This window comes from Kitasatospora sp. GP30, from assembly GCF_029892145.1.
Lineage (GTDB): Bacteria > Actinomycetota > Actinomycetes > Streptomycetales > Streptomycetaceae > Kitasatospora > Kitasatospora acidiphila.
Window position 1 is genome coordinate 1 of record NZ_JARZAH010000021.1, and the last position, 57671, is coordinate 57671.

41 protein-coding genes (1 of these 41 running past the window's edge) are annotated in these 57671 nt (G+C 72.9%); 34 read left to right on the forward strand and 7 right to left on the reverse strand.

The features are described 5' to 3' along the window. From P3T35_RS25200 to P3T35_RS25235, 8 genes are all read left to right on the forward strand, one after another. On the forward strand, positions 1-3708 hold a 3708-nt coding region (locus P3T35_RS25200; RefSeq protein ID WP_280707822.1), incomplete at its 5' end, for a HAMP domain-containing protein. A 260-nt stretch (positions 3709-3968) separates the two neighbouring features. Continuing rightward, positions 3969-4628, forward strand: a complete 660-nt coding sequence (locus tag P3T35_RS25205; protein ID WP_101382397.1) for a response regulator — start codon at positions 3969-3971, stop codon at positions 4626-4628. Positions 4629-4789: 161 nt separating this feature from the next. Continuing rightward, positions 4790-7513: a DNA translocase FtsK gene (locus P3T35_RS25210; protein WP_101382398.1), complete on the forward strand. Its 2724-nt coding sequence runs from the start codon at positions 4790-4792 to the stop codon at positions 7511-7513. Positions 7514-7651: 138 nt separating this feature from the next. After that, positions 7652-8506, forward strand: a complete 855-nt coding sequence (locus tag P3T35_RS25215; RefSeq protein WP_280707825.1) for a helix-turn-helix domain-containing protein — start codon at positions 7652-7654, stop codon at positions 8504-8506. Positions 8507-8575: 69 nt separating this feature from the next. Then, positions 8576-10036 carry a 30S ribosomal protein S12 methylthiotransferase RimO gene (rimO, locus tag P3T35_RS25220; RefSeq protein WP_101382400.1) on the forward strand — a complete coding sequence of 487 codons (1461 nt, stop codon included), beginning with the start codon at positions 8576-8578 and terminating at the stop codon, positions 10034-10036. Further along, on the forward strand, positions 10033-10677 hold the full coding sequence (gene pgsA, locus P3T35_RS25225) for a CDP-diacylglycerol--glycerol-3-phosphate 3-phosphatidyltransferase (protein WP_101382401.1): 645 nt from the start codon (positions 10033-10035) through the stop codon (positions 10675-10677). Before rimO ends, pgsA begins: the two co-directional genes overlap by 4 nt. After that, positions 10674-11186 carry a CinA family protein gene (locus P3T35_RS25230; protein ID WP_280707828.1) on the forward strand — a complete coding sequence of 171 codons (513 nt, stop codon included), beginning with the start codon at positions 10674-10676 and terminating at the stop codon, positions 11184-11186. The genes pgsA and P3T35_RS25230 overlap by 4 nt, the downstream gene beginning before the upstream one ends. Positions 11187-11381: 195 nt before the next feature. After that, positions 11382-11750: a helix-turn-helix transcriptional regulator gene (locus P3T35_RS25235; RefSeq protein ID WP_101382402.1), complete on the forward strand. Its 369-nt coding sequence runs from the start codon at positions 11382-11384 to the stop codon at positions 11748-11750. Between the two features lie 343 nt (positions 11751-12093). On the opposite strand, the gene P3T35_RS25240 is transcribed toward P3T35_RS25235, so the two are convergent. Continuing rightward, positions 12094-16740, reverse strand: coding sequence for an ATP-dependent helicase (locus P3T35_RS25240; RefSeq protein WP_101382403.1), 4647 nt, complete (start codon positions 16738-16740; stop codon positions 12094-12096). A gap of 290 nt (positions 16741-17030) precedes the next feature. Between P3T35_RS25240 and P3T35_RS25245 the strand changes: the two genes are divergently transcribed. The 4 genes from P3T35_RS25245 to recX all read left to right on the forward strand — a co-directional run bounded on the left by P3T35_RS25245 (position 17031) and on the right by recX (position 21238). After that, complete coding sequence (locus P3T35_RS25245) at positions 17031-18557, forward strand: S8 family serine peptidase (RefSeq protein ID WP_101382404.1); 1527 nt, start codon at positions 17031-17033, stop codon at positions 18555-18557. A 44-nt stretch (positions 18558-18601) separates the two neighbouring features. Continuing rightward, complete coding sequence (locus P3T35_RS25250; RefSeq protein ID WP_101382405.1) at positions 18602-18796, forward strand: DUF3046 domain-containing protein; 195 nt, start codon at positions 18602-18604, stop codon at positions 18794-18796. 233 nt (positions 18797-19029) lie between these two features. Continuing rightward, a complete protein-coding gene (recA, locus tag P3T35_RS25255; protein WP_101382406.1) occupies positions 19030-20145 on the forward strand; it encodes a recombinase RecA in 1116 nt (371 codons plus the stop codon). Positions 20146-20596: 451 nt separating this feature from the next. Then, entirely contained in the window at positions 20597-21238 is a 642-nt protein-coding gene (gene recX / locus P3T35_RS25260; RefSeq protein WP_348533436.1) for a recombination regulator RecX, read from the forward strand. 123 nt (positions 21239-21361) lie between these two features. On the opposite strand, the gene P3T35_RS25265 is transcribed toward recX, so the two are convergent. Continuing rightward, entirely contained in the window at positions 21362-23062 is a 1701-nt protein-coding gene (locus P3T35_RS25265; RefSeq protein WP_101382408.1) for an FAD-dependent monooxygenase, read from the reverse strand. Positions 23063-23565: 503 nt separating this feature from the next. On the opposite strand from P3T35_RS25265, the gene P3T35_RS25270 reads away from it, so the two are divergent. Next, positions 23566-24351 carry a response regulator transcription factor gene (locus P3T35_RS25270; protein ID WP_101382409.1) on the forward strand — a complete coding sequence of 262 codons (786 nt, stop codon included), beginning with the start codon at positions 23566-23568 and terminating at the stop codon, positions 24349-24351. 2 nt (positions 24352-24353) lie between these two features. Next, complete coding sequence (locus tag P3T35_RS25275) at positions 24354-25781, forward strand: HAMP domain-containing sensor histidine kinase (protein ID WP_101382410.1); 1428 nt, start codon at positions 24354-24356, stop codon at positions 25779-25781. 63 nt (positions 25782-25844) lie between these two features. On the opposite strand, the gene P3T35_RS25280 is transcribed toward P3T35_RS25275, so the two are convergent. Further along, on the reverse strand, positions 25845-26816 hold the full coding sequence (locus P3T35_RS25280; protein WP_101382411.1) for a TAXI family TRAP transporter solute-binding subunit: 972 nt from the start codon (positions 26814-26816) through the stop codon (positions 25845-25847). Between the two features lie 99 nt (positions 26817-26915). Between P3T35_RS25280 and miaB the strand changes: the two genes are divergently transcribed. After that, positions 26916-28406 (forward strand): tRNA (N6-isopentenyl adenosine(37)-C2)-methylthiotransferase MiaB, encoded by a 1491-nt coding sequence (gene miaB / locus P3T35_RS25285; protein WP_101382412.1) that lies wholly within the window; start codon positions 26916-26918, stop codon positions 28404-28406. 74 nt (positions 28407-28480) lie between these two features. After that, on the forward strand, positions 28481-29179 hold the full coding sequence (locus P3T35_RS25290; RefSeq protein WP_101385296.1) for a class III extradiol dioxygenase subunit B-like domain-containing protein: 699 nt from the start codon (positions 28481-28483) through the stop codon (positions 29177-29179). Positions 29180-29254: 75 nt separating this feature from the next. On the opposite strand, the gene P3T35_RS25295 is transcribed toward P3T35_RS25290, so the two are convergent. Next, positions 29255-29980 carry an antitoxin gene (locus tag P3T35_RS25295; RefSeq protein ID WP_280707837.1) on the reverse strand — a complete coding sequence of 242 codons (726 nt, stop codon included), beginning with the start codon at positions 29978-29980 and terminating at the stop codon, positions 29255-29257. 141 nt (positions 29981-30121) lie between these two features. Here P3T35_RS25295 and miaA point away from each other — a divergent pair, with 141 nt between their 5' ends. The 5 genes from miaA to hflX all read left to right on the forward strand — a co-directional run bounded on the left by miaA (position 30122) and on the right by hflX (position 36895). Further along, entirely contained in the window at positions 30122-31057 is a 936-nt protein-coding gene (gene miaA / locus P3T35_RS25300; protein WP_101382413.1) for a tRNA (adenosine(37)-N6)-dimethylallyltransferase MiaA, read from the forward strand. 279 nt (positions 31058-31336) lie between these two features. Next, positions 31337-31831, forward strand: coding sequence for a hypothetical protein (locus P3T35_RS25305; RefSeq protein WP_101382414.1), 495 nt, complete (start codon positions 31337-31339; stop codon positions 31829-31831). A 27-nt stretch (positions 31832-31858) separates the two neighbouring features. Next, on the forward strand, positions 31859-32743 hold the full coding sequence (gene dapF, locus P3T35_RS25310) for a diaminopimelate epimerase (RefSeq protein WP_101382415.1): 885 nt from the start codon (positions 31859-31861) through the stop codon (positions 32741-32743). 186 nt (positions 32744-32929) lie between these two features. After that, a complete protein-coding gene (locus P3T35_RS25315) occupies positions 32930-35350 on the forward strand; it encodes an HD domain-containing protein (RefSeq protein WP_101382416.1) in 2421 nt (806 codons plus the stop codon). A 117-nt stretch (positions 35351-35467) separates the two neighbouring features. Next, positions 35468-36895, forward strand: coding sequence for a GTPase HflX (gene hflX / locus P3T35_RS25320; RefSeq protein ID WP_280707878.1), 1428 nt, complete (start codon positions 35468-35470; stop codon positions 36893-36895). A 75-nt stretch (positions 36896-36970) separates the two neighbouring features. Here hflX and P3T35_RS25325 read toward each other — a convergent pair whose 3' ends face one another. Together P3T35_RS25325 and P3T35_RS25330 are read right to left on the reverse strand one after the other, a co-directional pair. Next, positions 36971-38122: a hypothetical protein gene (locus tag P3T35_RS25325; RefSeq protein ID WP_101382418.1), complete on the reverse strand. Its 1152-nt coding sequence runs from the start codon at positions 38120-38122 to the stop codon at positions 36971-36973. 41 nt (positions 38123-38163) lie between these two features. Continuing rightward, positions 38164-39306, reverse strand: a complete 1143-nt coding sequence (locus P3T35_RS25330) for a hypothetical protein (RefSeq protein ID WP_101382419.1) — start codon at positions 39304-39306, stop codon at positions 38164-38166. A 220-nt stretch (positions 39307-39526) separates the two neighbouring features. Between P3T35_RS25330 and P3T35_RS25335 the strand changes: the two genes are divergently transcribed. The 5 genes from P3T35_RS25335 to P3T35_RS25355 are packed head-to-tail and all read left to right on the forward strand — an operon-like array spanning position 39527 to position 47109. After that, on the forward strand, positions 39527-41308 hold the full coding sequence (locus tag P3T35_RS25335) for an IucA/IucC family protein (RefSeq protein ID WP_280707883.1): 1782 nt from the start codon (positions 39527-39529) through the stop codon (positions 41306-41308). Next, positions 41305-41829, forward strand: a complete 525-nt coding sequence (locus P3T35_RS25340; protein ID WP_280707845.1) for a GNAT family N-acetyltransferase — start codon at positions 41305-41307, stop codon at positions 41827-41829. Before P3T35_RS25335 ends, P3T35_RS25340 begins: the two co-directional genes overlap by 4 nt. Continuing rightward, entirely contained in the window at positions 41826-43187 is a 1362-nt protein-coding gene (locus P3T35_RS25345) for a SidA/IucD/PvdA family monooxygenase (RefSeq protein WP_101382421.1), read from the forward strand. Before P3T35_RS25340 ends, P3T35_RS25345 begins: the two co-directional genes overlap by 4 nt. Continuing rightward, the gene (locus P3T35_RS25350) at positions 43165-44982 is read left to right on the forward strand and encodes an IucA/IucC family siderophore biosynthesis protein (protein WP_101382422.1); all 1818 of its coding nucleotides are present in this window, start codon (positions 43165-43167) and stop codon (positions 44980-44982) included. Before P3T35_RS25345 ends, P3T35_RS25350 begins: the two co-directional genes overlap by 23 nt. A gap of 12 nt (positions 44983-44994) precedes the next feature. Beyond that, positions 44995-47109, forward strand: coding sequence for an ATP-dependent DNA helicase (locus tag P3T35_RS25355; RefSeq protein ID WP_101382423.1), 2115 nt, complete (start codon positions 44995-44997; stop codon positions 47107-47109). Between the two features lie 106 nt (positions 47110-47215). Here P3T35_RS25355 and lexA read toward each other — a convergent pair whose 3' ends face one another. Then, the gene (gene lexA, locus P3T35_RS25360; protein WP_280707847.1) at positions 47216-48094 is read right to left on the reverse strand and encodes a transcriptional repressor LexA; all 879 of its coding nucleotides are present in this window, start codon (positions 48092-48094) and stop codon (positions 47216-47218) included. Positions 48095-48525: 431 nt separating this feature from the next. On the opposite strand from lexA, the gene nrdR reads away from it, so the two are divergent. From nrdR to P3T35_RS25400, 8 genes are all read left to right on the forward strand, one after another. After that, complete coding sequence (nrdR, locus tag P3T35_RS25365) at positions 48526-49032, forward strand: transcriptional regulator NrdR (protein ID WP_101382424.1); 507 nt, start codon at positions 48526-48528, stop codon at positions 49030-49032. Between the two features lie 180 nt (positions 49033-49212). Next, a complete protein-coding gene (locus tag P3T35_RS25370) occupies positions 49213-52086 on the forward strand; it encodes a vitamin B12-dependent ribonucleotide reductase (protein ID WP_101382425.1) in 2874 nt (957 codons plus the stop codon). A gap of 220 nt (positions 52087-52306) precedes the next feature. Continuing rightward, complete coding sequence (locus P3T35_RS25375; protein WP_280707848.1) at positions 52307-54001, forward strand: ATP-binding protein; 1695 nt, start codon at positions 52307-52309, stop codon at positions 53999-54001. Beyond that, entirely contained in the window at positions 53998-54417 is a 420-nt protein-coding gene (locus P3T35_RS25380; RefSeq protein WP_101382426.1) for a roadblock/LC7 domain-containing protein, read from the forward strand. Before P3T35_RS25375 ends, P3T35_RS25380 begins: the two co-directional genes overlap by 4 nt. Then, positions 54414-54779 (forward strand): DUF742 domain-containing protein, encoded by a 366-nt coding sequence (locus P3T35_RS25385; protein WP_101382427.1) that lies wholly within the window; start codon positions 54414-54416, stop codon positions 54777-54779. The genes P3T35_RS25380 and P3T35_RS25385 overlap by 4 nt, the downstream gene beginning before the upstream one ends. Beyond that, entirely contained in the window at positions 54760-55431 is a 672-nt protein-coding gene (locus tag P3T35_RS25390; RefSeq protein ID WP_101382428.1) for an ATP/GTP-binding protein, read from the forward strand. Before P3T35_RS25385 ends, P3T35_RS25390 begins: the two co-directional genes overlap by 20 nt. Continuing rightward, positions 55428-56690 carry a cytochrome P450 gene (locus P3T35_RS25395; protein WP_101382429.1) on the forward strand — a complete coding sequence of 421 codons (1263 nt, stop codon included), beginning with the start codon at positions 55428-55430 and terminating at the stop codon, positions 56688-56690. Before P3T35_RS25390 ends, P3T35_RS25395 begins: the two co-directional genes overlap by 4 nt. Beyond that, positions 56687-57671 carry the 5' portion of a cytochrome P450 gene (locus P3T35_RS25400; RefSeq protein WP_101382430.1) on the forward strand. It continues 227 nt past the right edge of the window, so 985 of the gene's 1212 nt are visible here — the first part of the coding sequence; its start codon is at positions 56687-56689; its stop codon lies off the right edge, out of view. Before P3T35_RS25395 ends, P3T35_RS25400 begins: the two co-directional genes overlap by 4 nt.

Here is a 57671-nt window from a genome sequence, read left to right on the forward strand (position 1 = left end):
GCGGTGGCGCGGGGTGATCTGTCGCAGAAGATCCAGGTGGATGCCCGGGGCGAGATCCTGGAGCTGAAGAACACCATCAACACCATGGTCGACCAGCTCTCGGCGTTTGCCGCGCAGGTGACCAGGGTGGCCCGGGACGTGGGTACCGAGGGTCGGCTGGGTGGTCAGGCGCAGGTGCCGGGTGTCGCGGGTGTGTGGCGTGATCTCACCGATTCGGTGAACTTCATGGCCAACAATCTGACGGATCAGGTGCGCAACATCGCTCAGGTGACCACGGCGGTGGCGCGGGGTGATCTGTCGCAGAAGATCCAGGTGGATGCCCGGGGCGAGATCCTGGAGCTGAAGAACACCATCAACACCATGGTCGACCAACTCGGTTCGTTCGCCGACGAGGTGACCAGAGTGGCGCGGGACGTCGGCACCGAAGGCATCCTGGGTGGTCAGGCCACCGTGCCCGGCGTCTCCGGCACCTGGAAGGACCTGACCAACAGCGTCAACTTCATGGCGTCCAACCTGACCAGTCAGGTGCGCAACATCGCCGAGGTCACCACGGCGGTGGCCAAGGGCGACGTCTCCAAGAAGATCACCGTCGACGCGCGCGGCGAGATCCTGGAGCTGGTCACCACCGTCAACACCATGGTCGACCAGCTGAGCGCCTTCGCCGACGAGGTCACCCGGGTCGCCCGCGAGGTGGGCACCGAGGGCATCCTCGGCGGCCAGGCCCGGGTGCGCGGGGTCTCGGGCATCTGGAAGGACCTGACCGACAACGTCAACTTCATGGCGTCCAACCTGACCAGCCAGGTGCGCAACATCGCCGAGGTGGCCACTGCGGTGGCCCGCGGTGACCTCTCCAAGAAGATCACCATCGAGGCCCAGGGCGAGGTCGCCGCCCTGGCCGGCACCCTGAACACGATGGTCGACCAGCTGAGCGCGTTCGCCGTCCAGGTGACCAGGGTGGCCCGCGAGGTGGGCACCGACGGCATCCTGGGCGGCCAGGCGGACGTGCCGGGCGTGGCCGGCATCTGGAAGGACCTCACCGACAACGTCAACCAGATGGCCAACAACCTCACCGGGCAGGTGCGCAACATCGCCCTGGTGATCACCGCGGTGGCCCGCGGCGACCTCTCGCAGAAGATCGACGTCGACGCCCGGGGCGAGATCCTGGAGCTCAAGACCAGCATCAACACCATGGTCGACCAGCTGAGCGCGTTCGCCGACGAGGTGACCCGGGTGGCCCGCGAGGTGGGCACCGACGGACGGCTCGGCGGCATCGCGCGGGTGCCCGGGGTGGACGGCACCTGGCAGGACCTCACCGAGTCGGTGAACGAACTGGCCAACAACCTGACCCGGCAGGTGCGCGCGATCGCCCAGGTGGCGACCGCCGTGACCCGCGGTGACCTGTCCCTGCGCATCGACGTCGACGCCTCCGGCGAGATCGACGAGCTCAAGGACAACATCAACCAGATGATCGCCAACCTGCGCGAGACCACCAGGACCAACCAGGAGCAGGACTGGCACAAGACCAACATCGCCCGGTTCTCCGGCCTGCTGCAGGGCCGGCGGGACTTGGAGGCGGTGGCGTCGCTGATCATGAGCGAGCTGACCCCGGCGGTCTCCGCCCAGCACGGCGCCTTCTTCCTGGCCCAACCGGCCGGCCGCTCCTCGGAGATGGTCACCGAGGACGACGACGAGGCCGACACCGTGCTGCGGCTGATCGGCTCCTACGGCTACCAGCGCCGCTCGATGCCGACCACCTTCCGTCCCGGCGAGTCGCTGGTCGGCCAGGCCGCGATCGAGAAGCGCCCGATCAGCCTGACCGAGGCGCCCCCCGGCTACCTGCGGATCTCCTCCGCGCTCGGCGAGTCCCAGCCCGCCCATGTGGTGGTGCTGCCGGTGCTCTTCGAGGGCCGGCTGCTCGGCGTGATCGAACTGGCCACCTTCAGCTCGTTCACCAGTGTGGTGATGGACTTCCTCACCCAGGTCGCCGACCTGATCGGGGTCACCGTCAACACCATCAGCGTCAACACCAAGACCGAGGGCCTGCTGCTGGAGTCCCAGCGGCTGACCGCCGAACTGTCCATGCGCTCCGCCGAGTTGGAGGCCCGCCAGGAGGAGCTGGAGCGGACCAACGAGGAGCTGCAGGAGAAGGCCGAGCAACTGGCCCAGCAGAACCGCGACATCGAGATCAAGAACAGCGCGATCGAGGAGGCGCGCCGGGTGCTGGAGGAGCGCGCCGAGCAGCTGGCCCAGGCCAACCGCTACAAGAGCGAGTTCCTCGCCAACATGTCGCACGAGCTGCGCACCCCGCTCAACTCGCTGCTGATCCTGGCGAAGCTGCTCTCCGACAACAACGAGGGCAACCTCTCGTCCAAGCAGGTGGAGTTCGCCGACACCATCCACGGCGCCGGCTCCGACCTGCTGCAACTGATCAACGACATCCTCGACCTGTCCAAGGTGGAGGCCGGGAAGATGGACGTGCGCCCGGCCCGGATCGCGCTGGTGCAGCTGACCGACTACGTGGAGGCGGCGTTCCGCCCGCTCACCGCGGAGAAGGGCCTGGAGTTCACCGTCGCCGTCTCGCCCGACCTGCCGGCCACCCTGCACACCGACGAGCAGCGGCTCCAGCAGGTGCTGCGCAACCTGCTGTCCAACGCGGTGAAGTTCACCGAGTCCGGCACGGTGCGCCTGGAGATCGGCCCGGCCGGTCCGGCGGTGCCGCAGCACATCCGGGAGCAGCTCCTGGAGTCGGGCCGGATCGACGACCCGGACGCCCCGCTGGTGGCCTTCTCGGTGACCGACACCGGGATCGGGATCCCCGACGACAAGCTGCGGGAGATCTTCGAGGCGTTCAAGCAGGCCGACGGCACCACCAGCCGCAAGTACGGCGGCACCGGCCTGGGCCTGTCGATCAGCCGCGAGCTCGCCCGGCTGCTCGGTGGCGAGATCCACGCGCAGAGCGAGCTCGGCCGGGGCAGCACCTTCACCCTCTACCTGCCGCTGCTGGAGGAGGTGCCGGACGCCTCGCCGGAGCGCGGAGCGTCGGCGAGCGGGCAGCTGCGGGCCTCGGTCGGCGTCACCCCGACCGGTGAGCCGGTGCCGGTCGGGGACAACCCCGCGGAGCAGTGGGCCCAGGAGGTCCGGGAGTTGGCGCTGGAGCGGCGTCGCGGCGCGGCGGAGCGGCGCCGGGCGGCCGCCGAGCGCTCGGAGCCGGCCGCGCAGCCGGTCGAACCGGCCGAGCCGCCGCAGCGGGTCGAGCCGGCGCCGGCGAACCGGCTCGAGGAGCTGCCGGCGCCCCGGGCCGGCTCCAGCACGGAGTTCGAGGGCCGGTTCGACGGCGAGGAGGTGCTGATCGTCGACGACGACGTGCGCAATGTCTTCGCGCTGACCAGCGTCCTGGAGCAGTACGGGCTCACCGTGCTGTACGCCGAGAACGGCCGCGAGGGGATCGAGGTGCTCGAGCAGCACGAGAACGTCTCGCTGGTGCTGATGGACATCATGATGCCGGAGATGGACGGCTACGCGACCACCGAGGCGATCCGCCGGATGCCGCAGTTCGCCGGGCTGCCGATCATCGCGTTGACCGCCAAGGCGATGAAGGGCGACAAGGAGAAGAGCATCGAGGCGGGCGCCACGGACCACGTGACCAAGCCGGTGGACACCGACCACCTGCTCGGTGTGATGCGGCACTGGTTGGGGGCGCGCGGCTAGCGGTTTGGCACCGGCGTTTACTGGCGAGGCGGACCGGGAACCCGCTAGGGTCACTCATCGTTGCGAACAGTAACCGGACGACGACGGTGCGCGGGGCGGCAGCGGCGTTTCCCGGGCCGGCAGGTGCCTTCTGTGGCCTGTGACGAGCATCCGATACGGCTGGGCAAGGGGGTGCGGCTAGCATGGCCGGGACAGTGGCGAGCGGCACGCGAGTGCCGGCGCGCGGGAAACAGGCGGGCTATTCGGCAGGAGGGCGGGTCGTGGTGCAGAAGGCGAAGATCCTCCTGGTCGATGACCGGGCGGAGAACCTGCTCGCGCTGGAGGCGATCCTGTCGGCCCTGGACCAGACGCTGGTCCGGGCCGCTTCCGGCGAGGAGGCGCTGAAGGCGCTGCTCACCGACGACTTCGCGGTGATCCTGCTGGACGTCCAGATGCCCGGCATGGACGGCTTCGAGACGGCCGCCCACATCAAGCGCCGCGAGCGCACCCGGGACATTCCGATCATCTTCCTGACCGCGATCAACCACGGTCCGCACCACACCTTCCGCGGCTACGCGGCCGGTGCGGTGGACTACATCTCGAAGCCGTTCGACCCGTGGGTGCTGCGCGCCAAGGTCTCCGTCTTCGTCGACCTCTACATGAAGAACTGCCAGCTCAAGGAGCAGGCGGCACTGCTGCGCCTGCAACTGGAGGACGGCCCCGCGGGCAGCAACGGGTCCGGCGGCGACTCCGCCGAGCCGCTGCTCGCCGAGCTCAGCGCCCGGCTGGCCTCGGTGGAGGAGCAGGCCGAGACGCTGACCAAGCAGCTGGACAACTCCTCGGAGACTGCGGCCGCCGCCACCGCCGCCCATCTGGAGCGCAAGCTGGTCGCGCTGCGGGCCGCCCTGGACGCGCTGCGGCCCGGCACCGTCGTCGACTGAGCCGCTGTCACCCGACGCGCCGTCAACGTCCCGCCGTTCGGTCCGCCGACCGAGTGAACCGGATGGGACTGACGGTGTGTCGATGAGCGGAGGCGACACACCCTGGGGCATGACGGTCGGTCATGTGTCCCGGGCCGGAGGCCGCCGGTAGGCTCTGGTCCATGGCCACACGGACGCCCGGCAACGCACGCAGCTCCAGTTCGGGTCCGGCGAAGAAGGCCGCTCCGGCGCGGAAACCGGCCGCTCGCAAGCCCGCCGCCAAGCCTGCCGCGAAGTCCGCTGCCAAGGCCCCCGTGAAGGCCCGCAAGGCTGCCGCACCCAAGCCCGCCCCGGCCCCGGCACCGCGCCGCCGGCACCCGGTGGTCCGCGCCGTGGGCGGGGTGGCCGGCGGGGTGGGTTCGGTCTTCCGCGGCTTCGGCACCGGCGCGAAGAACCTGCACCCGGTGCACCGCAAGGACGGCCGGGCGCTGCTGCTGCTGGCGCTCGCCATGGTGGTCGGCGCCGGCACCTGGTTCAGCCCGCAGGGCTGGCTCGGCACGGCGGCCACCGTCGTGGTGAGCGGGCTGTTCGGCCGCCTCGGCGTGCTGGTCCCGCTGCTGATGGCGGGCATCGCGATCCGGCTGATGCGGCATCCGGAGGTGCCGGAGGCCAACGGGCGGATCGTCATCGGCCTGAGCACGCTGGTGGTCGGGGTGCTCGGGCTGGTGCACATCGGCTGCGGTGCCCCCGGCATGCAGAACGGCGCGGCCCGGCTGCGGGAGTCCGGCGGCATCCTCGGCTGGGGCGTCTCCACCCCGCTGATGGCCGCCGCCGGGCCGCCGCTGGCGGTGCCGCTGCTGCTGCTGCTCACCTTCTTCGGCCTGCTGGTGGTCACCGCCACCCCGGTCAACAAGATTCCGGAGCGGCTGCGGCTGCTCTTCGTGCGCCTGGGCGTGGCCGAGCCGCTGCCCGCCGACGGCTACGGCGACTACGACGAGTACGGCCAGGAGTACGCCACCGGCGACCGGGACTTCTCCACCGAGCCGCCGGAGGACGCGGACCCGCAGGCACTGCCGTACACCGTGGACGGCGGGCGGCCCGAGTCCCCCGAAGACGAGGTGGCGGCCCGGCGCCGCAAGCGCGGCCGGCGCAAGCAGGTGGACGAGCCCGAGCTCGCCCCGGCGGTGCCCGACATGTTCGTCAAGGACCCGTTCCAGACCCGCGACCTGGCCGCCGGGGTGGCCGCCGACCTGGACGGCGCACTGCTGCACGGGGTGCCCGCCTCACCGGCGGTGGCCAGCATCATGCACCAGGTGCAGGACCGCACCGCGCCCCCGGAGGAGTCGGCGGTGCCGACGGCCCGCGCCGCGGCCCCGGCCGGCGGCGTGCCGGCCGAGCACGCCGCTGCCCCGCAGCGGATGGAGCAGCTGCAGTTGCTGTCCGGCGGCGACTACGCGCTGCCTTCGCTGGAGCTGCTGGAGCGCGGCGGCCCGGCCAAGGCCCGCAGCGCCCTCAATGACGAGGTGGTCGCCCAGCTGACCGCCACCTTCGCCGAGTTCAAGGTGGACGCCAAGGTCACCGGCTTCAGCCGCGGCCCGACGGTCACCCGCTACGAGGTGGAGCTCGGCCCGGCCGTGAAGGTCGAGCGGATCACCGCGCTGGCCAAGAACATCGCCTACGCGGTGGCCAGCCCGGACGTGCGGATCATCAGCCCGATCCCGGGCAGATCCGCGGTGGGCATCGAGATCCCCAACCGGGACCGGGAGATGGTCAACCTCGGCGACATACTGCGCTCGCGCAGCGCCGCCGAGGACACCCATCCGATGGTGGTCGGCATGGGCAAGGACGTCGAGGGCCACACGGTGCTCGCCAACCTGGCCAAGATGCCGCACATCCTGGTGGCCGGCGCCACCGGCGCGGGCAAGTCGAGCTGCATCAACTGCCTGATCACCTCGGTGCTGATGCGGGCCACCCCGGACGAGGTGCGGATGGTCCTGGTCGACCCGAAGCGGGTCGAGTTGACCGCCTACGAGGGCATTCCGCACCTGATCACGCCGATCATCACCAACCCGAAGAAGGCGGCCGAGGCGCTGCAGTGGGTGGTCCGCGAGATGGACCTGCGCTACGACGACCTGGCGGCCTTCGGCTTCCGGCACGTGGACGACTTCAACGCGGCGGTGCGGGCCGGCACCGTGACCCCGCCGCTGGGCAGCGAGCGGGAGCTGACGCCCTACCCGTACCTGCTGGTGATCGTCGACGAGCTGGCCGACCTGATGATGGTCGCCCCGCGCGACGTCGAGGACTCGGTGGTCCGGATCACCCAGTTGGCCCGCGCGGCCGGCATCCACCTGGTGCTCGCCACCCAGCGGCCGTCGGTGGACGTGGTGACCGGCCTGATCAAGGCCAATGTGCCGTCCCGGCTGGCATTCGCCACCTCGGCGATGGCCGACTCCCGGGTCATCCTGGACCAGCCGGGCGCCGAGAAGCTGGTCGGCAAGGGCGATGCGCTCTTCCTGCCGATGGGCGCCTCCAAGCCGGTCCGGATGCAGGGCGCCTTCGTCACAGAGGCCGAGATCGCCGCCGTGGTGCAGCACTGCAAGGACCAGCTGACCGCCGTCTACCGGGACGACGTGACGGTGGGCGGCGGACCGAAGAAGGAGATCGACGAGGAGATCGGGGACGACCTGGACCTGCTGATCCAGGCTGCCGAGCTGGTGGTCTCCACCCAGTTCGGCTCGACCTCGATGCTGCAGCGCAAGCTGCGGGTCGGGTTCGCCAAGGCGGGGCGGCTGATGGACCTGATGGAGTCGCGCGGCATCGTGGGGCCCAGCGAGGGGTCCAAGGCCCGTGACGTGCTGGTCAAGCCGGATGAGCTGGACGGGGTACTGGCCACCCTGCGCGGGTAGGGCTCTGATGGGCCGTCAGTACCGTGCGCCCCGGTGGCCCCGGGGTGCGCGTTCGGTCGAACTCCGGTTGAGAAACGATTCGCCAGCACCCCTAGACTGTTCTTCCAGCAGGTGGCCTCCGCTCGAAAGGCGTGCCCAGTGACCATCGGCAAGTCCTCCCACCGCGACAACAGCCGATCCTCCACCGCTGACACCGCGCCCGCCCCCGGTGTCCCGGCCGACGCCCCCTCGATCGGGCGCACGCTCGCCGAGGCACGGCGGGCGGCCGGGCTGACGGTCGATGAGGTGAGCGCCGCCACCCGGGTGCGGGTGCCGATCGTGCACGCCATCGAGGAGGACGACTTCAGCCGCTGCGGCGGCGACTTCTACGCGCGCGGGCACCTCCGCGCCCTGGCCCGCGCGGTCGGCGCCGACGGCGACGAGCTGGTGGCCCGGTACGACGCGATCCACGGCACCGAGCCGGTGCAGCTCGCTCCGGTGGCGGCGCTGGAGGCCAAGCGGATAAAGATCGGCCAGGGTCGGCCGAACTGGACCGCCGCGATGGTGGTGGCGATCGTCGCGGTGATCGTGCTGATCGGCTTCAACCTGATCAACGGCAAGTCCGCCAAGACCGCGACCGGCTCGGCCAGTGCCCCGCTGCCCAGCGCGGTCAGCTCGGCCCCCGCCGCGCCGACCGCGCCCGTCCAGCCGCCCGCGCCCGCGAGCACCGCGCCGATCGCCGCCGCCCCGGCCGACAAGGTCACCGTCAAGGTGGTCGGCGAGGGCGGCAGCAGCTGGGTGTCGGCGGTGGACGGCGACGGCAAGTCGCTGTTCCAGAACAATCTGGACGACGGCAAGGACCAGACCTTCACCGATCCGAAGCAGATCAAGCTGGTGATCGGCAACGCGGCGGCCGTCCATCTGTACGTCAACGGCAAGGATCTCGGGCCCGCCGGGAAGGACGGCCAGGTGGTCCACCTCACCTACACGCCCGGTGATCCGCAGGCCGGTTGAGTCGGCCATCGTTCGCCGCGCGGCCTCCGGGGGAAACGGCACCGGGGGCCGCGCGTTAATCTTGGCCCTATGCCTGAACGCCGTACTGTCGCACTGGTCACGCTCGGATGCGCCCGCAACGAGGTCGACTCCGAGGAACTCGCCGGGCGGCTGGAGGCCGATGGCTGGCTGCTGGTCGACGACGCGAGTGACGCCGATGTCGCCGTCGTCAACACCTGTGGCTTCGTCGAGGCCGCCAAGAAGGACTCGGTGGATGCCCTGCTGGAGGCCAACGATCTCAAGGGGCACGGCCGCACCCAGGCCGTGGTCGCGGTCGGCTGCATGGCCGAGCGCTACGGCAAGGAGCTGGCCGACGCCCTGCCCGAGGCCGACGGCGTGCTCGGCTTCGACGACTACACCAACATCAGCGACCGCCTGCAGACCATCCTGTCCGGCGGGCACCACGCGACGCACCTGCCGCGCGACCGCCGCAAGCTGCTGCCGTTGACCCCGGTCGAGCGCCAGGCCGCCGCGGCCGAGATCGCGCTGCCCGGACACGGCGCCCCGGAGGACCTGCCCGAGGGCATGGCCCCGGCCTCCGGCCCGCGCACCCTGCGCAAGCGGCTGGACGACTCCCCGGTGGCCTCGATCAAGCTCGCCTCCGGCTGCGACCGGCGCTGCTCGTTCTGCGCGATCCCGGCCTTCCGCGGCTCGTTCATCTCCCGCCGCCCCTCCGACGTGCTGAACGAGGCGGTCTGGCTGGCCGAGCAGGGCGTCCGCGAGGTGGTCCTGGTCAGCGAGAACAACACCTCCTACGGCAAGGACCTGGGCGACATCCGGCTCCTGGAGACGCTGCTGACCGAGATCGCGGCGGTGCCCGGCATCGAGCGGGTCCGGGTCAGCTACCTGCAGCCCGCCGAGATGCGTCCCGGTCTGATCGACGCGATGACCGGCACCGCCGACGTGGTGCCCTACTTCGACCTCTCCTTCCAGCACTCGGCCCCGGCGGTGCTGCGCCGGATGCGCCGGTTCGGCAACACCGACCAGTTCCTGGAGCTGCTGAAGACCATCCGGGACAAGGCCCCGCAGGCGGGCGCCAGGTCCAACTTCATCGTCGGCTTCCCCGGTGAGACCGAGGAGGACTTCGCGGAGCTGGAACGGTTCATCACCGGGGCCGGGCTGGACGCGATCGGCGTCTTCGGCTACTCCGACGAGGACGGCACCGAGGCCGCGACCTTCGAAGGCAAGCTGCCCGAGGACGTGGTGGCCGACCGGCTCGCCCGGCTCACCCGGCTGGCCGAGGAGCTCACCGCGCAGCGCGCCGAGCAGCGGATCGGCACCGAGGTCGAGGTTCTGGTCGAGTCCCTCGAAGACGGCGAGGTCATCGGCCGCGCCGCCCACCAGGCCCCGGAGACCGACGGCCTGACCACCCTGGTCGGCGCCGAGCAGGCCGTCGTGGGCCAGTTCTACCGCGCCCGGGTGATCGGGTCCGAGGGTGTGGACCTGGTGGCCGAGGCGATCGAGTCCGTCCGTCCGGCGGCCGCGGCATGACCGGCGGGCCGGGCAGCCCGGCAGCGGCCCGCCCGGCCCAGCCGGGGGCCGCCAAGCCGGCGGTGCCCTCGGTGTGGAACCTCGCCAACCAGCTGACCATGCTGCGCCTGGCGCTGGTGCCGGTCTTCGTGGTGCTGCTGCTCGCCGACGGCGGGCACAACCCCAAGTGGCGGGCGGTGGCCTGGGCGGCGTTCGCGATCGCCATGATCACCGACCTGTTCGACGGGGAGATCGCCCGCCGGCAGGGCCTGGTCACTGACTTCGGCAAGATCGCCGACCCGATCGCTGACAAGGCGATCATGGGCGCCGCGCTGATCGGGCTCTCCGTGCTGGGCGACTTGCCGTGGTGGATCACCGCAGTGATCCTGGCCAGGGAGCTGGGCATCACCCTGATGCGCTTCTGGGTGATCCGGTACAGCGTGATCCCGGCCAGCCGGGGCGGCAAGCTGAAGACGCTCACCCAAGGCGTCGCGGTCGGCATGTACGTGCTGCCGCTGACCGGCTGGCTGGCCACCGGTCGGGCGGTGCTGATCGGGCTGGCCGTGGTGCTCACGGTGGTCAGTGGGGCCGACTATGTGCGCCAGGCCGTGCGGCTGCGCCGCGAGGGCCTGGCCCGGGCCGAGGAGGCGAAGGCGAAGTGACCGAGTACCTGCCGCTGGCCCAGCAAGTCCACCACGAGCTGCGCGGGCTCGGCGCCACCCTGGCGGTGGCCGAGTCGCTCACCGGTGGGCTGCTGGCGGCGCAGCTGGTGGACGTGCCCGGCGCCTCGGCGACCTTCCGGGGCTCGGTCACCGCCTACGCCACCGAGCTGAAGGCCGAGTTGCTGGGCGTGGACGAGGGACTGCTCGCGGTGTACGGTCCGGTGCACCCGGTGGTGGCCCGGCAGATGGCCGAAGGAGTGCGGCGGCTGCTCGGTGCCACCTACGGCCTCGCGACCACCGGAGTGGCGGGTCCGGAAGCACAGAATGGTCAGCCAGTCGGCACAGTCCATCTGGGTTTCGCCGGTCCGGGGGGAACTCTGGTGAGATCGCCCCGGCTGTCGGGAGACCGTGCCACAATCCGACGAAAGGCCGTGGCCGGCGCTCTGGAGCTCTTTCTGGCGCAGGCGGTGGCCGTCGGGAACACCCGCGGCACCGCAAGCGTCAGTTGAACAACGGCTGAACAGGCCGAATCCGGGAAACCTCTCGGAACCAGGGGCGTGCGTCCGTCCGGGGTGGGAACAACAGGGGAGGGGAGAGGCTTGCAGCCCAGAGTGAACACGACCACGGTCCCCGCACGGGAAGCGGGCAAGGCGGTACGGTGGGGACGTGACATCTCGATCCGCAGTCCGAGGAGGGAGCAACCGATGATCCTGCTCCGTCGCCTCTTGGGTGACGTGCTGCGTCGGCAGCGCCAGCGCCAGGGCCGCACACTTCGCGAGGTGTCGGCCGCCGCACGAGTTTCGCTCGGATACCTCTCCGAGGTCGAGCGCGGGCAGAAGGAGGCCTCCTCCGAGCTGCTCTCCGCGATCTGCGATGCACTCGACGTCCGGATGTCCGAGGTCATGCGCGAGGTGAGCGACGAACTGTCGCTGGCCGAGCTTGCCGCGATGGCCGCCCTCTCCGAGGACGACCTGCTCCGTCCGGTGCTGGAGCCCGTGCAGCTCCCCGCTCCGGGTGAGCGGATGAGCACGATCACTCCGAAGGCCGCGGCTGTGGACGTCGTCGCTGCCTGACTCGCGCTGCTGACCTGAGCGCTTGACGAGCTTCAGTCTGATGAGGCTCTGCTTGACGAATCCAGGGGGCCGGGAGAAGGAGCCGCGCGTGCACCGAGGCACCGAGGGCGCGGGCCGAATAGGCCCGCGCAGCCGTCGCCGGTCGGCACCTGGGCATGGCCGGGCGTTTCGGGTGGTCGGGCTGCTCGGCGCGGCGCTCTGCGCAATGCTCGTCGTGCATCTGATATCCGCCGGACCGTCGCCCGACTCCGGTGCGTTCTTCGCCCTGCTCACGCTCGGCGGCTGGGGCCTCGGGGTGCTCCCCGTGCACTCCGATAGCGGGGCTCGAGGGCCGGCCCGGCGCTCAGCCGCGCAGCCGCAGCCCTCGCGGAGTGGCGTGGAAGCCGGCCTCCTCCAGGACGGCACCGAGCGCTGAGCCCAGCGCGGGCTCGCCATTGGTCCGCTCCACCGTGAGCCCGCTGAGCAGACCCCGCCGCACCCCGTCCACCAGCGCGCCCACGGCCGCCGCCAGCACCTGCGCGTCCTGCGTCCAGCAGAGCAGCGACTTGCCGCCGCGCTCCAGATACAGCACCAGCTCGCCGTCGACCAGCACCACCAGGGCGCCCGCCTTGCGGCCGGGGCGGTGCGCGGTGGCCTGCTCGCCCGGCGGCTCGGGCCAGGGCAGTGCGGCACCGTAGGCGTTGGCCGGGTCGGCCGCCGCCAGCAGCTGGGCGGCCGGCTGGTCGGCCGGGCTGGGGGCGCGCTCGGGCCACTCGGTGGCGGCCGCCCGCTCCAGGCGTCCGTTGACCGAGCGGAGCCGGTCGGCGGCGCCGTCCATCGCGAACTGGGCGCCGCCCAGCCCCTCGACCAGATAGCCGCGGCGGGCCCGGCCGCGCTCCTCGAAGGCGGAGAGCACCTGGTAGACGCCGGCGAAGCCGCCGGGGATCCGCTCTGCCTGCACCGCACCCCGGGTCAGCACCCCATGGCGGTCCAGCAGCACCTGCGCCTGGGCGGCGGCCCGGCCGGTCGGCTCGGCCGGCTCGGGCAGCAGCGACCAGCGGCCGCCCGTGGTGGGGTCGCTCGGGAGCCGGGCCGATACCCGGGCCAGGCCCCCGTATCGGCCGCGCGGCACCGAGCGCGGTGCCCGGTGCGCGGTCGAGCCGGGGGTGCGGCCGGAGCCGAGCAGGGCCCGCACCGGGGCCAGGGAGTCGTTGGTGACCAGGCCGGCCCAGACCAAGTCCCACAGCGCGGCGACGATCTCCGGCTCGGGGGTGTCCGGCAGCTGGGCGCCGAGCTGCTTGAAGTGCAGACCGTAGCCGCTGGCCAGGGCGGAGAGCAGTGCCTCGTGCAGCGGGGTGCGGGTGAACGGGTGCGGCTCGGGGCGCACCAGGTCGGCGGTCTCGGCCAGGTGCAGGCTGATCCAGCCGTCCTTGCCGGGCAGCGCGCCGGCCCCGGTCCAGCCGATCTCGCCCGCCAGCATCAGCTTGTCGAGCAGACCGGGCTGGTAGTCGGCCAGCCGGGCGGGCAGGATCAGGCGCTCCAGCGCGGAGGCCGGCAGCACCGCGCCCTGCAACTGCTCGACCACCCGGTACAAGCCGTCCTCGCCGCGCAGCTGATGGCCGCTCAGGTGCTGCCACTGCGGCAGGAAGGCGGCCAGGGCCCGCGGCGGCACCGCCTCCACCTCCTGGCGCAGTGCGGCCAGCGAGCGGCGCCGCAGCCGGCGCAGCACCTCGGCGTCGCACCACTCGGGCTCGCCGGTGCCGCCGGCCTCCACCGGGCGGAACTCGCCCTGCACCAGCCGCCCGGCGGCGGTCAGCCGCTGCAGCGTGCCGGCGACCACGGCGTTGCCCAGGCCGAACCGGGCGGCCGCCTGCGGGGCGGTGAACGGCCCGTTGGTCCGGGCGAACCGGGCCAGCAGGTCGCCGAGCGGATCCTTGACCGGCTCGGTGAAGGCCTCGGGGATGCCGACCGGCAGCGGGGTGCCGAGTGCGTCGCTGAGCCGCCCGGCGTCCTCGATCGCGGCCCAGCGCTGCTCGCCGGCGATCTTGACCAGAATGGCCCGGCGGGCCGCCCGCAGCTCGGCCGGCCAGGCGGCCTCGGCGCCCCGGGCCAGCAACTCCTCGGTGCTGAGCGGGCCGAGCAGCCGCAGGGCGTCGGCCACCCCCTCGACGTCCTTGATCCGGCGCTCCGGGGTGAGGCGCTGCAGCTCGGCCTCCAGCTCGGCCAGGACCGCCGGGTCGATCAGCTCGCGCAGCTCGGCCTGGCCGAGCAGTTCGGCCAGCAGCCGGGAGTCCAGGGCGAGGGCGGCGGCCCGGCGCTCGGCCAGCGGCGAGTCGCCCTCGTAGAGGTACTGGGCGACATAGCCGAAGAGCAGTGAGCGGGCGAACGGCGAGGGCTCGGCGGTGGTGACCTCGACCAGCCGCACGGCGCGGGACTCCAGGTCGCGCATCAGCTCGACCAGGCCCGGCAGGTCGAAGACATCCTGCAGGCACTCCCGGACGGCCTCGAGCACGATCGGAAACGAGCCGAACTCACCGGCCACCTCAAGGAGTTGGGCGGCCCGCTGGCGCTGCTGCCAGAGCGGGGTGCGCTTGCCGGGGCTGCGGCGGGGCAGCAGCAGGGCGCGGCCGGCGCATTCGCGGAACCGGGAGGCGAACAGCGCGGAGCCGCCCACCTGGTCCGTCACCAGCTGCTCGACCTCGCCCGGGTCGAAGAGCACCGCGTCGGCCCCGACCGGCGCCTCGTCGACCGCCCCCGGTGCGTCCGGACTCGGGCTGCCGAAGTCGAAGTTGGGGGCCAGCAGATCGACGTCCGGGAGCCGCAGCACGATGCCGTCGTCACCGTGCATCACCTGCGGGTCGAGCCCGTGCCGCTCGCGCAGCCGGGCTCCCAGGGCCAGCGCCCACGGGGCGTGCACCTGGGCGCCGAACGGGGAGTGGACGACGATCCGCCAGTCGCCCAGCTCGTCCCGGAACCGCTCGACCACGATGGTGCGGTCGTCCGGCAGATGGCCGGCCGCCTGCCGCTGCTCGGCCAGGTACCCGAGCAGGTTGCCGGCCGCCCAGTCGTCCAGCCCCGCGCTCAGCAGCCGCTGCTTCGCCTCGGGCTCGGGCAGGCCGCCCAGCTCGCGGACGAACGCGCCCAGCGCCCGGCCGAGTTCGAGTGGGCGACCCAGCGAGTCGCCCTTCCAGAACGGCAGCCGGCCGGGCACGCCCGGGGCCGGGGTGACCAGCACCTTGTCATGGGTGATCTCCTGGATCCGCCAGGAGCTGGTGCCCAGGGTGAAGACATCGCCCACCCGGGACTCGTAAACCATCTCCTCGTCCAGCTCCCCGACCCGGCCGCCGCCCTTCTTCGGGTCCGAACCCGCGATGAAGACACCGAACAGGCCTCGATCCGGAATGGTGCCGCCGGAGGTGACGGCCAGGCGCTGGGCGCCGGGCCGGCCCGTGACCGTGCCGGCCACCCGGTCCCAGACCAGGCGGGGGCGCAGCTCGGCGAAGGCGTCCGAGGGGTAGCGGCCGGCCAGCATGTCCAGCACCGAGTCGAAGGCGGACTGCGGCAGGCTGGCGAACGGGGCGGCCCGGCGGACCAGCGCGAGCAGCTCGTCCACGTCCCACGTGTCCAACGCGGTGATCGCGACCAGCTGCTGCGCCAGCACGTCCAGCGGGTTGCGCGGGATCCGCAGCGCCTCGATCCGCCCGGCCCGCATCCGCTCGGTCACCACCGCGGACTGCACCAGGTCGCCCCGGTACTTGGGGAAGACCACCCCGGTGGAGACCGCGCCCACCTGGTGCCCGGCCCGGCCGACCCGCTGCAGCCCGGAGGCCACCGAGGGCGGCGACTCCACCTGCACCACCAGGTCGACCGCGCCCATGTCGATGCCCAGCTCCAGGCTGGAGGTGGCGACCACGGCGGGCAGCCGACCGGCCTTCAACTCCTCCTCCACCAGCGACCGCTGCTCCTTGGAGACCGAGCCGTGGTGGGCCCGGGCCAGCACCGGTGCGGCGCCCTTGGCCGCGCCCGAGCCGCCCATCAGCTCGGCGGGGCCGTGCTGCTCGGCCAACGCCGACCCGGTGATGCGCTCGTGGGCGATCTCGTTCAGCCGGTTGCAGAGCCGCTCGGCCAGCCGGCGGGAGTTGGCGAAGACGATGGTGGAGCGGTGGGCCTGGACCAGGTCGACGATCCGCTCCTCGACATGCGGCCAGATGCTGGCGGCCTGGGCAGGATCGTCGGCGGCCGGGGCCGGGGAGAGCTCGCCCAGGTCGGCGACCGGGACCACCACCGACAGGTCGAACTCCTTGGCCGCGGGCGGCTGGACGACGACCGCACCGCGCTGCGGGGAGAGGAACCTCGCCACCTCGTCCACCGGCCGGACCGTGGCGGACAGGCCGATCCGCCGGGCCGGGCGCTCCAGCAGCTGGTCCAACCGCTCCAGGCTGAGGGCCAGGTGGGCGCCGCGCTTGGTGCCGGCCACCGCGTGCACCTCGTCGAGGATCACCGTGTCGATGCCGCGCAGCGCCTCCCGGGAGGCCGAGGTGAGCAGTAGGAAGAGCGACTCGGGCGTGGTGATCAGGATGTCCGGCGGATGGCTCTGGAAGCGGCGGCGGTCGGCGGCCGGCGTATCACCCGAACGGATGCCGACCTGCACCTCCGGCTCCGGCAGGCCGAGCCGGACCGCCGCCTGGCGCAGGCCGGTCAGCGGGGCCCGCAGATTGCGCTCGACGTCCACCGCGAGGGCCTTCAGCGGGGAGACGTAGAGCACCCGGAGGCGGCGGCGCGGATCGGCCGGCGGCGGGGTGCTGCTCAGCCGGTCGAGGGCGGCGAGGAAGGCCGCGAGGGTCTTGCCGGAGCCGGTGGGGGCGACCACCAGGACTTCGGCCTCCCGGCGGATCGCGGCCCAGGCACCGGCCTGGGCGGCGGTGGGCCGGTCGAAGGCGGCCTCGAACCAGGCCCGGGTGGCCGGTGCGAAACCGGCCAGCGGGTCGGGGGGGAGTTGCTGGTCCGCCATGTCCTCCATGGTGCCGGGTACCACTGACAGTCCGGGGGAGGGCGGTCGCCGGGTGTGCACCGGATGGCGGTCCAGGCAAGGGCATATCGGATGAATCGCTCATATGGTGATGCTCCGGGCGACGAGCCTTCACGACGAGCCTTCAAAGGGTCTTCACGGGTTTTCAAGGGGCTCAGAGGCCTTCGAGGTCCTTCGAGGTCCTTCGAGGTCCTTCGAGGATGTTCGAGGACCTTCGAGGACCTTCGAGGGGCCGCAAGGGCTTCGGGGGCCTCAAGGAGCGGAGGAGAGCGATGGCCGAGGTGCGGTTGGTCAGCCGCGGCCGGCGCCGCTCCCTGGTGCTGCGCAGTGCCCCGGTGATGCTCGCGGCGGTGCTGCTGCTCGGCGGCGCGCTCCCCTACATGGCCGGTGACCAGCGCTCCTACGTCAGCTATCTGGTGCTGGCCGACCGTCCCGACGCCCAGGGCAGCGCCGCGGCGGACGCCGCCGTCCGGGCCCTGGGCGGGCAACCGGTGCAGGACTACCCGCAGATCGGCGCGGTGCTCGCCTACTCCGCCGACGGCGGCTTCGCGGCCCGGCTGCGCCGCCGTCCCGGGATCAGCGCGGCCGGTGCCACCCGCACCGAGCCGGTGCCCGGACCGCCCGGTGCGCTGGCCGGCGCGGGCGACTTCCGCCGCCCGACGGCGACCGGGCGGCCGCCGTCGGGCGAGCGCCTCGAGGGCGACACCACCCCGACGGTGCCGGATCCGGGCGAGCACGGGGGTTGGCACCTGGCGATGATCGGCGACGACCCGGCCGCCCAGGGGCCCGGCCCGTTCACCGTGACCAGGGCCGGTCCGGCGGCCGCGGCGGGCGAGCGGCGGGCCGCGGCGCTGCACCAGGTGCTGGTCGCCGTGCTCGACTCCGGTGTCGACGACACCCACCCGGATCTGCGGGACGCGGTCAGCCCCCTCGACTCGGCCTCCTGCGCCGACGGCCGTCCCGATGCCCGGTACGGCGCCTGGCGCCCGGACGGCTCGGTCGCCGAGAGCGGACACGGCACCCACGTGGCCGGGCTGATCGGCGCGGCCCAGGACGGGCACGGGATCGTCGGGGTGGCACCGGGGGTGCGGATCGCGGCGGTGCGGCTGCTCGGGCCGCTCGGGCAGTACTACCCGGAGAACATCGTCTGCGGGCTGCTCTGGGCGGCCGACCACGGCGCGGTGGGGATCAACAACAGCTACTTCGCCGACCCGTGGAAGTACAACTGCCCGCAGGACCCGGACCAGGCCGCGATGATCCAGGCAGTCGGCCGCGCGGTGGCCTACGCCCGGCGCACCGCCGTGGTGGTCACCTCGGCGGGCAATGACACCCAGGACCTGACCGGGCCGCGGACCGACCAGCGCAGCCCCAACGACCGGGCGGCCGGCCCGGCCCAGGACCGCCGGCTCGGCCCCGAGTGCATCCGGCTGCCCGGCGAGCTGCCCGGGGTGGTGTCGGTCAGCGCGGTCACCCGCGGCGGGACGGTCGCGACCTACTCCAACTACGGCAAGGGCCGGATCACCCTGGCCGCGCCCGGCGGCGACCCGGACGGCGGGCCGGGCGAGGCGATCGTCTCGGACTGGCCGCAGGGCCGGTACGCGGCGCTGGCGGGTACCTCGATGAGTGCGGCCCAGGTGACCGGCGCGGTCGCGGTCGCCGCCGCGCTGCACCCGGGGTGGGGGCCGGACCGGCTGCGGGACGTGCTGGTCGGCCTGGCCGCGGCCAACTGTCCGGTCGGGCCGGGCCTGTGCGGGGACTCCGGCGGCTACGGCGCGGGGGTGCTGTCGGTGCCGCACTGACGGCGCGGACGCTGGGCGCGGGGCGGCTCCGCGATACTGACCCCATGAGGCTGACCGAGTTCTGGCGACGGATGAACGAGCACTTCGGCCCGGCGTACGCGGAGTCGTTCGCCCGGGACCACGTGATGAGTGAGCTCGGCGGCCGGACGGTTCAACAGGCGCTGGACGCCGGCTGGGAGGCCAAGGACGTCTGGCGGGTGGTGTGCGATGTGATGGGCGTATCGTCGCGGCTGCGCTGAGGCGCTCGGAGCCGGTCGTTCCCCGCTGCTCCCCGTTGTTTTCTCGTTGTTCCCCGTGGTTCCCGCTGTTTCCCGGTGGGGAGCGGTGCGAACAGTGATTCGAACTGTTGTTCCCTATACTGGTTTCTCGACGAGTTATCCACAGGCCGAGCCCGTTCGGGGCCGATTGTCGGTGGGACGCGCTAGCGTCGAGGACGATGAAGCGCACAGCACAAAACCCGAGGGTGGAAGCCATGGCAGGTACCGATCGCGAGAAGGCCCTTGAGACCGCGCTCGCCCAGATCGAGCGGCAGTTCGGCAAGGGCTCGGTGATGCGCCTGGGCGACCAGGCCCGGACCCCGATCGACGTGATCCCGACCGGATCGACGGCGCTGGACGTCGCGCTGGGCGTCGGCGGCCTGCCCCGGGGCCGGGTGATCGAGATCTACGGGCCGGAGTCCTCCGGTAAGACGACCCTCACCCTGCATGCCGCGGCCAACGCGCAGAAGCTCGGCGGCACGGTCGCCTTCGTCGACGCCGAGCACGCCCTGGACCCGGAGTACGCCCGCAAGCTCGGGGTCGACACCGACGCGCTGCTGGTCTCCCAGCCGGACACCGGTGAGCAGGCGCTGGAGATCACCGACATGCTGATCCGCTCCGGCGCGATCGACCTGATCATCATCGACTCGGTGGCCGCGCTGGTGCCGCGCGCCGAGATCGAGGGCGAGATGGGCGACTCGCACGTGGGTCTGCAGGCCCGGCTGATGAGCCAGGCGCTGCGCAAGATCGCCGGTGCGCTGAACCAGTCGAACACCACCGCGATCTTCATCAACCAGCTGCGCGAGAAGATCGGCGTGATGTTCGGCTCCCCGGAGACCACCACCGGTGGCCGGGCGCTGAAGTTCTACGCCTCGGTCCGGCTGGACATCCGCCGGATCGAGACCCTGAAGGACGGCACCGAGGCGGTCGGCAACCGCACCCGGGTCAAGGTGGTCAAGAACAAGGTGGCCGCGCCGTTCAAGCAGGCCGAGTTCGACATCCTCTACGGCCACGGCATCAGCTGGGAGGGCGGCCTGATCGACATGGGTGTCGAGCACGGCTTCATCCGCAAGGCCGGTGCCTGGTACACCTACGAGGGCGACCAGCTGGGCCAGGGTAAGGAGAACGCCCGCAACTTCCTGCGGGACAACCCGGAGCTGGCCACGGAGATCGAGCAGAAGATCAAGGGCAAGCTGGGCATCGGCGTCGACCCGGACGCGCCGGCGGAGGGTGCGGAGCCGGCTGCCGAGGCGGCCGACGGCGCGGTCAAGCCGATCACTGCCACGGCGACCAAGAGCACCGCCAAGAAGGCGGCGGCGGCCAAGGCCTGATCGGGCAATAGCGATGCGGAGCAAGCGGAGTCCGGGCGAGGGGGAACGCCCGGACTGGTCGGACTGGGACGTCGAGACCAAGGGCGAGCACGAGGGGGAGCGCCCGGACTGGGTGGTCGACGCACCGGCCCGACCGGCCGAGCCGACCAGCCAGGCCGACTCGCGCGCACCGCGTGCGGGGGCGGGGGAGCTGGCGGGTGGTGGTGCTGGTGGTGTGGCGCGGCCGATTGGGGAGTGGGCTGCGGAGGGTTCGGCGCGGGGGCGCCGGGCTGGGGGTGCGCGGTCGGGGGGTGCTGCGCCGTCGGTGGTGGGGGAGTCGGCGGGTGGTGGTGCTGGTGGTGTGGCGCGGCCGATTGGGGAGTGGGCTGCGGAGGGTCCGGTGCGGGGGCGCCGGGCTGGGGGGCGTGGGTCGGGGGCCGGGGTGCCGCGAGCGGTCCGGGAGGAGCCGCCCGTGGCGCCGGCCGGGGACTGGGTGGCCGAAGCCGAGGCCGAGTTGGCGGCGGCCTCGGCCCGGCCCCGGCGCGGCCGCTCGCGGCGCGCCGAGCCCGCCGACGGTGCCCAGCGGGCCGCTCAGGCCCCGCAGCCGGAGACCGACCCCGCCACCCGGGCGCGGGACATCTGCCTGCGCCTGCTCACCGGCACCGCCCGCACCCGCAAGCAGTTGGCCGACGCGCTGCGCAAGCGGGAGATCCCGGACGAGGTGGCGGAGGAGGTGCTCTCCCGCTTCGAGGAGGTCGGCCTGATCGACGACGCCGCCTTCGCCGCGGCCTGGGTCGAGTCCCGGCACGCGGGCCGAGGGCTGGCCCGCCGCGCGCTGGCCCGCGAGCTGCGCACCCGGGGCGTGGCGAGCCCGGTGGTCGAGGAGGCCGTGGCCCAGCTCGACGTGGACGACGAGGCGGCCGCCGCCCGGGCCCTGGTGGACCGCAAGCTGCGCACCACCACCGGCCTGGAGCGGCAGATCAGGATCCGCCGCCTGGTCGGCATGCTGGCCCGCCGGGGCTACCCGGAGGGTTTGGCCTTCCGGGTGGTGCGCGAGGCACTGGAGGCCGAGGGCGAGAGCGCCGAGGAGCTGGAGGACTGGTCGCTGGGTTAGCGGTGGCGGGTGTGGTGTGCCGTCGGCCCGTGCTGGTGGGTGCCGTCTGGTCGGCGTGCTGGCGCGTCGGGGTTAAGCGGAGGGTTTGGCCTTCCGGGGGCGTGAAGTGCGGGTGGTGCGCCGTCAGCTGGTGCTGGTGAGCGCCTCCGGGCCGCCTCGGGCGCGTTCGGCGAGCGCCTGCAGGTCCTCGGCGCGGGCTCCTTGGGTGACGCCGACCAGGTGCCCGTCGGGGCGGATCAGCAGCACGGTGTGCGGGTCCGCCTCGGGGTAGTGCTCGGTGACCAGCACCTCAGTCGGCACCGGCAGCGCCGCCGCGACCTCCGCCAGCCGGGGCATCAGCCCGGCCCCCAGCCACCGCTCGGCCGACCAGACCGCGGTACCCGGCGCCACCAGCAGCAGCAGGAAGGCCGCGCCGAGCCGGGCGTACAGCTGATCGGGCACACCTTCGGTGGTGAGCACGGGGACGTCCGGCACCAGCACCCCGGGCGCGGTGGCCGGCAGGTTCTCGGTCAGCGCGCTGCCTCGCCCGGCGCCGCGCTGGTTCGGCACTCCGGACGGCGCGGCCGGGTAGGCGGGCGCCCCTCCGAACCGCCCGGTGCCCAGCATCCCGTCGGCGAGCAGCGGAGCGTGCTTGCGGAACGAGCCGGTGAGCAGCGAGCGCCGGGTCTGCTGCCAGCCGCGCAGCGGCCGCAGCAGCGGCATCGACTGGTCCACCGCGCGCAGCCGGGCCCCGACGGCGGACCGCCGCTCCGCCTCGTACCCGTCGAGCAGCGATCCGCCGGGGTGCTGCCCGCCGGTGAGCGGCGCGAGATCCGGATCCTCCCGGCCCGGGGCCGGCGGCAGGTGCCAGCTGACCGCGAGCCGCCAGGCCAGGTTGTCAGCGTCGCGCAGCCCATCGGCCAGGTTCTGCATGCCCAGCGCCCCGTGCAGGTGCGCCGCGTCGCCGGCCAGGAAGCAGCGCCCGCTGCGGAACCGGGCGGCCAGCCGCTGCTGTGCGGTGTGGTCGGCGGCGGCCAGCAGGTCGTAGCGCGGCAGCTCGCCGCACCAGCCGGTCAGGGTGGCCTTCACCCGGGTGAGCAGGGTGTCCCCGGTGACCAGGCCGGGCCAGGTGGCGTGCGGGTCGACCGGTTCGCTGGGCGCCGGCCGACCGGGTGGCAGCCGCCAGTCGAGCCGCCAGAGCCCGTCGGGCAGCGGCCGGGCCGAGGCCTCGCGGTCGCCGCGCCACGGCGGCTCCCGGTGCACCCGGGCCTCGCCGGGGAACGGCAGGTCGACCCGGACCGTGGCGATGGCGTGCCGGTCCACCGCGGGCCGACCCGGGAACCGGATGCCGAGCAGCTTGCGCACCGTCGACCGGGCGCCGTCGCAGCCCACCAGGTGGCTGGCCCGCCACCAGGTGTCGCTGCCGTCCTGCGGGTGCCGGCTGCGCACACTGACCCCGTCCCGGTCCTGCTGGATCTCCTCCACCCGGGCGTGCGGTACCAGTTGGATCAGCGGGGTGGCGGTGGCCGCGTCCCGCAGGCCGCGCTGCAGCCGGTGCTGCGGCAGATGGCGCACCGGGTGGTCGGCCAAGTCCAGATGGAGCACCTCCTGCCGCCGCCGCCAGACGGTCAGCCGGTTCCAGCGCTCGGCGTCCGAGGTGGCCCGCGGATACCCGAGGCGCTCCAGGAAGGCGGTGCTCTCGGCGCCCAGTACGGCGCTGCGCGGTCCCTCGGGGCAGACGCCGCCGCCCTGGTCGAGCACGATGCTCGGCACCTCGTGCCGGGCCAGCGCCAGGGCCGTCGCCAGACCCACCGGACCGGCGCCGACCACGATCACCGGGTCCACGGGTGACCCCCGCACGACAGCTCAGCAGGGGACGGCCGTCCGGCAGGGGCGGCGGTGGCGGAGCTGGTCCCGGGTGGTGTCACGAACAGCAATGCACCAGATCACCTGGGTGTCCGTCAAGCAGCACTCGGTGTGCGCCGGTTCGAGCCGCGGCGCCCACGCGACCCGATCCAGCGGGTGAGCGCGGTGGGAGCGGAGGGGCGTCGGTACAGCCCATCCGGTGCAGCTCGTCTCAGAGGTGACCACGAAGGGGCGATTCCCCCCATGCGTCGATCAAGGACCGGGGGCCGGAGCCGGCGGAGCCCGTGGCCCCCGGTCGCCCCGACCTTAGGCGGCGGAATCATGTCCGGTCACCGGTTCTGAGCAGAACTTGAGGGTCACGAAAGGGCCACGCGTGCCGCCGAGCGGCCATCAAGGGCTGGTCGGAGCGGGCGGGCGTGGGGGAGGATGAGCGCTTCGTCGGCCCCGTGCGGGGTGCCGGCCGGAAGCGGGAAGGATGTGGGATGCGGCTGCTCCTCGTCGAGGACGACGACCGGGTCGCGGCGGCACTGGTCGCCGTGCTGAGCCGGCACGGCTTCCAGGTGCGGCACGCCCGCAGCGGGCACGAGGCGCTGGACGCCTTGGTGCCGGACGGCAGCGAGCCCTACCGGGTGGTGCTGCTCGACCTGGGCCTGCCCGACCGGGACGGCTTCGAGGTGTGCAGCCGGATCCGGGCCGGCAGCGGCGTCCCGGTGATCATGGTGACGGCGCGGGCCGACATCCGTTCCCGTATCCACGGCCTCAACCTGGGCGCCGACGACTACATCACCAAGCCCTATGACATGGGCGAGCTGCTCGCCCGGATCCACGCGGTGGCCCGGCGCTTCCAGCCCGCCCCGGTCGGCGGGCCGAGCGGCTCCGCCGCGGCTCCGGCCGGCCCCGGCTCGCTGGAGTCCTGGGGCATCAGCATCGACCGCGAGCGCCGCCGGGTCAGTGTGGCCGGCCGGGAGGTGCCGCTCACCCGCAAGGAGTTCGACCTGCTGGCCCTGCTGGCGCAGAGCCCGGGCGTGGTCTACCGGCGCGAGCAGATCTTCAGCGAGGTCTGGCGCAGCGGCTGGGAGGGCAACGGCCGCACCCTGGAGGTGCACATCGGCTCGCTGCGCACCAAGTTGGCGCTGCCCGGCCTGGTCGAGGCGGTGCGCGGGGTCGGCTACCGGCTGATCCCGCAGTCGCCCACCCCTGACGGCGCCAAGCAGGACGGGCCCGCCCGGCAGGACGGCACCGCCCAGCGGGAAGGCGACGAACAGTAGGCATGCGCAACCGCCTGCTCGGCATCCTGCTGGCGCTGATGGCCGGCGTGCTGGCCGCGCTCGGTGTGCCGCTGGCCGGTTCGATGGCCCAGGCGGAGCAGAGCCGGGTGGTGGTCGACCGGATGGACGACGTCGCCCGGTTCGCCCAGGAACTGCCGACCCAGGGCCTGCCGGAGCGCGGTTCGGCCGGAGCCGACCCCAATGTCCCGACCCCGCAGGATGCTTCGGCGCTGACCGCGCTGCGTGCCGAGGCCGACCGCTACCAGCAGCTCTACGGGATCCGGATCGGCATCTACCTCGCCGACGGCCGGCCGCTGGCCGTCTCCCCGAACGACTGGACGCTGTCCGCCGCCGGGACCGCGGCGGTGACCGAGGCCAAGGACGGCCGGCGCAGCCACAACCCGCCGCAGGTCTGGCCCTGGACTCCGGAGCGCACCCTGACCATCGGCTCCCCGGTGGTCCGCGACGGCGACGTGGTGGCGGTGGTGGTCACCGACTCCCCGACCGGCGAGCTGCGCTCGCGGATCGTGCACCGCTGGGCCTGGCTGGCCGGCGGCGAGGCGATCGCCATGATCGCCGCGGTGCTGCTGGCGGTCCGGCTCACCGAGTGGGTACTGCGTCCGGTGCGCACCCTGGACCGGGCCACCCACGACATCGCCACCGGGCGGATGGACGCCCGGGTGGCCGCCGTCGGGGGCCCGCCCGAACTGAGGCGGCTGGCCTCCTCGTTCAACGAGATGGCCGACCATGTGGTGCTCGCCATGGACCAGCAGAAGGCGTTCGTCGCCGATGCCTCGCACCAACTGCGCAATCCGCTGGCGGCGTTGCTGCTGCGGGTCGAACTGCTCGGCCTGGAGCTCCCGGAGGGGCGTGACGAGGAGCTGTCGCAGGTCCGCGAGGAGGGCGCCCGGCTGACCCGGGTGCTGGACGACCTGCTGGGCCTGGCCACCGCCGAGGGCAGCCGCCCGGAGCCCGAACCGGTGGACCTGACCGCCCTGGTGCTGGCCCGGGTGGACGCCTGGCAGCCGGTGGCCGACCGGCGCGGCATCCGGCTGGGCACCGGCACCCCGCCGCCGGCCCGGGCCTGGGCGGACCCGATCGGCTTCGGCAGCGCGCTGGACGCGGTGCTCGACAACGCGCTCAAGTTCAGCCCTGACGGCGGCACGGTGGCGGTCACCGTGCGGCTGGGGCGGGACGAGGTGGCGGTCACCGTGGCCGACCAGGGGCCGGGGCTCACCGAGGAGGAGCTGGCCCGGGTCGGCGACCGGTTCTGGCGCAGCACGCGGCACCAGAACGTGGACGGCTCCGGTCTGGGTCTGTCCATCGCCCGCACCCTGCTGATGGCCGGCGGCGGTTCCCTGGAGTTCGCCGCGGCCGAGCCGTACGGCCTGGCGGTGACGCTCGCCCTGCCGATACCGCCCAAGAGTTGACGATCCGTCAAGCAGTTGCCCGTCCGGCGGCGGCCCATCAAGTCAAGCAGCGGCCCGTCAAGCTCAGGGTTTGACCGAGCGGTAGTACGCCTCGGCGCCCTGGTGCAGCGGCAGCGGCTCGGTGTAGACGGCGGTCCCCAGGTCGACCAGCTGGGCCGAGTGCACCGCCGAGCCGATCACGTCCCGGCTGGCGATCACCGACCGGGTCAGCCCCTCCACCAGCCCCGGGCTGACGTCGTCCCGGGTGATCAGCAGGTTCGGCACCGCCAGGGTCAGCACCGCCTGGTTCTTGCCGTAGACCGAGGCCGGCAGCACCGAGGTGCGGTAGGCGGCGGAGTCCGGGTAGCGGTCGTGCAACGCGTTGGCCAGGTCGCCCAGCGGCACGATCCGGATCGGGAAGGTGCTTGACAGCTGGGTGAGCGCGCCGGTCGGCAGGCCGCCGGACCAGAAGAACGCGTCCAGCTGGTGGCTGGCCAGCTCCTTGGCGGCCGCCTCCACCTCGAGCGGGTAGGGCGTGATGCCGGTGGCGGGGTCGATCCCGGCCACGGTGAGCAGCTGCCGGGTCACCAGGTTCACCCCGGAGAGCGGCTGCCCGACCCCCACCTTCATGCCCTTGAGGTCGGCCACCCGCTGCACCGGCGAGTCGGCGGGCACCACCAGCTGCAGGTAGTCGTCGTAGAGCCGGGCGACCGCCCGCAGCCGCTGCCAGCCGGGGTTGTGGTACTGGGTCGCGGCGTCGGCGGTGGCGAACGCGAAGGCGTCCTGCCCGGAGACCACCCGGTCCAGGTTGTCCACCGAGCCCTGAGAGTCGTCCAGCCGCACCTGCACGCCGGGCATGGCCGACTGCACGTACCCCTTCAGCATCGCCCCGTACTGGCTGTACACCCCGGCGGGCACCCCGGTGGCGAAGCCCTGCACACCCCGGGGGTAGCCGCCCGCGCCGGTGCCGCCCAGCCACCAGCCGGTCAGCGAGCCGACCACCAGCAGTAGCGCGGCCAGCAGCGGCCAGCAGCGGCGGGCACGGGACCAGGTCATGCCGGGGATCCTGCCAGGCCGGGCCGCTCGGCGGGAGGGGGCGAGCCGAAACCGTTGCCTGGCGGCCGTCCGGCTGCCCTTACCCTTGCTGATGTGGGTATGGGAGAGAGCTTGCGAACTTACAAGGTCGTCACGCACGGCTGCCAGATGAACGTGCACGACTCCGAGCGGCTGGCCGGGCTGCTGGAGGATGCCGGATACGTCAAGGCCGACCAGGGCGGGGATCCGGATCTGGTGGTCTTCAACACCTGCGCGGTGCGGGAGAACGCCGACAACAAGCTGTACGGCAACCTCGGGCAGCTGGCGCCGGTGAAGTCCCGCCACAAGGAGATGCAGATCGCCGTCGGCGGCTGCCTGGCCCAGAAGGACCGCGACAGCATCGTGCGCCGCGCGCCCTGGGTCGACGTGGTGTTCGGCACCCACAACATCGGCCACCTGCCGGCGCTGCTGGAGCGGGCCCGGATCGAGCAGCAGGCCCAGGTGGAGATCCTGGAGTCGCTGGAGACCTTCCCCTCCACGCTGCCGACCCGCCGGGAGTCCGCCTACGCGGCCTGGGTGGCGATCTCGGTCGGCTGCAACAACACCTGCACCTTCTGCATCGTCCCGGCGCTGCGCGGCAAGGAGGAGGACCGCCGTCCCGGCGACGTGCTCTCCGAGATCGAGGCGCTGGTCGGCGAGGGCGTCATCGAGGTGACCCTGCTCGGCCAGAACGTCAACGCGTACGGCTCCGACCTGGGCGACCGCGAGGCGTTCTCCAAGCTGCTGCGCGCCTGCGGCCGGATCGAGGGCCTGGAGCGGGTCCGCTTCACCTCCCCGCACCCGCGCGACTTCACCGACGACGTGATCGCCGCGATGGCCGAGACGCCGAACGTGATGCACCAGCTGCACATGCCGCTGCAGTCCGGCTCGGACGGCGTGCTGCGGGCCATGAAGCGCTCCTACCGGCAGGAGCGGTTCCTGGGCATCATCCGCAAGGTCCGCGAGGCGATGCCGGACGCGGCCATCTCCACCGACATCATCGTGGGCTTCCCCGGCGAGACCGACGAGGACTTCGAGCAGACCCTGCACGTGGTCCGCGAGGCCCGGTTCACCAACGCCTTCACCTTCCAGTACTCCAAGCGGCCCGGCACCCCCGCCGCCGAGATGGAGAACCAGATCCCCAAGGCCGTGGTGCAGGAGCGCTACGACCGGCTGATCGCCCTCCAGGAGGAGATCTCCTGGGAGGAGAACAAGAAGCAGGTCGGCCGCCGGCTGGAGATCCTGGTCGCCGAGGGCGAGGGCAAGAAGGACGATCGGACCGACCGGCTCTCCGGCCGGGCGCCCGACAACCGCCTCGTCCACTTCACGCGTCCCGAGGAGCCGGTGCGCCCGGGCGACATGGTGACCGTGGAGATCACCTACGCCGCCCCGCACCACCTGCTGGCCGAGGGCCCGGCGCTGGGCGTGCGCCGCACCCGGGCCGGCGACGCCTGGGAGAAGCGCAACGCGGCCCCGGCGGCCAAGCCGGCCGGGGTGATGCTGGGCCTGCCCACGATCGGCGCCCCGGCGCCGGTCGCCGCCGCGCCGACCAACGGCTGCGGCTGCGACTGACGCCCCGTCGGGTTGTCCGGCCGACCGCGAATTCGGCCGGACAGGCCCTGAGCAGGGCGACTAGAGTGATCGACATGTTGGTCGCCGCCGCCGTCTGCCCCTGTCCGCCGCTGCTGGTGCCCGAGGTCGCCTCGGGAGCCGCCGCCGAACTCGACGAGCTGCGGGCCGCCTGCGCCGAGGCCGTCGACGAGCTGCTGGCGGCCGAGCCCGAGCTGCTGGTGCTGGTCGGCGACGGGCCGCGGGCCGAGGTCTGGACGGAGGGCGGGTCCGGCTCCTTCCACCGCTTCGGGGTGGAGCTGGCCGTCCGGCTGCCCTCGGGTGGTGCCGCCGGTCCGGAGCTGAGCCCGGCGCTGAGCGTCGGCGCGTGGCTGCTGGAGCGCTCCGGGACCGGCCTGCCCACCCATGCCTGCGCGGTGCCCGCCGACACCCCGGTGGAGCGGCTGCTCGGGCTCGGCGAGGGGCTGGCCTCCTTGGCCGACCGGGTCGGCCTGCTGGTGCTGGGCGACGGCAGCGCCTGCCGCACCGTGAAGGCGCCCGGTTACCTGGACGAGCGCGCCGAGCCCTTCGACGCCGAGCTGGCCCGCGCCCTGGGCGCCGCGGACACCGAGGCGCTGGCCGGGCTGGACGCCGAGCTCTGCCGGCAGTTGCAGGTCGAGGGCCGGGCGCCGTGGCAGGTGCTGGCCGGCGCGGCGCGCGGGGCGGGGCTCGGCGGGAAGCTGCGGTACGCCGACGCACCGTACGGGGTGGGGTACTTCGTGGCGTCCTGGCGCTGACGACCGGTCTCTCACGATGCGGCGGCGGCCGGGCAGCGCGCCCGGCCCCCGCCGCAGCCGCGTCACGCCACCCGGTCAGCCGGGCTGGTCGCCGGTGGGCGGCTGCTCGGTGTCGGCCGCCCGCTCGGTCGCCGACCCCTCAGTTCTGGCCTGCTCGCCCTTCGCCTGCTCGCCCTTGGCCTTCTCGGCGAAGTGGTCGACCGCACCCTTGGCCTTCTCCGCGCTGCTGGTGATCTTTTCGCTGTACTTGCCCTTGGTGGCCTTGTCGATCGCCTCGCCGGTCTTGTCGACCAGCTCGTCGATCTTCTCGTTGTGCTGCCCGGCCAGCTGCCCGGCCTTCTCCTTGAGCTCCCCGGCGAGTTCCTCCGCCTTGCCCTTGAGGTTGTCCATCACGCCCATGGCTTCGTCTCCTGTCTCGGGCTGCTCGGCTCGCTGCGCCGGGCCGTCCTCGGCCGCCGCGCTCTGGGACACCGCGCTGACGGCCGCGACCAGCAGCTCGGCGACCTCCGCGGGGGCGGGGACCAAGCCGTCCTGATCCTCGCCCGAGCCGGCCTGCGGGGCCGGCACCGCGGCCGCCGGCGTGTCCACCGCCGTCTCGGCCTCCGGCGCCGTCCGCGCGGCCGGCACGCCGGGCGGCGGCTGCTGCTCCGTGCCGGGCTGCACCGGGGAGACCTCGGACTCCTCGGGGGACAGCACGGCCACGGCACCGCCCTCGGCCTTCTCGGCGGCCGGCGCACTCCCGGCGCCGGTCGCTGCGGTCGCGGCCGATTGGCGGCGTCGGAACCAGCTGAAAACACCCATGTTCTTCTCCCAAGCTACGCGGTCCGCGGGGCCTCGGCCGGTTGTCCGCCGAGGTCACCGCCCACCCGGCCAACGACCCAGGTAGGAGGCGGTCACGTCCCCCTTTCGGGTTAGCCCCGGCGGTTTGCGAGACTGGGCGGTGTGAGCATCCCCCTTCCCAGCGTCCCGGTGGTCTCGGTGGTCGGCGCCACCGCGGCCGGCAAGTCCGACCTCGCCGTGGCCATCGCCCGTGAGCTGGGCGGCGAGGTGATCAACACCGACTCGATGCAGCTCTACAAGGGCATGGACATCGGGACCGCGAAGCTCACCGAGGCCGAGCGCGGCGGCGTTCCGCACCACCTGCTGGACGTCTGGGACGTCACCGAGACCGCCAGTGTGGCCGAGTACCAGCGGCTGGCCCGGGCCGAGATCGACCGGTTGCTCGCCGCCGGGCGGGCGCCGGTGCTGGTCGGCGGTTCGGGGCTGTACGTGCGGGCGGCGATCGACGAGATGGAGTTCCCGGGCACCGACCCGGTGCTGCGGGCCCGGCTGGAGGAGGAGCTGGACCGGCTCGGCCCGGCCGCGCTGCACGCCCGGCTGGCCGTCCAGGACCCGCCGGCCGCCGCCGCGATCCTGCCGAGCAACGGCCGCCGGATCGTCCGCGCGCTGGAGGTGATCGAGCTGACCGGCCGTCCGTTCACCGCCAACCTGCCGAGCAACACCGCCGTCTACCCGGCCGTGCAGATCGGCGTCGAGCTGCCGCGCCCGGAGCTGGACGAGCGGATCACCCTGCGGGTGGACCGGATGTGGCAGGCCGGTCTGCTCGACGAGGTGCGGGCGCTGGAGGCGCAGGGGCTGCGTGAGGGGCTGACGGCCAGTAGGGCGCTGGGCTACCAGCAGGTGTTGGCGCACTTCGCCGGCGAGTGCACCGAAGACGAGGCGCGAGCCGAGACGGTGCGCGCCACCAAGCGGTTCGCGCGCCGCCAGGAGGCCTGGTTCCGCCGGGACGACCGGATCCACTGGCTGGCCCGCCCGGCCGGCGCCGACCCCGCCGAGCTGCTGGAACGGTCGCTGGAGCTGATCGCCCGAACAGGCTGACGAGGGTTTCCGGCCGGTCGTCGGCTCGATCCGGCCATCCGCCGGTGCACCTGCGGCGGGCGCCTGCAAGTGCAGGAGGAAGCACCGGTCACGGGCGTGTCACGTCCTGGCCACGGATCACCCGGCGACCCCGGGTTACGCGCTGTGAGCGCACTGGGACATGCCATTATCGAGGCAGAAGGGGCCGGTCGCGCGGGCCGGGCCCGCCGATGGGGGTCCCACCCGGCCGAAGGCTGGGGGAGAGTCCCGTACTCGTGTCGAACTGTCAGGGGAGGCCGCGTGTCCACGGGTCCCGGCCCCGAAACCGAGCAGTTCGCCGATCACGACCTGGCCGAGGAGGCCTTCGCTCTGCCCGCCGCCGACCTGCTGTCGCCGCTCGCCCCGGACCGGGCGCTCGAACCGGACCGGCCGCTCGACCTGCCGCCGGACCCGGTGGTGCTGGAACGGGAGATCCGGCCGCGCCGCCGACTGCGCTGGTGGCAGCTGCTGCCGATCGTGGTGGTCGGGGTGGGCGGCTCGCTGATGTTCGCGTTCCCGCTCGCCTTCGGCTCGGTCAACGGCAACTCGATGATCGGCATGCTGGGCCTGCTGCTCACCGCGGCGTCGGTCGGCTGGGGCGCGATGGCCTCCCGCCGGGCGGGCTACGCCTGGCCCGGGCTGCCCCGCCGCGGCTCCGGCCGCCGGGCCGGCTGGCAGGCCATCGTGGTCTACACCCTGATCGTCTGCACCGCCTTCGGCCTGGCGGTCTGGCGGGTCGTCCAGCTGCGCGGCTGAGCCACCCGGGTCAGTACCATCGGCAGGGTGAGCAGCGCACCCGTTTCGCCCGCCGAGGGCATTCCGTTCGTCAAGGGCCACGGCACCGAGAACGACTTCGTGATCATTCCCGACCCGGAGGGCCGGCTGGCCCTGGGCCCGGCCGAGGTGGCCCGGCTCTGCGACCGGCGGGCCGGGATCGGCGGTGACGGCCTGCTGCGGGTGGTCCGCTCCGCCAATGACCCGGCCGCGGCACCGATGGCCGCCGAGGCCGAGTGGTTCATGGACTACCGCAACGCCGACGGCAGCATCGCCGAGATGTGCGGCAACGGGGTGCGGGTCTTCGCCCGCTACCTGGTGCAGGCCGGACTGGCCGAGCCCGGGCTGCTGCCGGTGGCCACCCGGGCCGGGGTCCGCCGGACGACGGTCGCCGAGCACGGCGACGTCACCGTGGACATGGGCCGGGCGGTGCTGCCCGGACCGGACGGCATCGAGGTGGCGGTGGGGGAGCGGCGCTGGCCGGCCCGCAACGTCAACATGGGCAACCCGCACGCGGTGGCCTTCGTCGCCGACCTGGCCGACGCCGGCAACCTGTACGAGGCGCCCGGGGTCAGCCCGGCCGGGGTGTACCCGGACGGCGTCAACGTGGAGTTCGTGGTGGACCGCGGCGAGCGGCACGTGGCGATGCGGGTGCACGAGCGCGGCTCCGGCGAGACCCGCTCCTGCGGCACCGGCACCTGCGCGGTCGCGGTGGCCGCGGCCCGCCGGGACGGCCGCGACCCGGCGGTCACCGGCGAGCCGGTCGAGTACCTGGTGGACGTTCCGGGCGGGCGGCTGCGGATCACCGAGTTCCCGGACGGCCGGATCGAGATGACCGGCCCGGCGGTGCTGGTGGCGAGCGGGACCGTCGACCCGCAGTGGCTGGGTCTCTGACGGCTCGTCAAGCGGGCGGCCCCAGCTGAGGGGCCGCCCGCTTTGCCCGCTCTGCGTCTCGGTGAATCCCCCCGTTCGGGTGATCTCATGCACAGAGCGGAAGCGGGGGCTCGCGCAACGTGGTCTGCTCGGTAGCATGGACCACCGGGGCAGTCCGCGCTCCGGTGCTCGCTGCCGGAGGTTGCCATGACCGTCGAGACCGGCCGGCCCACCGGCCAGGCCGCCCCGAATCCAGCCGCTGGTCCATCAGCGTCCCTGCCGGACGGCCCGACTGATGCCGCGTCGGCCGCCGCCCCGGTTGCTCCGTCCCAGGCCAGGCGGCTGCTCGGGGTGGCCGCGCTGGGCCGTGCCGGGCGTGCCGCGCTGCTGGCCACCGGCCGCCCCCTGGTGCCGGACGCCATCGAGCCGATCGTCCAGGTGCACCGCCGCCACCACCCGGGCGCCGACCTCGCGCTGCTCGGCCGCGCCTACCGGCTCGCCGAGGCCAGCCACCGCGGCCAGAAGCGCAAGAGCGGCGAGCCGTACATCACCCACCCGCTGGCCGTCACCCTGATCCTGGCCCAACTCGGCGCCGAGACCACCACGCTGGTCGCCTCGCTGCTGCACGACACCGTCGAGGACACCGAGCTGACGCTCGATCAGGTGGCTGCCGACTTCGGCCCCGAGGTGGCCTATCTGGTGGACGGTGTCACCAAGTTGGAGAAGGTGGACTTCGGCGCCGCGGCCGAGGCGGAGACGTTCCGCAAGATGCTGGTCGCCACCGGGGACGACGTCCGGGTGATGGTGATCAAGCTGGCCGACCGGCTGCACAACATGCGCACCATCCGCCACATGAAGCCGGCCAGTCGGCTGCGGATCGCCAAGGTCACCCGGGACGTGCTGATCCCGCTGGCCGAGCGGCTGGGCATCCACGTGGTGAAGAGCGAGTTGGAGGACATCGTCTTCGCCACCCTGCACCCCGAGGAGTACGCCAGGACCCGGGCGCTGATCACCGCCCGCGAGCCGGCCATGGCCGAGCTGTTCACCCCGTTCGCCCAGTCGCTGGCCCGCCAGCTCGCCGAGGCCGGGGTGCCGGCCGAGGTCACCCTGCGGCCCCGGCACTGCGTCTCGGTGCACCGGGTGCTGCTGCGCCGCGGGCAGGGCGGGCGGCCCGGCGCGGTGCACCCGGCCGACCTGGGGCGGCTGCTGGTGGTGGTCGAGGAGAACGCCGACTGCTACGCGGTGCTCGGCGAACTGCACACCTGCTGGACTCCGCTGCCCGGCGAGTTCAAGGACTTCGTGGCGGCCCCCAAGTTCAACCTCTACCAGTCGCTGCACACCGCCGTCTCGGTGGCCGGCACGGTGGTCGAGGTGCTGGTCCGCACTCCGGGGATGCACCGGGTGGCCGACTTCGGCGTGGTGGCGCTGGGCAGCCCGGCGTCCGGCGGTGGCGGCGACCCGACCGGGCGGGACGAGGCGGACGGCGCCGACCCGGGCCGCCCCGGCTGGCTCAGCCGGCTGCTGGAGTGGCAGCAGGAGACCCCCGACCCGGACGCCTTCTGGTCCACCCTGACCGCCGACCTCTCCGACGACCGGGAGATCACCGCCGTCACCGAGGACGGCACCACCCTGGTGCTCCCGGCCGGCGCCGGCTGCGTGGACGCCGCCTACCAGCTGGGCGAGGAGATCGGCCACCGCTGTATCGGCGCCCGGCTGAACGGGCGCCTGGTGGCCCTGTCGACCGCGCTGTGCGACGGGGACGTGCTCGGCATCCTGACCGAGCCGGCCGGTCGGCCCGGTGATCCGGAGCCGTCCGGGCCCAGCCCGCAGTGGCTGGACTTCGCCCGCACCCCCGGCGCCCGGATCGCCATCGAGCGCTGGCTGGCCGGCCACCCCGCGCCGTCGGCCGTCGAAGCGGCCGGGCGGCCCGTGGCGGTGCCCTCGGAGGTGCCTGCCGAAATGCCCGCCGAAATGCCCGCCGCGGCGGCCGCGGCGGCCGAGGCCGCCGCCCCGGCCCGGCTGCCGCGCGGCCGCGACCGGCTGGTGATCGCCCCCGGCCACCCGGGCGCCGCCGTCCGGCTGGCCCGTTGCTGCACCCCGGTGCCCCCGGACCGGGTGACCGGCTTCCCGGTCCGCGGCGGCTCGATCGCGGTGCACCGGGCGGACTGCCCCACCGGCGAGCGGATGCGCGGCGACGGCCGCGGCCCGATCCAGCTGGACTGGGCGCCGGAGGCGGCGGCCGGCTTCCGGGTCACCCTGCAGGCCGAGGCGCTCAACCGCCCCGGACTGCTGGCCGACCTGACCGCCGCGATGTCCGGCACCGGCCTGGACATCGTCTCGGCCGTGGTCGAGCCGCCCGAGGAGCTGCGGGTGCGGCACACCTACACCGTCGAGCTGCCGGACGCCGCCACCCTGCCGGTGGTGATGCGGGCGATGCTGCGGGTCTCCGGGGTCTACGATGTCCGCCGCCCCGGTCTGGCGGCCCCGCGGCCGCCGCGGCTGCGCCCGACCGCCCGTTCTGTGGCAAATGCGGGTGACCCGGAGCCGGGGGACATGCGACCATCGAAGGGAATTCGGGACCGCTCCGCAGCGTTAGCCGCAGTGGACGGACCGGAAGACCGTCAGTGACGACCCCAGCAGCCAATTAAGGACACGATGACCTCCACGTTCGAAGACCGCGACTTTTCCGGCGCAGCCGCGGGCCGTACCGCTCGCCGCCCCGCCGACCTCCGGGCCGAAGCCCTGATGGACGAGGACCTCGCGGCGATCGACGAGGACTTCGGCCCGAACTTCGACGGCGACCAGTACGACCGCAGCGAGCGTGCCTCGCTGCGCCGGGTCGCCGGCCTCTCCACCGAGCTGCAGGACGTCACCGAGGTCGAGTACCGCCAGCTGCGCCTGGAGCGCGTGGTGCTGGTGGGCGTCTGGACCGACGGCACGGCCGAGGAGGCGGAGAACTCGCTGGCCGAGCTCGCCGCCCTTGCCGAGACGGCCGGCTCCGAGGTGCTGGACGGCGTGATCCAGCGCCGTGACAAGCCCGACGCCGCCACCTACATCGGCTCCGGCAAGGCCCAGGAGCTGCGCGACATCGTCGCCGCTTCCGGCGCCGACACCGTGGTCTGCGACGGTGAGCTCACCCCCGGTCAGCTGATCCACCTGGAGGACGTGGTCAAGGTCAAGGTGGTCGACCGGACCGCCCTGATCCTGGACATCTTCGCCCAGCACGCCAAGTCCCGAGAGGGCAAGGCCCAGGTCTCGCTGGCCCAGATGCAGTACATGCTGCCGCGGCTGCGCGGTTGGGGTCAGTCGCTGTCCCGGCAGATGGGTGGCGGTGGCTCCGGCTCGGCGGGCGGCGGGATGGCCACCCGTGGTCCCGGTGAGACCAAGATCGAGACCGACCGGCGCCGGATCCGCGAGAAGATGGCGAAGCTCCGCAGGGAGATCGCGGAGATGAAGAAGGGCCGGGACACCAAGCGCCAGGAGCGCAAGCGCCACCAGGTGCCCTCGGTCGCCATCGCGGGCTACACCAACGCCGGCAAGTCCTCGCTGCTCAACCGGCTCACCGGCGCCGGCGTGCTGGTGGAGAACGCGCTGTTCGCCACCCTGGACCCGACGGTCCGCCGGGCCGTCACCCCGGGCGGCCGGGTCTACACCCTGGCCGACACCGTCGGTTTCGTCCGGCACCTGCCGCACCACCTGGTCGAGGCGTTCCGCTCGACCATGGAGGAGGTGGCCGACGCCGACCTGATCCTGCACGTGGTGGACGGCTCGCACCCCGAGCCGGAGACCCAGCTGGCCTCGGTCCGCGAGGTGATCACCTCCGTCGAGGCGCAGAACGTGCCGGAGATCGTGGTGATCAACAAGGCCGACGCCGCCGATCCGCTGGTGCTGCAGCGCCTGCTGCGCCGCGAGCCGCACGCCGTGGTGGTCTCGGCCCGCAGCGGCCTGGGCATCGACGAGCTGCTCAAGCTGATCGACGAGGAGCTGCCCCGCCCGGCCGTCGAGGTGCACGCGCTGGTGCCGTACACCCGGGGCGACCTGGTCTCCCGGGTGCACGCCGAGGGTGAGTTGATCGGCGCCGAGCACACCAGCGAGGGCACCGAGCTGCGGGCGCTGGTCGCCGCCGAGCTGGCGGCCGAGCTGGAGCGCTACGCGGTGGCCGTGCAGCGCTGACCTCGAACCAACGACGATCGGGCCCGGTCTCCCACCGAGTGGGAGGCCGGGCCCGATCGCGTCATGCCGTGGCTACTACTGCTGGGGCTGCGGCAGTTCGGTCATCTCCTGGAACATGCCCTGAGCCTGGTCGTCCAGTTCGGGACCGGCCAGCCAGGCGGACGGGTCCGGGCCGATCGAGGTGTTGGAGACCAGTGCCACCTTGCCGTTCGGCTCCTTGGCCAGCCAGCCGCCGCCGCTGGAACCGCCGGTCATGGTGCAGCCGATGGTCAGCATGGTCGGCCGGGTCGCGTCGAAGGAGAGCCGGGACGGCTTGCCGCCGTCGCAGTACTCCAACTCCTGGCCGGTGTACGGCGGGGCGGCCGGGAAGCCGTAGGCGGTCACGGCGTTGACCTGGTCGCGCGGGGCGTTGAACCAGATCGGCACCGAGCCGCCGACCTCCTCCTCCAGCGACTTGCCGGGCATGTCCGGGTTGGTCACCTGGATGATGCCGGAGTCGTACTGGCTGACCGGGCCACCGGTCTCGCCGCCCTCAGCGACCCACTGCGGGGCGACCATCGCCTGGTCGGCCCACCACTCGCCGTACGGGGCGACCTGGTTCAGCGTCACCTGCTTGCCGCCGCTGGCCGCGCCGGAGCGGTTGTAGGACGGGATGAAGGCGATGTTCTGCAGCCAGTCGCCGTCCTTGCCGCCGTGCAGGCAGTGGCTGGCGGTCCACACCAGGTTGCTCTTGCCCGGGTGAGCCGGGTCGGAGACCACGGTGCCGGAGCAGACGTAGGTGCCCTTGGGGCTCTTGGTGAAGAGCTTGCCGAAGACGGCCATGTTGGTGGTGTAGGGGTGCTTCTCGCCGACCGCCTGCACCGGGTTGGGCAGCGGGTCGTTCTGCGAGGTGTCGTCGCCCATCTTGGTGCCGGCCTTCATCGGCGGTGCCGGCGTGGCCTTGTTCATCGAGTCGACGTTCCACAGGTCCTTGACGACCTGGTTGTTGAGCGCGTGCTTCTTGGCCCAGTTGGCCCAGTCGGCGCTCTTCCAGTTCTTCAGGTTCTGCAGCTCGGGCGGCAGCTTCAGACCCGGCTTGCCGCTGGTGGCGGCGGCCGGGCTGGAGGCGGCGGCCGACGAGGCGTCGGTGGTCTTGGTGTCGTCCGGACCGCAGGCCGCGGTGCCGAGAGCGAGGGCGGTGACCAGGGCGGCGGCGAGGCCGGCCCGGCGCGTTATTCGCTGTGACATATGGGTGATTCCCCGTGTGGATGGAGAGGGTTGACGGCTCGTCAGTCGTTCTTGGCGATGTAGCTCAGGGCGCCCTGGGCCACGTCGTCCAGGTACGGACCGGCCAGCCAGGCGGACGGGTCCGGGCCGATCGAAGTGTTGGAGACCAGCGCGGGCTTGCCGTCCTTCATCGAGAACCAGCCGCCGCCGCTGGAGCCGCCGGTCATGGTGCAGCCGATCACGTTCATCGGCGGGCGGCTCGTGTCGAAGGAGAGCCGGGACGGCTTGCCGCCCGCGCACTGCTCCATCTCCATGCCGGTGAACGGCGGGGCGGCCGGGTAGCCGATCGCGGTGATCTTCAGCTGGTCGCGCGGGGCGTTGAACCAGACCGGGATCGAGCTGCCGACCGTCTCCTCCAGCGACTTGCCGGTGGCGTTCTCCGGCTTGACCTGGATGATCGAGAAGTCGTACTGGCTGGCGGCGCTGCCGTACTCGCCGCCCTCGGCCTCCCACTGCGGCGAGGTGATGCCCTGGACGGCGTCCCAGATGCCGAACGGCGCGACCTTGTCCACCGTGGCCTTGCCGCCGTTGCTGACCGCGCCCGAGCTGTTGAAGGCCGGGACGAAGGCCATGTTGCTGTAGAACTTGCCCCCGCTGGTCTTGCCGGCGCTCAGGCAGTGGCCCGCGGTCCACACCAGGTTGCTCTTGCCCGGGTGCAGCGGGTCGGAGATCACGGTGCCGGAGCAGACCGCGTGCTCGGTCGGCGAGACGTCGAAGAAGATCTTCCCGTCCACCGGGTACTGGGTGTACGGGTGGCTGATCTGCTGGGCCTGGACCGGCGCAGGCAGCGGGTCGTTGCCGTCACCGCCGGGCTGCTGCGGCGGTGCGGACGGATCCTTGGGCTTGGCGGCGAGCAGCTTCTGCAGGTCCCAGAAGCCCTTCGCGGCCTGCGGCAGCACGTGCTGCTTGGCCCACTTGTCCCAGTCCGCGAACTTCCACTTCTTCAGGACGTCCAGCGAGGGGAGCCCGCCGGGCAGACCGGCGTCACTCGCGCTGGCGGCGGGAGACGGCGCGGCCGAGGTGGTCGGGGCTGCCTGCGGCGGGTTGTTGGTCTCGTCGGGACCACAGGCCGCAGCCGCCAGGACGATCGCGGCGGTGGCACCCGCCGCGGTCAGCGCCCGGCGGGTACGTGCAATTCGTGACATGTGTTCAGTTCCCCCGTGAGGATTCGGACCAAGGGAGTCTCCCATGCGCCAAGGACGGTGCATGACACCCCCCAGTTGCGCTGGTGCTGAACGGTCACCGATCTGTGACCACCTGGGTGTGCGCTCGTTGGACCACCCGGATGCGTCCGGTTCGGTACGCGCGGCCGAACCGCCGTCTCCCGCATCCCCCGCGCACCGAGGAGCAGCCTTGAGCACCGCCCTGACCGGAGCCCCGGCCACCGTCCCACACCAGCCGACCCAGTTCGCCGACACCGACCCGCTGTTGCACCAGGATCCCGTGGTCGCGGCCGAACAGGCGGCCCTGGAGGCCCTGTTGCGCTGCTGGTGCCGCGAGCGCGGCGCCGCACCCGATGCCGACGGGGTGCTGCGGATCGAACTGCTCGGCGGTGCGGCCCGGCTGGTCGCCCCGGTGCGGCACTGGTCGCCGTGCGGCTGGCACCGGTTCGAGCGGGTCGAGTTGGCGACCGGCCCCGAGCAGCGCGGCGCCGCGCTGGACGCCGTCACCGCGGCCGCGCTGCTGGCCCGTTCGGCGGCCGCCCGGCCGGAGCAGGTCGCCGATCTGGTCGGCCGGGTCGCCGATTCGGTGCACCGCACCGGCGCACTGCTGCGCCACCGCCGGAGCCGGCCGCACACCGAGGTCGCCGGCGAGTTCCTGCGCGCCGAGCAGGCGCTGCTGCTGGGCCACCCGCTGCACCCCACCCCGAAGAGCCGCGACGGCCTGGGGCCGGCCCAGAGTGCGGCCTACTCGCCCGAGCTGCGCGGCAGTTTCGCGCTGCATTGGTTCGCCGTCGAGCGCGAGCTGCTGGCCGCCGACTCGGCGCTGCCCGCCGACGCCGCCCGGCTGACCGCCGAACTTCTCGACGCCCCCGGGCTGTTGCCGCCGAACACCGCCGCGCTGCCACTGCACCCCTGGCAGGCCCAGGAGTTGGCGAGCCGGCCGGAGATCGCCGCGCTGCTCGACCAGGGCCTGCTGCACGACCTCGGCCGGCACGGCGCGCCCTGGCATCCGACCAGCTCGGTGCGGACGGTGTTCCGCCCCGGCACACCGTGGATGCTCAAGCTCTCGCTGGGCCTGCGGATCACCAACTCCCGCCGGGAGAACCTGCGCAAGGAACTGCACCGGGGCGCGGAGGTGCACCGGCTGCTGGAGGCCGGTCTCGGCGCCGAGTGGCAGGCCGCGCACCCGGGCTTCGACATCGTGCGCGACCCCGCCTGGATCGGCGTCGACCTGCCCGGATGGGACGAGGAGCGGGCCACCGGGCTGGACACCGTGCTGCGGATGCAGCCGTTCGCCCCCGGCGACCGGGCGCTCTGCGTGGCAGGGCTGGTCGCCGAGCGGCCGCTGGGTGAGCCCGGGCCCGAGATGCCGTCCGAACTCGGCGATCTGCTGCGGGCGTTGGCCGGGCGCTGCGGTCGACCGCCGGCGGCGGTGGCCACCGAATGGTTCCTGCGCTACCTGGACGCGGTGGTGCTGCCGGTGCTCTGGCTCGACGGCCAGGCCGGGATCGCGCTGGAGGCGCACCAGCAGAACAGCCTGGTGCTGCTGGACGCGGACGGCTGGCCGTGCGGCGGCCGGTACCGGGACAACCAGGGCTACTACTTCCGGGCCTCGCACGCCGACCGGCTGGAGCAGCGGCTGCCCGGCCTCGGCAAGGCCAGCGACACCTTCGTGGCCGACCAGGTGGCCGACGAGCGGTTCGCCTACTACCTGGGGATCAATCACGTCTTCGGCCTGATCGGCGCGTTCGGCTCGCAGCGGCTGGCCGACGAGGCGGTGCTGCTGGCCGCGCTGCGCCGCTTCCTGGCCTCCCCGGCGGCCGCCGCCACCGGGTCCGGCCTGCCCGCCCTGCTGCTGGAAGCCCCGCGGCTGCGGGCCAAGGCCAATCTGCTGACCCGGCTGCACGGGCTGGACGAGCTGGTCGGCCCGGTGGACACCCAGTCGGTCTACGTCGATATCGCCAACCCGCTGGCCGCCGGGTGACGGTCATGGGGGAGTTCCGGTTACGCCCGGTCGAGGAGGGCGACCTGCCGCTGATCACCAGCTGGATGAACGATCCGGCGGTGGCGGCCTTCTGGGAGCTGGCCGGGCCGCCGGAGGTGACCGAGCGGCACCTGCGGCCGCAACTGGCCCCGGGCGGCCCGAGCCGTCCGTACCTGGGCCTGCTGGGCGGCGAGCCGATCAGCTACTGGGAGGTCTACCAGGCGGCCCGCGACCGGCTGGCCGACCACTACCCGGCCGGCCCCGACGACCTGGGTGTGCACCTGCTGATCGGCCCGCCCTCGGCGCGCGGCCGGGGGCTGGGCGCGGTGCTGATCGACGCGGTGGCCGGCGAGCTGCTGCGGGACTGCGCGCGGGTGGTGGCCGAACCGGACGTGCGCAACACCGCCAGCGTGCGGTCCTTCGAGCGGGCCGGCTTCCGGCGCGCCGGAGAGCTTCAACTGCCCGAGAAACGGGCGGTGTTGATGATACGCGAGCGAACGAGGACGGAGTCGGGCCGATGAACCGCCAGCAGGACCAGCCCTATGACCTGCTCGGGGTCGGGATCGGACCGTTCAACCTGTCACTGGCCGCGCTGGCCGACCGGGTGCCCGGGCTGACCGCGCTCTTCTGCGAGGCCAGGCCAGAGTTTCGCTGGCACCCCGGGATGCTGGTGGACGGCGCCCGGATGCAGGTCCCGTTCCTGGCCGACCTGGTCTCGCTGGTGGACCCGACCAACCCGTGGTCCTTCCTCAACTACCTGCGCGCCCATGAGCGGCTCTTCCCGTTCTACTTCGCCGAGCGGTTCCAGCTGGCCCGGCGCGAGTACGACCACTACTGCCGCTGGGCGGCCGAGCGGCTTCCCAGCTGCCGCTTCGGCGCCGAGGTCGCGGCGGTCCGCTGGGCGGACGGCCTCTTCGAGGCGGAGCTCGGCGGCGGTGAGACCGTCCGGTCCCGCAACCTGGTGCTCGGCGTCGGCACCAGGCCGGTCTGGCCGACCGCATTCGCCGCGTTCGAGGGCCACCCGGCGGTCTGGCACTCCGGCGACTACCTGCGGCGGCGCGTCGAGCTGCGGCCGGCCCGGGACATCACCGTGGTCGGCTCCGGGCAGTCCGGCGCCGAGGTCTTCCTCGACCTGCTGCGCTCCCGCGGCGAGGACGGCACCCGGCTGCGCTGGCTCACCCGGACCAGGGCGCTGGCGCCGATGGAGTACTCCAAGCTCGGCCTGGAGCACTTCACCCCCGACTACACCCGGTACTTCCACGCGCTGCCCGAGGCGGTGCGCGACCGGCTGGTGGCCGAGCAGTGGCAACTGCACAAGGCGGCCAGCGCCGAGACCCTGGCCGACATCCACGACCTGCTCTACGAGCGCACCATCGGCCGCCCGATCGGCGCGGTGGACGCGGAGATCACCCCCGGCACCGAGGTGACCGCCGCGCTGCCCGGCCCGCGCGGCGGCCTGGAACTGCGCTGCCTGCACCGCGACTCGGGCGCCGGCCGCACCCTGCGCACCGACGCCGTGGTGCTCGCCACCGGCTACCGGGCCGCCCACCCGGCGTTCCTCGACCCGCTGGCCGACCTGATCGACTGGGACGAGCAGGGCCGCTTCCGGGTCGACCTGGACCACCGGGTGGCCACCGCACCCGCCCTGACCGGCGGCCTCTACGTGCAGAACGCCGAACTGCACACCCACGGCGTCGGTACCCCCGACCTGGGCCTGGGCGCCCACCGCGCGGCAGTGATCCTGAACGCGCTCACCGGCCGGGTGGTGCACCCGCTACCGGCCCGGACCGCCTGGACCAGCTTCGCCCCCGCCGCCCTGCCGACCCAGGGCGGCGCCGCCACCAAGGAGCCGCACCATGCACCGTCCGCCGGCCGATGACGCCCTCACCGCTGGCCGCTGGCAGCAGGCCTGCCGGGCGCTACTGGCCAAGATGCTCGGCGAGTTCGCCTACGAGGAGCTGCTGACCCCCGAACCGGTCGACGACGGCTACCGGATCGCGCTCCCCGGCGGTCCGGTCTACCGGTTCGCCGCTCGGCGCGGTGCCTACGGCAGTTGGCAGGTCGAGCCCGGCTCGGTGCGCCGGGACGGCGAGCCGGCCGACGATCCGCTGGAGTTCCTGCTGGCGGCCCGTCAGCCGCTCGGGCTCACCGGGGACACGGTCGGCCACCTGGTCCGCGAGCTGACCGCCACCCTGCTCGCCGACGTCCGGCTGGCGGCCCAGCAGTTGACGGCGGCCGAGCTGGCCGAGCTGGACCACACCACGCTGGAGGGCCACCAGACCGGACACCCGTGGATCGTGCCGAACAAGGGCCGGCTCGGCTTCTCAGCCTCGGACGCCGCCGCCTGGGCCCCCGAGGCGCGGCAGCTGCAGAGCCTGCGCTGGCTGGCCGTCCACCGCGACCTGGCCGCCTACCGGGGCCTCGGCGAGCTGGCCGAGCCGGAGCAGCTCTACCGCCAGGAGCTGGACCTGGAGGTGCTGGCCGGCTACCGGCTGCTGCTCGCCGACCGCGGCCTGGACCCGACCCGCTACCTGCTGCTGCCGGTGCATCCCTGGCAGTGGGACGAGACGGTGCTGCCGCTGTTCGCACCCTGGGTGGCCGACGGCCGGATCGTGCTGCTGCCGGTCGACCGGGACCTGCGGCTGCCGCAGCAGTCGATCCGGACCTTCTTCAACATCACCAGCCCGCAGCGGCGGACCGTGAAGCTGCCGCTCTCGGTGCTCAACACCCTGGTGTGGCGCGGCCTGCCGACCGAGCGGGCGCTGGCCGCGCCGGCCGTGACCGCGTGGATCCACCGGCTGCGCGACCAGGACCGGTTCCTGCGCGAGGAGTGCCGGGTGGTGCTGCTCGGCGAGGTCGCCTCGGTGGCGGTCCGGCACCCGTACTACGCGCGGCTGCCGGAGGCGCCGTACCAGTACAAGGAGCTGCTCGGTGCGATCTGGCGGGAGCCGCTGGGCAGCTGTCTGGAGCCCGGCGAGCGCGGGCGCACCCTGGCGGCGCTGCTGCAGACCGGCGGCGACGGGCGCAGCCTGGTCGAGGAGCTGATCGCCCGGTCCGGGCTGACCGCGCGGGACTGGACGAGGCGGCTGTTCGCGGTGATGCTGCCGCCGCTACTGCACTTCCTCTACCGCTACGGCACGGTGTTCTCGCCGCACGGGGAGAACGCGATCGTGCTGTTCGACCGGCGCGACGTGCCGGTCCGGCTGGCGGTCAAGGACTTCGTGGACGACGTCAACATCAGCGACCGTGACCTGCGGGAGCTGCGCGGGCTGGACCCGGCGGTCACCGGGGTGCTGCTGCGGGAGGGCCCGGCGGGGCTGTGCCAGTTCCTGCACGCCGGGCTGTTCATCGGCGTCTACCGGTTCCTGGCGCCGCTGCTGGAGCGCCGCTGCGGGCTGCCCGAGCCGGAGTTCTGGGAGCTGCTGCGCGGCGAGATCACGGCCTACCAGCGACGGTTCCCGGAGCTGGCGGACCGGTTCGCGCTGTTCGACCTGCTCACCCCCGAGATCGACCGGCTCTGCCTGAACCGCAACCGGCTGCTGCTCGACGGCTACCGGGACCGCCCGCAGCGTCCGCACGCCGCGGTGCACGGACGGGTGGCCAATCCGCTGGCGGACCCGGCGGGCAGTGCGTTGCCCGGTCCGCGGGAGAGCGTTGTCAGTCCGGCACCGTAGGGTTGGAGTGCCATGAGGAACGACTCCGCACCCCAGTTGCCGGCCGAGGATCTCCCTGCCGAGCCCGCCGAGCCCGCCGCCTTCGTCGCCGAGACCGCCGGCCGGATCCCCGAACTGCTGCACGCCGCCGTCACCGCGGTCGGCGGTGTCGAGCGGCCCGGCCAGATCAGGATGGCCGAGGCGGTCGCCGAGGCCGTCGAGAGTGCCGAGCACCTGCTGGTGCAGGCCGGCACCGGCACCGGCAAGTCGCTGGCCTACCTGGTGCCGGCGCTGGCGCACGGCGACCGCGTGGTGGTGGCCACCGCCACGCTGGCGCTGCAACGCCAGCTGGTGGAGCGGGACTTGCCGCGCACCGTGGACGCGCTGCACCCGGTGCTGCGCCGCCGCCCGCAGTTCGCCATGCTCAAGGGCCGCTCCAACTACCTCTGCCTGCACCGGGCGCACGAGGGCGCGCCCAGTGAGGAGGGCGAGGGGCTGATCCCGCTGGAGGAGATCGCCGGGCCGACCGGCAAGCTCGGCGAGGACGTGCTCCGGCTGCGCGACTGGGCCGACGAGACCGAGACCGGCGACCGGGACGACCTGACCCCGGGCGTCTCCGACAAAGCCTGGGCCCAGCTCTCGGTCAGCTCCCGGGAGTGCCTGGGCGCCACCCGCTGCCCGTACGGGCCGGAGTGCTTCGCGGAGCGGGCCCGGGAGCGCGCCAAGCTGGCCGATGTGGTGGTGACCAACCACGCGCTGCTGGCGATCGATGCGATCGAGGGCGCCCCGGTGCTGCCCGAGCACGAGCTGCTGATCATCGACGAGGCGCACGAGCTGGTGAACCGGGTGACCGGCGCGGCCACCGCTGAGCTCACCGTCGGTGCGGTCAACCGCGCGGTCAAGCGGGCCGCCCGGCTGGCCAACGAGAAGGCGGTGGACGCGCTGCAGGCCGCCGCCGAGAGTTACCACGGCCTGATGGAGACCGCCCAGCCCGGCAAGGTCGACGAACTGCCCGAGTACCTCGGCTACGCGGTCGCCGCGATCCGGGACGCCAGCCGCCAGGTGATCACCTCGCTCGGCGAGATCCGGGACAAGGGCCTCACCGACGAGGACGCGGTCCGCAAGCAGGCGATGGCCGCCGTCGAGTCGCTGCACGACACCACCGAGCGGCTGCTCGAGGAGTCGCCGTACGACGTGATCTGGATCGAGCGCAGCGACCGCTACGGGCTGGTCCCGGCCTCGTTGCGGGTGGCGCCGATGAGCGTCTCCGGGCTGCTGCGGGAGAACCTCTACAAGGAGCGCTCGGTGGTGCTGACCTCGGCCACCCTGAAGCTGGGCGGCGACTTCACCGGGGTGGCCGCTTCGGTCGGGCTGCCCGGCGAGGGGCGGCTGCCGGAACAGCGCGGCGGGGCGGAGCCGGACCGCGACCTGAGCGAGGACGCGCCGCCGGTCTGGCGGGCGCTGGACGTCGGCTCGCCGTTCAGCTACCCCAAGCAGGGCATCCTCTACGTCGCCAAGCATCTGCCGGCGCCCGGCCGGGAGCCGGAACGGCCGCAGATGCTGGACGAGTTGGCCGAGCTGATCGGTGCCGCCGGCGGGCGCACGCTCGGGCTGTTCTCCTCGATGCGGGCCGCGCAGACCGCCGCCGAGCAGCTGCGCGAGCGGCTGGACTACCCGATCCTGCTGCAGGGCGAGGACACCCTGGGCGAGCTGATCCGGAACTTCGCGAGCGATGCCGAGACCTGCCTCTTCGGCACCCTGTCGCTCTGGCAGGGCGTGGATGTGCCGGGCTCCGCCTGCCAGTTGGTGGTGATGGACCGGATCCCGTTCCCGCGGCCCGATGATCCGCTGATGAGTGCCCGGCAGAAGTCGGTGGAGGAGGCCGGCGGGAACGGCTTCATGGCGGTGGCGGCCACGCATGCCGCGCTGCTGATGGCGCAGGGCGCGGGCCGGCTGGTCCGGGCGGCCGACGACCGGGGTGTGGTCGCGGTGCTCGATCCGCGGCTGGCCACCGCGCGGTACGGCGGCTTCTTCCGGGCCTCGATGCCGGACTTCTGGTACACGACCGATCGCAACCAGGTGCGCCGTTCGCTGGCGTCCATCGACCAGAGCGCGCCGCCGGTCCGGCCGGTCGCCAAGCGGGGCTGACCGGGCTCAGCCGGCCTGCGGGCAGACGAGGCGACAGGGGCAGAAAAGGCTGGCGGGCCGTCGGATACACCGACGGCCCGCCAGAAGCAGGTGGGGCACGCCCGAGTCAGAGGCGGCGCAGCACCGCGACGACCTTGCCCAGGATGGTCGCGTTGTCGCCCGGGATCGGCTCGTAGGCCGGGTTGTGCGGCAGCAGCCAGATCCGGCCGTCCTCGCGCTTGAGGCGCTTGACGGTGGCCTCGCCGTCGATCATGGCGGCCACGATGTCGCCGTTCTCGGCGACCGGCTGGCGGCGCACGGTGACCCAGTCCCCGTCGCAGATGGCCGCCTCGATCATCGAGTCGCCGCGCACGGTGAGCGCGAACAGCTCACCCTCGCCGACCAGCTGGCGGGGGAGCGGGAAGACGTCCTCGACCGTCTGCTCGGCCAGGATCGGCCCTCCGGCGGCGATCCGGCCGACCAGCGGCACATAGGAGGTGGAGGGGCGGCCCGCGGCATCGGCGGTGTTGGGGCGGGTGACCTCGACGCCGCGCACCTCGTAGGCCCGGGGGCGGTGCGGGTCGCGCCGCAGGAACCCCTTGCGCTCCAGGGCCATCAGCTGGTGCGCCACCGAGGAGGTGGAGGAGAGCCCGACTGCCTGGCCGATCTCCCGCATGCTCGGCGGATAGCCGCGGCGCTGCACCGAATCCCGGATCACGTCGATCACCCGGCGCTGCCGCTCGGTCAGCCCGGCCTCGTCGGTGCGGATCCCCGGCGGGCGGCCGGGCAGCGAGCGGGCCTGGCCGCCGGGCAGGCCGAGCGGAACGTCCTGCACCGAGGCATGCTCGACCGGCTGGTCCTGGAGGAAGCCCGGCGCGCCGCCGGGACGGGAGCTGTCGCTGCGGTCCATGCTGCTGCGGTCCTCCTGTACCGGGATGCCGCGGCCGTCGGCAACGGTGTTCTGGAGAGCGGTGTTATTGGTGCTACTGGTCTGTACGGTGCTCATGGCGGCCCCTCTCGACGGGCGGTCTTCCCTGCTTGCCCAGCCCAACGGCAGCACCTATCGAAAGGTTGCGCCAAACACACGTTCGAGTGAATTATTTCGGAGTCGCGTGACTCGATCAAGGCTTTGGGTGTATGTGCGGTCGATTAAATGTTCGATCAGTGATTCTAGCGTGCTCTTCTCGGCCGTTCGGGTGAGTGGTCGAAATGGCTCGCGCGGGCGACTCGCAACTGACCTGCGGCGATAGCGCGGGGTGATTTCGGAGCCACTGCGCGTCTGGCGTGTTGGATGGTGCGCCACGCAAGATCTAGTGGTTGTATAGCTGCTCGCAGCCCACAGGTTGTGGTCCCCGTGTTATTGGATCTTGAACGCGTGGCCTAGACTATGGCTCTGCCCAGCCCGCTCAGCCGGTTCGCCCAGGAAGGGAGTCCCCCGTGCACTGCCCCTTCTGCCGGCACTCCGACAGCCGTGTGGTCGACAGTCGCACCACTGATGACGGCAGTGCGATTCGCCGCCGCCGCCAGTGCCCCGACTGCAGTCGGCGGTTCACCACGGTGGAGACGGCCGCGCTCATGGTGATCAAGCGCAGTGGGGTGACCGAGCCGTTCAGCCGCGAGAAGGTGATCTCCGGGGTCCGCAAGGCCTGCCAGGGTCGACCGGTCACCGAGGACGCCCTGGCGCTGCTCGGCCAGCGGGTGGAGGAGTGCGTGCGCGCCAGTGGCAGCGCCGAGCTCTCCACGCACGACGTGGGCCTGGCCATACTCGGCCCGCTGAAGGACCTGGACGTCGTCGCGTACCTGCGGTTCGCCTCGGTCTACCAGGCATACGACGGACTTGCGGACTTCGAGGCCGCCATCGCGGAGTTGCGAGGCGCGGAGCGGTCCGCCACCGCGCAGGACGAGGACGGCTCCGCCGTGCCCGTCCCCGCCGCGGCGCCCTAGGAGGCGGTTACCCACGCCCTCCGGGGCTCAGGCGTGCCCGAAAACGGCGCGCAAACCAACACAGACGGTGCGAACCGGTCGGCGCCCCCGGCCTGCCCGCCCACCAGGAGAAGCGAAGCAGCACACCCCGAGAAGGACAATTGGGGTATGCCGGGCGTTTGCCCAGGAGGAGGAGAAGAAGTGACAGACACCACGAGCGGCAGCGCACGCGGGTCGAAGTCCGAGAAGGCCGGCAAGGGCGGCAAGGCCCCCAAGGGCGGTCTGCGGATCGAGCGCATCTACACCACCCCCGGGGTCCACCCCTATGACGAGGTCACCTGGGAGCGGCGCGACGTCGTCATGACCAACTGGCGCGACGGCTCGATCAACTTCGAGCAGCGCGGCGTCGAGTTCCCCGACTTCTGGTCGGTGAACGCGGTCAACATCGTCACCAGCAAGTACTTCCGCGGCGCCCTGGGCACCCCGCAGCGCGAGTGGAGCCTGAAGCAGATCATCGACCGGGTGGTGCTGACCTACCGCGCCGCCGGTGAGAAGAACGGTTACTTCGCCTCCGCCGCCGACGCCGAGGTCTTCGAGCACGAGCTGACCCACGCCCTCCTCCACCAGGTGTTCAGCTTCAACTCCCCGGTCTGGTTCAACGTCGGCACCAAGCAGCCGCAGCAGGTCAGCGCCTGCTTCATCCTGGCCGTGGACGACTCCATGGAGTCGATCCTGGACTGGTACAAGGAAGAGGGGATGATCTTCAAGGGCGGCTCCGGCGCCGGCCTGAACCTCTCCCGGATCCGCTCCTCCAAGGAACTGCTCTCCTCCGGCGGCAACGCCTCCGGCCCGGTCTCCTTCATGCGCGGCGCGGACGCCTCGGCCGGCACCATCAAGTCCGGTGGCGCCACCCGCCGGGCCGCCAAGATGGTCGTGCTCGACGTGGACCACCCGGACGTCGAGGCCTTCATCGAGACCAAGGTGAAGGAGGAGGAGAAGATCCGCGCGCTGCGTGACGCGGGCTTCGACATGGACCTGGGCGGCGACGACATCACCTCCGTCCAGTACCAGAACGCCAACAACTCGGTCCGGGTCTCGGACGAGTTCATGACGGCGGTGGAGAACGGCACCGAGTTCGGCCTGCGGGCCCGGCTGACCGGCGAGGTCATCGAGACCGTCGACGCCAAGAAGCTGTTCCGCAAGATGGCCGAGGCGGCCTGGGCCTGCGCCGACCCGGGCATCCAGTACGACTCCACCATCAACCACTGGCACACCTGCCCGGAGTCGGGTCGGATCAACGCGTCCAACCCCTGCTCCGAGTACATGCACCTGGACAACTCCAGCTGCAACCTGGCCTCGCTGAACCTGATGAAGTTCCTGCGCGACGACGACTCTTTCGACGCGGTCACCTTCGCCAAGGTGGTCGAGCTGGTCATCACCGCGATGGACATCTCGATCTGCTTCGCCGACTTCCCGACCGAGAAGATCGGCGAGACCACCCGCGCCTACCGCCAGTTGGGCATCGGCTACGCCAACCTGGGCGCGCTGCTGATGGCCACCGGCCACGCCTACGACTCGGACGGCGGCCGCGCGCTGGCCGGTGCCATCACCTCGCTGATGACCGGCACCGCCTACCGTCGCGGCGCCGAACTGGCCGGTGTGGTCGGCCCGTACGACGGCTACGCCCGCAACGCCGCCCCGCACCAGCGGGTGATGAAGCAGCACGCGGACGCCAGCCTGACCGCCGTCGCGCTGGACGACCTGGACGCCCCGGTCTGGGCCGCCGCCAACGAGACCTGGCAGGACGTGCTGCGGATCGGCGCGCAGAACGGTTTCCGCAACGCCCAGGCCTCGGTGCTGGCCCCGACCGGCACCATCGGCCTGATGATGGACTGCGACACCACCGGCGTGGAGCCCGACCTCGCCCTGGTCAAGTTCAAGAAGCTGGTCGGCGGCGGCTCGATGCAGATCGTCAACAACACCGTGCCGCGCGCCCTCAAGCGCCTGGGCTACCACGGTGAGGCGATCGAGGCGATCGTGGCGCACATCGCCGAGCACGGCAACGTCCTCGATGCCCCGAGCCTGAAGACCGAGCACTACGAGGTCTTCGACTGCGCGATGGGCGACCGCTCCATCTCCCCGATGGGCCACGTCCGCATGATGTCGGCGATCCAGCCGTGGATCTCCGGTGCGATCTCCAAGACCGTCAACATGCCGGAGAACGCCACCGTCGAGGAGGTCGAGGAGATCTACTTCGAGGCGTGGAAGCTGGGCGTCAAGGCGCTGGCGATCTACCGCGACAACTGCAAGGTGGGCCAGCCGCTGTCGGCCAAGAAGAAGGGCGACGAGGCGAAGGCGGCCCCGGCCCCGGTCGAGCCGGCCGCCGTGGAGAAGGTGGTCGAGTACCGCCCGGTCCGCAAGCGCCTGCCCAAGGGCCGTCCCGGCATCACCACCTCCTTCACGGTGGGTGGCGCCGAGGGCTACATGACCGCCAACTCCTACCCGGACGACGGCCTCGGCGAGGTCTTCCTCAAGATGTCCAAGCAGGGCTCCACCCTGGCGGGCATGATGGACGCCTTCTCCATCGCCGTCTCGGTCGGCCTGCAGTACGGCGTCCCGCTGGAGACCTACGTCTCGAAGTTCACCAACATGCGCTTCGAGCCGGCCGGTCTGACCGACGACCCGGACGTGCGGATGGCCCAGTCGATCGTCGACTACATCTTCCGCCGCCTGGCGCTTGACTTCCTGCCGTTCGAGACCCGCTCGGCGCTCGGCATCCACTCCGTCGAGGAGCGCCAGCGCCACCTGGAGACCGGCTCCTACGAGCCGCTCGAGGACGACCTGGACGTCGAGAGCCTGGCCCAGTCCGCGCCGTTGGCCACCCGGGCCGACCAGGTCGTCGAGCTGCCGGCGCCGACCGCCTCCAAGGCGCCGCACAACTCGACGGAGCTGCTGGAGATCCAGCTCGGCCTGAACGCCGACGCGCCGCTCTGCTTCTCCTGCGGCACCAAGATGCGCCGTGCGGGCAGCTGCTACCTGTGCGAGGGCTGCGGCTCCACCAGCGGCTGCAGCTGATCACAGCCGCCTGACGAGGGGCGGTGCCACCGGGTCGACCGGTGGCACCGCCCTTTGGCATGTCCGCTGGATTTGACAGACGTCACGTCAATTGAACGTTTGAGCTGAATATCTAAGTCGATATCATCAGTTGACCGCGTGAACTGATCATGCCGCTCCCGGCTGCGGGGGGCCGGTGCGCTGTCGCCTGCCCGATCCCGACCCGCCGAGGAACCGACCGATGACCGCACGCTCACGCCTCTCCGGCCGACCGGCCATGCTGCTCGCGGCGCTGGCGGCGGTGCTGGTCGCCGCAACCGCCGTGATCGCCGCCACCGCGGCGGCCCCCGACCGGGACCGCACCGCCGTCGGCCTGTGGTCCGCGGTGGCCGCCGCGGCCTGGTGCGCCGCGGTCGCCGCGGCCCTCGTCCAACGCCGCCGGGCCCGTCACCTGGCGGCCCAGCTGGCCACCGCCCGGACCAAGGGCGAAGCCGCACTCGCCGCGGTGGTGCGCGCGGAAGCCGCCACCGCCGACGCGATGGCCGAGGCGCAGGCCGCCCGGGCCCGCGCCCAGGCGAGCCACACCGACGCCGAGGCGGCCCGCTCCGAGACCCTGGCCGCCCGCGCGGAGGCCGTGGAGGCGCGCACCGAGGCGGCCGCCGCCCGGGCCGCGGCCGACGACGAACGGGCCGAACTGGCCAAGCTGGCCGAGCACACCATTCCCGAGGTGGTCCGCCGGCTGCGGGCCGGCGCCTCGGTGGAGACCGTCCTGGTGGAGCACCGGCAGACCGCGCACGAGGACCTGCTGGTGCTGCTGGCCCGCGAGGTCGCGCACGGCGAGCGCCAGCGGGCCGCCGCGCTGGCGGTCTGCGCGACCGCCGCCGGCCGGGTCCAGGCACTGGCCACCAGCATGCACGCCGAGCTGCGCGACATGCAGCACCGGCATGACGACACGGTCCTCGGCGATCTGCTGAGCCTCGATCACAGCACCGCCCAGGTGGGACGGATGGCGGACAGCATCGCCGTGCTCACCGGCGCCCGCAGCGGCCGCCGGTGGACCAGGCCGATCCCGGTGGAGAGCGTGCTGCGTGGGGCGCTCGGGCGGATCGGCGCCTACCGGCGGGTGCGGCTGCACTCGGCGAGCACCGCGTCGGTGGCCGGGTTCGCGGCCGAGGGCGTGATGCACGCGCTGGCCGAACTGATGGACAACGGCGCCAACTTCTCCGCTCCGCCGACCGAAGTGCACGTCTACGTCGAGGAGTTGCACACCGGTCTGGCGATCACCGTCGAGGACGGCGGTCTGGGGCTCTCCGAGGTCTGGCTGCGCCGGGCCGAGCAGGCGGTGTCCGGGGAGCCGCTCGACCTGACCACGCTCTCCGCCGGAACCAGGCTGGGCTTCGCGGTGGTCGGCGCGCTGGCCCGCAAGCACGGCCTGTCGATCTCCTTCCGGCCCTCGTCGCGCGGCGGCACCGGTGTGGTGATGCTGGTGCCGGCGCAGCTGATCAGCCAGCCGGAGCCGGAGGACCAGGAGCCGGACGCCCCTGCGCCGCTCGCCCCCGCGCCGTCGGCCCCCGCACCTCAAGCCCGGCCCGCCCTGCCCGCCGTCCGCCCCGCCCTGCCCGCCGTCCGCCCCGCGATTCCCGCCGCCCGGCCCGCAGCTGACGCCACCTCGGACGGAACCAGCGCCCCCGAGGCCGACGTCGTTGAGAGCGTGCCCGCGCCGCCGGCCGGCGGCAACGACCTGCCCAAGCGCCGACGCGGCCAGACCCTGGCCGCATCGGCCACCCCGGCGCCCGCAGCCCCCGCGGTGCGGCGCCGGCCGCCGAACGCCGCCCGCCTCGGTGCCTTCCGGCAGGCCGTGCAGGGCGCCCGAACCGCTGTGCCCCTGCCCGACCCCGCGCCACCCGCCGACTTCTCGAAGGACGACCCCCGATGAGCAGCACCACCGACCGCGACCTCGACTGGCTGTTGGAGAACCTGCTGGCCAACACGCCCGACTCCCGGCACGCCCTGGTGCTCTCCGCCGACGGCCTGAAGCTCTGCCACAGCACCGGCCTGACCGAGGACCAGGCCGACCAGCTGGCCGCCATCGCCTCCGGGATCCAGAGCCTGGCGCACGGCGCCTCGATCGAGTTCGGCGACGGCACCGGTGGGGTGCGCCAGTCGATGACCGAGTTCCACGGCGGCATCCTGTGCATCGTGGAGGCGGGCCAGGGCGCGCACCTGGCCGTGGTCACCGAGGACAGCGCCGACGTCGGCCTGGTCGGCCACAACATGCACGCCCTGATCGAGCAGATCGGCGAGTTCCTGAGCGCGCCGCCGCGCGAGGACGCCACCGCCGGGGAGGCATGACCGGCCGTCGGCGGCTCGGGCCCGACGACGGCCCGGACCGCCTCTACACGGTGACCGGCGGCCGCAGCCGTCCGGCCACCGACGCGTTCGACGTGGTGACGCTGATCGTCGCGGAGAGCGCGCCGGTGGCCGGGATGCAGTCCGAGCACGCGCGGATCCTGCGGCTGGCCGAGCACCCGATCGCGGTGGTGGAGCTCTCCGCCGAGCTGGGGCTGCCGGTCAGCGTGATCAAGATCCTGCTCGGCGACCTGCTGGAGGCCGGCCGGATCACCGCCCGCCACCCCCGGTTCGCCCCGCGGACCAACCGGTTGCCCGACGTCGACACGCTGAAGCAGGTGCTGCATGGACTCCAACGGCTCTGACACTTTCGGTGTCGCCGGCACCGCCGTCGTCGAAGCCGCTCGCCCCGCCCGTACGCCGCTGCGCAGCACCGCCGACAACGCCTGGAAGATCGTCGTGGTCGGCGGCTTCGGTGCCGGCAAGACCACCCTGGTCGGCTCGGTCAGCGAGATCCGTCCGCTCACCACCGAAGAGGTGATGACCAAGGCCGGCGTGGGGATCGACGACCCGTCGGCGGTGGCGGACAAGCGGTCCACCACGGTCGCATTCGACTTCGGCCGGATCACCCTCTCCGCCGAGAGCGTGCTCTACCTGTTCGGCGCGCCCGGGCAGGAGCGGTTCTGGTTCCTCTGGGACCGGCTGTTCTCCGGCGCGCTCGGCGCGGTGGTGCTGGTCGACCCGCGGCGGCTGGAGGACTCCTTCTACGCCATCGACCGGCTGGAGCACCACGGGATGCCGTTCGTGGTGGCCCGCAACAACTTCGAGCCGCCCCAGCACACCCTGGAGCAGGTCCGCGAGGCGCTCGACCTGTCGCCCGAAGTGCCGCTGCTCGACTGCGACGCCCGCGAGAAGGAGTCCGGCAAGCAGGTGCTGATCACCCTGGTCCGCCACCTGACCGAGCTGGCCGAGGCCCGGTACGGGCCGGCCGACGCTGATGTGGAGGACCTCTCGTGACCGAACCGGCGACCACCCCGCCCCCCGGCTGCCCGGCGCACCGCGGCGCCGCGCCGCTGTACGGGCCGCGCTTCCAGACCGACCCCGGTCAGGTGTACCGCGAACTGCGGGCCGCACACGGGCCGGTGGCCCCGGTCGAGCTGGCCGGCGGGGTACCGGCCTGGCTGGTGATCGGCTATCGCGAGCTGCAGTTGGTGACCAGCCAGCCCAAGATCTTCGGCCGTGACTCCAGGCGCTGGAACGCCTGGCCCTCGATCCCCGAGGACTGGCCGCTGCGGCCGATGATGGCCGCGGTGCCGTCGGTCCTCTACACCGAGGGCAGCGAGCACCAGCGCCGCTCGGCGGCGATCACCGAGGCCCTGGCCGCGGTCGACCCGTACGAGCTGAAGACCTACTGCGAGCGGGTCGCCGACCGGCTGATCGACGACTTCGCGGGCCGCGGCGAGGCCGACCTGGTCGCCGAGTACGCGCACCGGATGCCGCTGCTGGTGCTCTGCTGGATGCTCGGCCTGGACCCGTCCCAGGTGCCGGTGCTGATCCAGGGGCTGCTGGACATGCTGGACGGCGGGGCCAACGCCCAGCAGGGGGCGCAGCGCCTCATCGCCCTGATGACGGAGCTGGTGGAGGCCAAGCGGGCCCGGCCGGGCGCCGACGTCACCTCGCGGCTGCTGGTGCACCCGGCCGGGCTGACCGACGACGAGGTGATCCGAGACCTGCGGGTGCTGCTGATCGCCGGCCACCAGCCGACCGCCTACTGGATCGCCAACGCACTGCGGCTGATGCTGACCGACGAGCGGTTCGCGGCCTCGCTCTCGGGCGGACGGCGCAGCGTCGGCCAGGCGCTCACCGAGGCACTCTGGGAGGACACCCCGACCCAGAACTTCGCGGGCCGGTGGGCGATCCGCGACACCCAGCTGGGCGGGCAGAAGATCGCTGAGGGCGACATGCTGCTGCTCGGCTTCGCCGGGGCCAACGCGGACCCGGCGGTGCGGTCGCCCGACGGCTCGGCGCCGGAGGGCAACCACGCGCACCTGAGCTTCTCGCACGGTGAGCACCGCTGCCCGTTCCCCGCGCAGGAGGCCGCCGAGGTGATCGCCGCCACCGCCATCGAGGTGCTGCTCGACCGGCTGCCCGACCTTGGGCTGGCCGTGGCCGAACACGCCCTGGTCTGGCGGCCCTCGGCCTGGGTGCGGGCGCTGGTGGCACTGCCCGTGAGCTTCACCCCGGCCGCTAACACAGGAGGAGGGGCTTTCCGTTGACTCAAGCGGTCATAGCACTGGACCCGTTCGCGCGGGACAGTGCCGGCGAGGGCGCGCTGCTGCGGGCGGCCGGGCCGGTGGCGCGGGTGCTGCTGCCCGGCGGGGTGCCGGCCTGGGCGGTCACCCAGCACGCGGCGGCCCGGGCGCTGCTGACGGACCACCGGCTGGTCAAGGACGCCGAGCACTGGGCCGCCCTGCAGCGCGGCGAGGTGCCGCGCGACTGGCCGCTGATCGGCCTTGCGGTGCCCGGGCCGAGCATGGTCACCACCGACGGGGAGGAGCACCGGCGGCTGCGCGCCCTGGTGGCGCAGGCGTTCACGCCGCGCCGGGTGGAGCTGCTGCGCCCTCAAATTGAGCTGCTCACAGGGCAGTTGCTGGACAAGCTGGCGGCGGGTGAGCCGGTGGTGGACCTGAAGAACGCCTTCGCGTTCCCGCTGCCGATGTCGGTGATCGGCTCGCTGCTCGGGCTCGACCCGGCCGACCACGGGTATCTGCGCGGCCTGTACGAGGTGTTCCTGAGCAGCGTGCCCGACCCGGCCGGCATCCAGGCCACCATCGCGGCGCTCAACGCCTTCGTCAACGACGTGGTGCGGCAGCGCCGGGCGGCGCCCCGCGACGATCTGGCGAGCGCGCTGCTCGCGGCCGACCTGGAGGGCAGTGCGCTCACCGACGAGGAGGCGGCGGCCACCATCCGGGTGATCATCGCGGCCGGGCACGAGACCACGGTCAACCTGATCACCAACGCGGTGCGGGCCCTGCTCGGCCACCCCGACCAGCTGGCGCTGGTCCGCACCGGGGAGGTGGGCTGGGACGCGGTGGTCGAGGAGTCGCTCCGGTGGACGCCGCCGACCAGCAACTTCCTGTTCCGGTTCGCCGCCGAGCCGATCGAGGTGGGGGACGGTGTGGTGGTGCCGGCCGGCGACCCGGTGATGATCTCCTACAACGCGATCGGCCGGGATCCGCTGCAGCACGGGGTGACCG

Bases quoted from the DNA above. Each gene is read 5' to 3' on its own strand.
- P3T35_RS25210 (WP_101382398.1), top strand. From the start codon at position 4,790: ATGGCCACACGGACGCCCGGCAACGCACGCAGCTCCAGTTCGGGTCCG.
- rimO (WP_101382400.1), top strand. From the start codon at position 8,576: ATGCCTGAACGCCGTACTGTCGCACTGGTCACGCTCGGATGCGCCCGC.
- pgsA (WP_101382401.1), top strand. From the start codon at position 10,033: ATGACCGGCGGGCCGGGCAGCCCGGCAGCGGCCCGCCCGGCCCAGCCG.
- P3T35_RS25235 (WP_101382402.1), top strand. From the start codon at position 11,382: ATGATCCTGCTCCGTCGCCTCTTGGGTGACGTGCTGCGTCGGCAGCGC.
- P3T35_RS25240 (WP_101382403.1), bottom strand. From the start codon at position 16,740: ATGGCGGACCAGCAACTCCCCCCCGACCCGCTGGCCGGTTTCGCACCG.
- P3T35_RS25245 (WP_101382404.1), top strand. From the start codon at position 17,031: ATGGCCGAGGTGCGGTTGGTCAGCCGCGGCCGGCGCCGCTCCCTGGTG.
- P3T35_RS25250 (WP_101382405.1), top strand. From the start codon at position 18,602: ATGAGGCTGACCGAGTTCTGGCGACGGATGAACGAGCACTTCGGCCCG.
- recA (WP_101382406.1), top strand. From the start codon at position 19,030: ATGGCAGGTACCGATCGCGAGAAGGCCCTTGAGACCGCGCTCGCCCAG.
- P3T35_RS25270 (WP_101382409.1), top strand. From the start codon at position 23,566: ATGCGGCTGCTCCTCGTCGAGGACGACGACCGGGTCGCGGCGGCACTG.
- P3T35_RS25275 (WP_101382410.1), top strand. From the start codon at position 24,354: ATGCGCAACCGCCTGCTCGGCATCCTGCTGGCGCTGATGGCCGGCGTG.
- P3T35_RS25280 (WP_101382411.1), bottom strand. From the start codon at position 26,816: ATGACCTGGTCCCGTGCCCGCCGCTGCTGGCCGCTGCTGGCCGCGCTA.
- miaB (WP_101382412.1), top strand. From the start codon at position 26,916: ATGGGAGAGAGCTTGCGAACTTACAAGGTCGTCACGCACGGCTGCCAG.
- P3T35_RS25290 (WP_101385296.1), top strand. From the start codon at position 28,481: ATGTTGGTCGCCGCCGCCGTCTGCCCCTGTCCGCCGCTGCTGGTGCCC.
- P3T35_RS25295 (WP_280707837.1), bottom strand. From the start codon at position 29,980: ATGGGTGTTTTCAGCTGGTTCCGACGCCGCCAATCGGCCGCGACCGCA.
- P3T35_RS25315 (WP_101382416.1), top strand. From the start codon at position 32,930: ATGACCGTCGAGACCGGCCGGCCCACCGGCCAGGCCGCCCCGAATCCA.
- hflX (WP_280707878.1), top strand. From the start codon at position 35,468: ATGGACGAGGACCTCGCGGCGATCGACGAGGACTTCGGCCCGAACTTC.
- P3T35_RS25325 (WP_101382418.1), bottom strand. From the start codon at position 38,122: ATGTCACAGCGAATAACGCGCCGGGCCGGCCTCGCCGCCGCCCTGGTC.
- P3T35_RS25330 (WP_101382419.1), bottom strand. From the start codon at position 39,306: ATGTCACGAATTGCACGTACCCGCCGGGCGCTGACCGCGGCGGGTGCC.
- P3T35_RS25345 (WP_101382421.1), top strand. From the start codon at position 41,826: ATGAACCGCCAGCAGGACCAGCCCTATGACCTGCTCGGGGTCGGGATC.
- P3T35_RS25350 (WP_101382422.1), top strand. From the start codon at position 43,165: ATGCACCGTCCGCCGGCCGATGACGCCCTCACCGCTGGCCGCTGGCAG.
- P3T35_RS25355 (WP_101382423.1), top strand. From the start codon at position 44,995: ATGAGGAACGACTCCGCACCCCAGTTGCCGGCCGAGGATCTCCCTGCC.
- lexA (WP_280707847.1), bottom strand. From the start codon at position 48,094: ATGAGCACCGTACAGACCAGTAGCACCAATAACACCGCTCTCCAGAAC.
- P3T35_RS25375 (WP_280707848.1), top strand. From the start codon at position 52,307: ATGACCGCACGCTCACGCCTCTCCGGCCGACCGGCCATGCTGCTCGCG.
- P3T35_RS25380 (WP_101382426.1), top strand. From the start codon at position 53,998: ATGAGCAGCACCACCGACCGCGACCTCGACTGGCTGTTGGAGAACCTG.
- P3T35_RS25385 (WP_101382427.1), top strand. From the start codon at position 54,414: ATGACCGGCCGTCGGCGGCTCGGGCCCGACGACGGCCCGGACCGCCTC.
- P3T35_RS25390 (WP_101382428.1), top strand. From the start codon at position 54,760: ATGGACTCCAACGGCTCTGACACTTTCGGTGTCGCCGGCACCGCCGTC.